At 67.3% G+C, this 57,671-nt stretch carries 42 protein-coding genes, 1 tRNA gene and 1 pseudogene (1 of these 44 running past the window's edge); 24 read left to right on the forward strand and 20 right to left on the reverse strand.

All coding sequences use genetic code 11. From position 1 onward, the window contains the following. Positions 1–269: 269 nt before the first annotated feature. The 4 genes and pseudogenes from J2852_RS18495 to J2852_RS18510 all read left to right on the forward strand — a co-directional run bounded on the left by J2852_RS18495 (position 270) and on the right by J2852_RS18510 (position 5,676). Complete coding sequence (locus J2852_RS18495) at positions 270–572, forward strand: CoA-transferase (RefSeq protein ID WP_209878232.1); 303 nt, start codon at positions 270–272, stop codon at positions 570–572. Next, a complete protein-coding gene (locus tag J2852_RS18500) occupies positions 565–1,749 on the forward strand; it encodes an acetyl-CoA C-acyltransferase (RefSeq protein WP_209878234.1) in 1,185 nt (394 codons plus the stop codon). The genes J2852_RS18495 and J2852_RS18500 overlap by 8 nt, the downstream gene beginning before the upstream one ends. A 123-nt stretch (positions 1,750–1,872) precedes the next feature. Continuing rightward, positions 1,873–2,831, forward strand: a pseudogene (locus J2852_RS18505) (transposase); the annotation flags it as partial. Positions 2,832–3,147: 316 nt separating this feature from the next. Beyond that, entirely contained in the window at positions 3,148–5,676 is a 2,529-nt protein-coding gene (locus J2852_RS18510) for an ABC transporter permease (protein WP_209878236.1), read from the forward strand. A 144-nt stretch (positions 5,677–5,820) separates the two neighbouring features. On the opposite strand, the gene J2852_RS18515 is transcribed toward J2852_RS18510, so the two are convergent. Further along, the gene (locus J2852_RS18515; protein ID WP_209878250.1) at positions 5,821–6,720 is read right to left on the reverse strand and encodes a LysR family transcriptional regulator; all 900 of its coding nucleotides are present in this window, start codon (positions 6,718–6,720) and stop codon (positions 5,821–5,823) included. Positions 6,721–6,825: 105 nt separating this feature from the next. Here J2852_RS18515 and J2852_RS18520 point away from each other — a divergent pair, with 105 nt between their 5' ends. The 4 genes from J2852_RS18520 (at position 6,826) to J2852_RS18535 (ending at position 10,879) form a co-directional block, all read left to right on the forward strand. After that, positions 6,826–8,007 (forward strand): MFS transporter, encoded by a 1,182-nt coding sequence (locus J2852_RS18520; RefSeq protein ID WP_209878252.1) that lies wholly within the window; start codon positions 6,826–6,828, stop codon positions 8,005–8,007. 37 nt (positions 8,008–8,044) lie between these two features. Next, complete coding sequence (locus J2852_RS18525; RefSeq protein ID WP_209878254.1) at positions 8,045–8,869, forward strand: aldo/keto reductase; 825 nt, start codon at positions 8,045–8,047, stop codon at positions 8,867–8,869. Positions 8,870–9,281: 412 nt separating this feature from the next. Further along, positions 9,282–10,430 carry a DUF2157 domain-containing protein gene (locus J2852_RS18530; protein WP_209878256.1) on the forward strand — a complete coding sequence of 383 codons (1,149 nt, stop codon included), beginning with the start codon at positions 9,282–9,284 and terminating at the stop codon, positions 10,428–10,430. After that, the gene (locus J2852_RS18535; protein ID WP_209878258.1) at positions 10,427–10,879 is read left to right on the forward strand and encodes a GDYXXLXY domain-containing protein; all 453 of its coding nucleotides are present in this window, start codon (positions 10,427–10,429) and stop codon (positions 10,877–10,879) included. Before J2852_RS18530 ends, J2852_RS18535 begins: the two co-directional genes overlap by 4 nt. A gap of 11 nt (positions 10,880–10,890) precedes the next feature. Here the strand turns inward: J2852_RS18535 and J2852_RS18540 are convergent, their stop codons facing one another. Both J2852_RS18540 and J2852_RS18545 read right to left on the reverse strand, forming a co-directional pair. After that, the gene (locus J2852_RS18540) at positions 10,891–11,343 is read right to left on the reverse strand and encodes a hypothetical protein (RefSeq protein WP_209878260.1); all 453 of its coding nucleotides are present in this window, start codon (positions 11,341–11,343) and stop codon (positions 10,891–10,893) included. 69 nt (positions 11,344–11,412) lie between these two features. Next, positions 11,413–11,571, reverse strand: coding sequence for a hypothetical protein (locus J2852_RS18545; RefSeq protein WP_209878262.1), 159 nt, complete (start codon positions 11,569–11,571; stop codon positions 11,413–11,415). Positions 11,572–11,700: 129 nt separating this feature from the next. On the opposite strand from J2852_RS18545, the gene J2852_RS18555 reads away from it, so the two are divergent. Next, complete coding sequence (locus tag J2852_RS18555) at positions 11,701–12,312, forward strand: hypothetical protein (protein ID WP_246499821.1); 612 nt, start codon at positions 11,701–11,703, stop codon at positions 12,310–12,312. A gap of 95 nt (positions 12,313–12,407) precedes the next feature. On the opposite strand, the gene J2852_RS18560 is transcribed toward J2852_RS18555, so the two are convergent. Further along, positions 12,408–15,938 carry a PAS domain-containing protein gene (locus J2852_RS18560; protein WP_209878264.1) on the reverse strand — a complete coding sequence of 1,177 codons (3,531 nt, stop codon included), beginning with the start codon at positions 15,936–15,938 and terminating at the stop codon, positions 12,408–12,410. 345 nt (positions 15,939–16,283) lie between these two features. Here J2852_RS18560 and J2852_RS18565 point away from each other — a divergent pair, with 345 nt between their 5' ends. Beyond that, complete coding sequence (locus tag J2852_RS18565; RefSeq protein WP_209878266.1) at positions 16,284–24,257, forward strand: Calx-beta domain-containing protein; 7,974 nt, start codon at positions 16,284–16,286, stop codon at positions 24,255–24,257. Between the two features lie 245 nt (positions 24,258–24,502). Here J2852_RS18565 and J2852_RS18570 read toward each other — a convergent pair. Beyond that, positions 24,503–24,576 (reverse strand) — tRNA-Gln (locus tag J2852_RS18570). 187 nt (positions 24,577–24,763) lie between these two features. On the opposite strand from J2852_RS18570, the gene J2852_RS18575 reads away from it, so the two are divergent. From J2852_RS18575 to guaB, 3 genes are all read left to right on the forward strand, one after another. Continuing rightward, positions 24,764–25,780 (forward strand): Ppx/GppA phosphatase family protein, encoded by a 1,017-nt coding sequence (locus J2852_RS18575; protein WP_209878268.1) that lies wholly within the window; start codon positions 24,764–24,766, stop codon positions 25,778–25,780. 34 nt (positions 25,781–25,814) lie between these two features. Next, complete coding sequence (locus J2852_RS18580) at positions 25,815–26,525, forward strand: RlmE family RNA methyltransferase (RefSeq protein ID WP_209878270.1); 711 nt, start codon at positions 25,815–25,817, stop codon at positions 26,523–26,525. A gap of 175 nt (positions 26,526–26,700) precedes the next feature. Then, entirely contained in the window at positions 26,701–28,179 is a 1,479-nt protein-coding gene (guaB, locus tag J2852_RS18585) for an IMP dehydrogenase (RefSeq protein WP_209878272.1), read from the forward strand. Positions 28,180–28,245: 66 nt separating this feature from the next. On the opposite strand, the gene J2852_RS18590 is transcribed toward guaB, so the two are convergent. Next, complete coding sequence (locus J2852_RS18590) at positions 28,246–29,007, reverse strand: TrmH family RNA methyltransferase (protein ID WP_209878274.1); 762 nt, start codon at positions 29,005–29,007, stop codon at positions 28,246–28,248. Between the two features lie 122 nt (positions 29,008–29,129). On the opposite strand from J2852_RS18590, the gene J2852_RS18595 reads away from it, so the two are divergent. Further along, entirely contained in the window at positions 29,130–29,378 is a 249-nt protein-coding gene (locus J2852_RS18595) for a DUF1272 domain-containing protein (RefSeq protein ID WP_209878276.1), read from the forward strand. 76 nt (positions 29,379–29,454) lie between these two features. Here J2852_RS18595 and J2852_RS18600 read toward each other — a convergent pair whose 3' ends face one another. Continuing rightward, a complete protein-coding gene (locus tag J2852_RS18600; RefSeq protein ID WP_209878278.1) occupies positions 29,455–31,335 on the reverse strand; it encodes a potassium/proton antiporter in 1,881 nt (626 codons plus the stop codon). 178 nt (positions 31,336–31,513) lie between these two features. Here J2852_RS18600 and J2852_RS18605 point away from each other — a divergent pair, with 178 nt between their 5' ends. Then, entirely contained in the window at positions 31,514–32,338 is an 825-nt protein-coding gene (locus J2852_RS18605; RefSeq protein ID WP_209878279.1) for a porin, read from the forward strand. A gap of 7 nt (positions 32,339–32,345) precedes the next feature. Here the strand turns inward: J2852_RS18605 and J2852_RS18610 are convergent, their stop codons facing one another. Then, positions 32,346–32,810, reverse strand: coding sequence for an RT0821/Lpp0805 family surface protein (locus tag J2852_RS18610; protein WP_209878281.1), 465 nt, complete (start codon positions 32,808–32,810; stop codon positions 32,346–32,348). Between the two features lie 144 nt (positions 32,811–32,954). Between J2852_RS18610 and J2852_RS18615 the strand changes: the two genes are divergently transcribed. Further along, entirely contained in the window at positions 32,955–33,131 is a 177-nt protein-coding gene (locus J2852_RS18615; protein WP_209878283.1) for a hypothetical protein, read from the forward strand. 307 nt (positions 33,132–33,438) lie between these two features. Then, complete coding sequence (locus tag J2852_RS18620; RefSeq protein ID WP_209878285.1) at positions 33,439–35,232, forward strand: ABC transporter ATP-binding protein; 1,794 nt, start codon at positions 33,439–33,441, stop codon at positions 35,230–35,232. On the opposite strand, the gene J2852_RS18625 is transcribed toward J2852_RS18620, so the two are convergent. The 5 genes from J2852_RS18625 to J2852_RS18645 all read right to left on the reverse strand — a co-directional run bounded on the left by J2852_RS18625 (position 35,218) and on the right by J2852_RS18645 (position 39,796). After that, positions 35,218–35,955 carry a protein tyrosine phosphatase family protein gene (locus tag J2852_RS18625; RefSeq protein ID WP_343206779.1) on the reverse strand — a complete coding sequence of 246 codons (738 nt, stop codon included), beginning with the start codon at positions 35,953–35,955 and terminating at the stop codon, positions 35,218–35,220. The genes J2852_RS18620 and J2852_RS18625 overlap by 15 nt on opposite strands. Before the next feature lie 72 nt (positions 35,956–36,027). Next, the gene (locus J2852_RS18630) at positions 36,028–37,029 is read right to left on the reverse strand and encodes a hypothetical protein (RefSeq protein ID WP_209878287.1); all 1,002 of its coding nucleotides are present in this window, start codon (positions 37,027–37,029) and stop codon (positions 36,028–36,030) included. A gap of 92 nt (positions 37,030–37,121) precedes the next feature. Continuing rightward, positions 37,122–38,117 carry a hypothetical protein gene (locus J2852_RS18635; protein ID WP_209878289.1) on the reverse strand — a complete coding sequence of 332 codons (996 nt, stop codon included), beginning with the start codon at positions 38,115–38,117 and terminating at the stop codon, positions 37,122–37,124. 123 nt (positions 38,118–38,240) lie between these two features. Next, positions 38,241–39,080, reverse strand: coding sequence for a 23S rRNA (adenine(2030)-N(6))-methyltransferase RlmJ (locus J2852_RS18640; RefSeq protein WP_209878291.1), 840 nt, complete (start codon positions 39,078–39,080; stop codon positions 38,241–38,243). A gap of 56 nt (positions 39,081–39,136) precedes the next feature. After that, entirely contained in the window at positions 39,137–39,796 is a 660-nt protein-coding gene (locus tag J2852_RS18645; RefSeq protein WP_209878293.1) for a transglycosylase SLT domain-containing protein, read from the reverse strand. A 472-nt stretch (positions 39,797–40,268) separates the two neighbouring features. Here J2852_RS18645 and J2852_RS18650 point away from each other — a divergent pair, with 472 nt between their 5' ends. Next, positions 40,269–41,621, forward strand: coding sequence for a tetratricopeptide repeat protein (locus J2852_RS18650; protein ID WP_209878295.1), 1,353 nt, complete (start codon positions 40,269–40,271; stop codon positions 41,619–41,621). A 12-nt stretch (positions 41,622–41,633) separates the two neighbouring features. On the opposite strand, the gene J2852_RS18655 is transcribed toward J2852_RS18650, so the two are convergent. Together J2852_RS18655 and J2852_RS18660 are read right to left on the reverse strand one after the other, a co-directional pair. Continuing rightward, the gene (locus J2852_RS18655) at positions 41,634–43,103 is read right to left on the reverse strand and encodes an alkaline phosphatase D family protein (RefSeq protein ID WP_209878297.1); all 1,470 of its coding nucleotides are present in this window, start codon (positions 43,101–43,103) and stop codon (positions 41,634–41,636) included. Positions 43,104–43,402: 299 nt separating this feature from the next. Beyond that, complete coding sequence (locus tag J2852_RS18660; protein ID WP_209878300.1) at positions 43,403–43,612, reverse strand: anti-sigma factor family protein; 210 nt, start codon at positions 43,610–43,612, stop codon at positions 43,403–43,405. 352 nt (positions 43,613–43,964) lie between these two features. On the opposite strand from J2852_RS18660, the gene J2852_RS18665 reads away from it, so the two are divergent. Then, the gene (locus tag J2852_RS18665; RefSeq protein WP_209878302.1) at positions 43,965–44,825 is read left to right on the forward strand and encodes an SDR family oxidoreductase; all 861 of its coding nucleotides are present in this window, start codon (positions 43,965–43,967) and stop codon (positions 44,823–44,825) included. A gap of 99 nt (positions 44,826–44,924) precedes the next feature. On the opposite strand, the gene J2852_RS18670 is transcribed toward J2852_RS18665, so the two are convergent. The 3 genes from J2852_RS18670 to rimI all read right to left on the reverse strand — a co-directional run bounded on the left by J2852_RS18670 (position 44,925) and on the right by rimI (position 48,489). Further along, a complete protein-coding gene (locus tag J2852_RS18670) occupies positions 44,925–45,398 on the reverse strand; it encodes a sigma-70 family RNA polymerase sigma factor (RefSeq protein ID WP_209878304.1) in 474 nt (157 codons plus the stop codon). Between the two features lie 422 nt (positions 45,399–45,820). Then, positions 45,821–47,293: a RimK family protein gene (locus J2852_RS18675; RefSeq protein WP_209878306.1), complete on the reverse strand. Its 1,473-nt coding sequence runs from the start codon at positions 47,291–47,293 to the stop codon at positions 45,821–45,823. Further along, a complete protein-coding gene (gene rimI / locus J2852_RS18680) occupies positions 47,293–48,489 on the reverse strand; it encodes a ribosomal protein S18-alanine N-acetyltransferase (protein ID WP_209878308.1) in 1,197 nt (398 codons plus the stop codon). The genes J2852_RS18675 and rimI overlap by 1 nt, the downstream gene beginning before the upstream one ends. Positions 48,490–48,687: 198 nt before the next feature. On the opposite strand from rimI, the gene J2852_RS18685 reads away from it, so the two are divergent. From J2852_RS18685 to J2852_RS18705, 5 genes are all read left to right on the forward strand, one after another. Next, on the forward strand, positions 48,688–51,186 hold the full coding sequence (locus J2852_RS18685) for a glycogen/starch/alpha-glucan phosphorylase (RefSeq protein WP_209878310.1): 2,499 nt from the start codon (positions 48,688–48,690) through the stop codon (positions 51,184–51,186). 277 nt (positions 51,187–51,463) lie between these two features. After that, a complete protein-coding gene (locus tag J2852_RS18690) occupies positions 51,464–52,477 on the forward strand; it encodes an aspartate-semialdehyde dehydrogenase (RefSeq protein WP_209878312.1) in 1,014 nt (337 codons plus the stop codon). 132 nt (positions 52,478–52,609) lie between these two features. Continuing rightward, entirely contained in the window at positions 52,610–54,217 is a 1,608-nt protein-coding gene (locus J2852_RS18695) for a peptide chain release factor 3 (RefSeq protein WP_209878314.1), read from the forward strand. Between the two features lie 256 nt (positions 54,218–54,473). Then, positions 54,474–56,054, forward strand: a complete 1,581-nt coding sequence (locus tag J2852_RS18700) for a sensor histidine kinase (RefSeq protein ID WP_209878316.1) — start codon at positions 54,474–54,476, stop codon at positions 56,052–56,054. Beyond that, positions 56,047–56,451 carry a response regulator gene (locus J2852_RS18705; RefSeq protein ID WP_209878318.1) on the forward strand — a complete coding sequence of 135 codons (405 nt, stop codon included), beginning with the start codon at positions 56,047–56,049 and terminating at the stop codon, positions 56,449–56,451. Before J2852_RS18700 ends, J2852_RS18705 begins: the two co-directional genes overlap by 8 nt. Here J2852_RS18705 and J2852_RS18710 read toward each other — a convergent pair. Then, positions 56,448–57,404, reverse strand: a complete 957-nt coding sequence (locus tag J2852_RS18710; protein WP_246499822.1) for a transglutaminase family protein — start codon at positions 57,402–57,404, stop codon at positions 56,448–56,450. The genes J2852_RS18705 and J2852_RS18710 overlap by 4 nt on opposite strands. Further along, positions 57,382–57,671 carry the final stretch of a circularly permuted type 2 ATP-grasp protein gene (locus J2852_RS18715; RefSeq protein WP_246499823.1) on the reverse strand. Its footprint extends 2,323 nt past the window's final position, so only the last 290 of its 2,613 coding nucleotides appear in the window; its start codon lies beyond the right edge, outside the window — the gene reads right to left on this strand; its stop codon occupies positions 57,382–57,384. Before J2852_RS18715 ends, J2852_RS18710 begins: the two co-directional genes overlap by 23 nt.

Raw genomic sequence — 57,671 nt, forward strand, 5'->3', positions numbered from 1 at the left:
AGCTATCTGGCCGGCACCAACCTGCCGGTCCCGGTGGTCATCGGCGCCATCTTCGTCGTCTGCGTCCTGCTCTTCCGCCGCGGCATCGTCGGCGAACTGCTTCACCGCCTGCGCCGATGATCGGGTCTTCACTCCTCCTTCCGCCGGAAGGAGAGAAGCTCTTTGCGATGGGGGACGCCGACTACCCCGAACACGCGCTCGTCGTCAGGCGTGACGACTTGGGCAAGGTGTCGGGTCAGTGGCTCAGCCCTCTTTGGTCGAGGTTAGGCATGAAGACGTTGATCCGACTGGCCGATAGCGTCGCAGCCATTCTCGACGGCGCCGTGTTGATGATCGGCGGATTCACGGGCGCCGGCACGCCGCCGCACCTTATGGAAGAGTACGTTCGGCAGGGCCGACGCGACCTGACGGTGATTGCCAACGATACCCACACGCGTTCGTTCCGATTGCCGCCCGGTGATCGGACCCGATTCGGAGAGCGTGGTGTGGGTCGCGAAGGCCGAGTTGGCCAGGACGCCGTTCCCGTGATGCCGTGTGCGGTCTGCCAAAACCTGAAGCGTTCCTATGCTTGACGCAGTCGTGGTGTCAACGGCCCGCACGCCAATCGGACGTGCCTTCCGCGGTGCCTTCAACAACACCAAATCCCCCACGCTGATGGCGCACGCCATCCGCCATGCGGTCTCTCGTGCCGGCATCGAAGGCCGCGCTATCGATGATGCCGTGATAGGCACCGTGCTGACGGCCGGCACAGCAGGTGGCAATCTGGCTCGGAACGCCGTGCTCGCTGCCGGGCTGCCTTACTCGGTGGGAGCCCAGACCATCGACCGCCAATGCGCCTCCGGTCTCATGGCGATCGCCACGGCAGCGAAGCAGATCATGGTCGACGGCATGAATGTCGTCTTGGCGGGTGGCCAGGACAGCATCAGCCTGGTTCAGAATCCGTACTTCGAGTGGACCAACCGGGACGCGGACCCCCGCGTCAAGGAGTTAGCACCGCATGCGTACATGCCGATGATCCAAACGGCGGAGCACGTGGCGCGCGTATACGCGATCACCCGCGATCAGCAGGACGAGTATGCGTTGCTGTCGCAGCGACGCATGGCCCGCGCGCAGGTCGAGGGCTGGCTCGACGAGGAGATCGTTCCCATGACGACGAGGATGAACGTCGTCGACAAGACGACCGGCGAAACTTCCGAGGCCGAGGTGACGCTGTCGAAAGACGAGGGGAATCGCCCCGATACTACGCTCGAAGGGCTCGCAAAGCTCAAGCCGGTCGTGGAGGGCGGCACCGTGACCGCCGGCAACGCCAGCCAACTCTCGGACGGGGCATCGGCCTGTGTCCTGATGTCGTCAAAGTTTGCCGAGCGGAGGAACCTCGAGCCGCTGGGGATCTACCGCGGCATGGCGATCGCTGGAAACGCCCCGGAAGAGATGGGCCTTGGCCCGATCCACGCGATTCCCAAGCTGCTGCGCCTGCATGGACTGTCGATTGATGACATCGACCTTTGGGAGCTCAATGAAGCATTCGCCTGCCAAGCGCTGTACTGTGCCGAGCATCTGGGGATCGATCTCGAGCGTTACAACGTCAATGGCGGCTCCATCGCGATCGGGCATCCCTATGGGATGACGGGATCCCGGCTTGTTGGCCACGCCCTGATCGAGGGGCGCCGCCGGGGCGCCAAGCGGGTCGTTGTATCGATGTGTGTCGGCGGCGGTATGGGCGCAGCAGCGCTGTTCGACGTGTGCTGATTGTGGAGGCCTACGCTCCCCTACACGCAGTTCTCTCATATAGCGGTTCGCCGGGCCGGTGGGCGGTGATGCAGGAGGTGCTGTTTGAGTTCAGCCTTGAGCACCACGTCCCGTCGAACCACCTGCTTCGGCATTCGCTCGGAACGCCGGCTGTGCGAAGAGGTGCACCTGAACCTCGCCTACCTTTGGTTCTGCCGGCTCGGCTTGGAGGGCGAAATTTCCGATCACTCGACCTTTGCCAAGAACCGTCACGGTCGCTTCCGCGACAGCGATCTCCTGCGGAAACTGTTCGAAACGACGGTGGAGCGCTGCATGGAGGCTGGGCTTGTGGGCGGCGGCTTCGCGGTCGATGCCAGCCTGACTGGGAAGCGATGGCGGTGACCCGCCGCTCGGTGCGGGAGTATCTCGACACGCTGGACGAGGCCGTTTGGGGCGTCGCCAGCAAGGTGAAGCCCAAGTTCGTCTCGCGATCGGATCCAGCCGCGCAGTGGGGGGCGCAGAAGGGCCATGCGTTCTTCGCCTATGCTACCAACGACCTGATCGATGTCGACCACGCCGTCATCGTCAATGTCGAAGGCGAGCCGCGCCATCTGCCAGGCGGAAGTCGGCGCCGCCCGCACCATGCTCGACCGTACCCGGGAGGGCTTTGGGCTCTATCCCGAGCGGCTGGCGGCCGACAGAGCCTACGGTTCGGCCGAGATGCTTGGCTGGCTGGTTCATGAGCGCGGGATAGAACCGCACATCCCGGTCCTCGACAAGTCCGAGCGCTGCGACGGAACCCTCGAACGGGCCGACTTCACCTACGATCATGAGGCCGATGCCTATGTCTGCCCCGCCGGCAAGGAACTTCGGCCGTGGCAGAAGACATATCGGACGCCGCCACCGACGCCTCTGTCACCACACGGCGCGAGCGGAAAAAGGTCGAAATGCTGTTCGCCCACCTCAAACGCATCCTGAAGCTCGAACGGCAGCGATTGACGGGGCCGAACGTCGCCCGCGACGAGTTCCACCTCGCGGCGGCCGCCCAGAACCTTCGCAAGCTCGCCAAGCTCATCTCGATGCCGGAACCCAGCCCGGCATGAGGGGCCTTTACCCGCTGGCCCCTTGCAGTCGGCGCAGCAGCAATCTGCCGGCACCCGGCTTTTCAACGATATCGGCGCAAAGGGGACAGTCTTACCGTCCGGGAAGGGTCAATATCCGCCGATAGGAGTGTGGAAAAGGGGACCGCGCCCCGGGGCAGCGGCTGGGGCGCCTGATTCCCCAGAAGCATAAGGCCGCTCGCTACCGCTGCATGGCGTGCCGGTTGCGCGCCGCCCAGTTCGGCTCGCCATTGACTGACCCGCAAACGTGGCGTCGTGAACGGTTGCCGCGCCAACGAACCGCCATGATATTCCCGTCATGACCTTCGTGCGCATCGCGTTGAGGCTGGCATGGCAAGACCTGCGGGGCGGGGTGGCCGGCCTGTGGATCGTTGTTTTGGGGGTGGCGCTCGGCGCTGCCATGATGGCTGCTGTGGGCTCCCTGAGCGCTTCCGTGCTCGACGGGATGCATGCCACCGCGCGGGAATCCGTCGGCGGCGATCTGTCCTTGCGTCTGTTCCACGCTCCGGCCACGCCGGAGCAGCGGGCCTTCCTGGAGGCGGTCGGCACGGTCAGCGAAACGGCGGAGCTGAGGCCGGTCGCCGGAACGGTGACAGGAAGTGCGCGTACTCTCGTCGAGCTGAAGGCGATTGACGATAAATATCCTCTCGTCGGCACGGCGACCGTCTCCGGCACCGCCTCTCTCGGCGACGCCGTGGCACGCCGGGACGATTTCTGGGGTGCGGCGGTCTCCGCCGACCTTCTCAACGCGTTGAAGCTGGACATCGGGGACCGGCTGCGGATCGGAGCAACCGACGTCGTGATCCGCGCCACGATCGAGCATGAGCCGGACCGAACGTTTCGGGCCTTCTCCCTCGGCCCGCGTGTCATCATCGATCGCCGCGCCCTGGCGGAAACCGGCATTGCCGAGCCCGGAGCGCCGGTCTACTGGTACTACCGTATCCTTCTGCCCAAGCAGGCCCAGCCCGACGCTGTCCTGCGCGAGCTGGAAGGCCGCTTTCCCGACGCCGGGTGGCGGATCGTCGATGCGTCCCATGGCATCCCGGGCGTCGAGCGCACGGTCCAGTTCGCCCGCACCTTGTTCCTCCTGGTGTCGCTGTCCATACTGCTGATTGGTGGCGTCGGGGTCAGCCGTGCGTTGTCGGCACACCTTGCCCGGCGAATGCCAACCATAGCGGCGCTGAAGGCGGTGGGCGGCTCGCCACGCCTCCTCTTCACGGCCTTCCTGCTGCAGACGCTGTCCGTGATTGCCATCGCGCTCCTGATCGGTACGACGGCCGGAGCGCTTTTGGCCACCGCAGCGGCGCGCGCGCTGCCGCTCGACTGGTTGCCGGAGACGGCCAGTGCCGTCCAGCCGGGGGCATTTCTGCTGTCCGCAACGGCGGGTCTCTTGGCGGCGCTCCTGTGCGCCCTGCCGCCGTTGGCCCGCGCGGTCGGAACCAGCCCCGCCGCGATCTGGCGGAGCCCGGCGGGCAGCCCGCGGCAATCCCTGGGCTGGCAGGTCCGCGGCGCCATTGCTGTTCTCGGGCTGTCGCTCACCGGTGTACTCGTCGCGTGGACGGGCATGCCGTTTGCGGTTGCGGGGTTTCTCCTGGCCGCCGGGTTGGCCGCTGCCGGCTTCGCGGTCCTGGGGCATGGGCTCGCCCTGGTGGCCCGCCGCCTGGCGCGCGGCCGCCGACCGGTGGTCCGGCTGGCGATCGCCAACCTCGGGCGACCTGGGGCGCCGACGGTCCCGGTTGCCGTCGCGCTGGGAGTCGGCCTCACAGTGTTGGTGGCGGTCGGCGTGACCGGAACATCGGCTGTCGAGCACGTTGAGGCGACGCTTCCGGCCGAGATGCCGTCGGTCGTCTTCCTGAACGTTCCCCCGCAAGGCGAGGAAAGCGTGCGCAAACGCCTCTCCGCCGTGCCCGGCGTCCACCGGGTCGAAACGGCGCCATTTCTTCACGCGCGGATCAGCCGCGTCAACAGTGTTGCCATTACCGAGGCGGATGTTCCGCGCTCCGTGGCCTGGGCGGTGCGCGGCGACCGGGGCCTGTCCTGGCGTGACCGCCCCGCCGCGACGGACGAGATCGTGGCGGGGGCATGGTGGCCTCCGGGCTACGACGGTCCGCCGCTCGCCTCGGTGGACGCGCAAGTGGCCAGCCGGCTGGGATTGGCGGTGGGGGACACCATCACTTTGGCCCTGGCGGGTGGTCCGGTGACCGCAAGGGTCGGCAATCTTCGGCGCATCGACTGGACAAGGCTCGACCTCGACTTTCCGGTCGTCCTTTCGCCCTTTGCCGAACCGCCGCCGCACAGTCTCGTAGCCGCCGTGTGGTCCGGCGCGACAGTCGTACCCGCGGCAGAGGCGGCCATGAGGGAGGTCGCCCCGTACTCTCCCGCAGTACGCGCGGCCGAGGTGCTGAGCGCGCTCCGCTCGACTGTCGATCACGTCCGCCGGCTCCTGGACGGCCTGTCGTTCGTCGCTCTCAGCGCGGCCGGCGTCGTGCTTTTGGGCGCCATCGCCAACAGCGTGAGGCGGCGCCTTCATGAGATCGCGATCCTGCACGTCCTCGGGATTGGACGGCGCCCGATGGGCCAGGCTGTGGTTCTGGAGTTTACCCTTCTGGGCGCTGCTGTCGCGGCAGTGGCGGTGCCCCTAGGCTGGCTTGGCGGAACCGCCGTGGTTGTGAGCGTCACCGGTGCCGGCACCACGCCCGGAGGCGCGATTCCAGTGGCCGTCTTCCTCCTCACCATTGTCGCCATGGCGACGGCCGGGGCCATGCTGGTGGCCAGCTTGCGCCGGAGGGACGTGCTGCGGCAGCTGGGCGGCAACGCCCTGGACTGATTAATGCCGAAACGATCGCGGAGCGCCAGCATCGATTTCCAAAGGTCATACTGTCGCGAAAGGAAGAGATCAAAGCGAACGACGGTCGATGTTGCAGAAGGGGAGCGTGCCCCCTGAGCGCCGAAAGTCCGCTTTTTGCCAGGATCATTGCAGGACGGAACGCAACCGCGGCGTCGTGAAGTCCAGAAAAGCCTGCACCCGGCGCGGAGCCCGTTCACGGCCGATGTAGACGGCATGGATTTCTTCCCGATCCACCATGGCCTCGTCCAGAACGGTGACCAGCCGGCCCGCCGCGATGTCGTCCCGGACGTGGAATTCCGCCAGCCGTGCCAGACCCAAGCCCAGCAGCGCCAGATGCCGCACGGTTTCGCCGTTGTTGGCCTGGATGCGCCCATGGACTTCGCGGTCCATCAGCCGCCCGCCCGTCTTCAGCGGCCAGACGGCGGCAGCCCGGCGGAAGTTGAACCCCAGGCAGTCGTGCTGTTCCAGATCGGCCGGCGAGCGGGGTACGCCCCGACGCGCCAGATAGGCGGGGGAGGCCACGATCCGCCGCCGCACGTCGCCAAGGCGGACCGCGAGCAGGGCCGAGTCCGGAAGGCGCCCGGTCCGGAAGGCGACATCGGCCTGCGCGGCGTACAGGTCCACCACCTCGTCGGTCAGCGTAAGGTCCAAATCGATGCCCGGATAGCGGTCTGTGAAGGCGGGGAGCAGCGGCAGCAGGCAATGCCGCCCGAAGGGGACCGAGACGTTGATGCGGATCAGCCCGGTCGGCAGCCGGGCGCCCCCGGCGATCTCGGCATCGAAGGCATCCAGATCGCGCAGCAGGGCTTCAGCCCTCTCCCGGTAGAGGTCGCCTTCGGCGGTCAGGCGCAGCCGCCGGGTTGAGCGTTCGACCAGTCGCACGCCCAAACGTTCCTCGATCCGGGTGATCAGCTTGGCCGTGGCGGATGGGGTCATCCCCATGTCGCGGCCCCCGGCGCTGAAGCTGCCGCGGGTGGCGACGCGCAGAAAGACCCTCATTTCCCAGGCGCGGGGATCGCTCATGGCTTCACCTTGTCATTCAAGGACACAATGATACGAAACGGCGCGGCATTCCGCCCAGCCCATCCGTGCCGCATCTCATGGGGCCTGCACAGATGGAGTGTTCCCATGCCTCTTGCCTTGCTGGCCCTGGCCATCAGCGCCTACGCGATCGGAACCACGGAGTTCGTCATCGTCGGCCTGCTGCCCACCGTGGCCACCGACTTGAGCATCAGCCTGCCGCTCGCCGGCATGGTCGTCAGCGTCTATGCCCTGGGCGTCACCGTCGGTGCCCCCGTCCTCACCGCGCTTACCGGCCGGCTGCGGCGCAAGCCGCTGCTGCTCGGTCTCATGGGTGTCTTTGTCGCTGGCAACCTGCTGGCGGGCGTCAGCCCCAATTATGAGACGCTGCTGGCCGCCCGCGTGCTCAGCGCCTTCGCTCACGGCGTCTTCTTCTCCGTCGGCGCGACCATCGCCGCCGATCTGGTGCCCGAGGACAAGCGGGCCTCGGCCATCGCCATGATGTTTTCCGGCCTGACCATCGCCATCGTCACCGGCGTGCCGATGGGAACTTGGATCGGCCAGCATTTCGGCTGGCGCGCCACCTTCCTGGCGGTCTCCGCCCTTGGTGTCGTCGGCGGCCTGGGCGTCGCGACGCTGGTGCCGGGCAAGCTGACCCAGCCGCCCGCCGCCGGCCTCGGCGATCAGCTCCGCGTGCTGACCAAGCCGCGCCTGCTGCTGGCCTTCGCCATCACGGCGCTGGGTTATGGCGGAACCTTTGTCGCCTTCACGTTCCTGGCGCCGATCCTGGAGACGATCACCGGCTTTTCCAGCGGCACCGTCAGTCTCGTGCTGATCCTGTACGGCGCGGCCATTGCCGTGGGCAACGTGATCGGCGGTAAGGTCGCCAACCGCCGCCCGGTCCGCGCCTTGGCCTGGCTGTTCGCGTTGCAGGCGCTGGTCCTGTTCGCCTTCACCTTCACCGCCGCTTCCAAGGTCCCGGCCTTGATCACCCTGGCGGGCATGGGTGCCCTGGCCTTCGCCAACGTTCCCGGCCTGCAGCTCTACGTGGTCCAGCTGGCGCAGCGCCATTCGCCCGGTGCCGTGGACGTCGCCTCGGCCTTGAACATCGCCGCCTTCAACCTCGGCATTGCCGCCGGCGCCTTCTTCGGCGGACAGGTCGTGGCCTCGCCGCTGGGGCTCGCCGCGACGCCGTGGGTCGGGGGCCTGTTCGTCCTCGGCGGGCTGGCGCTGACGCTGTGGAGCGGAGCGCTCGACCGCCGCGATCACCACGCCCTCCAAACTGCCTGACCCCTCCAAACTGCCTGACTTTGTGAGAGACACATCGATGCACACCGTTACCGCCAACGGCGCCACGATCCCCGCGCTCGGCTTCGGCACCTTCCGCATGAGCGGGCCGGACGTCCTGCGGATGGTCCCGCACATCCTCCGGCTCGGCTACCGCCACATCGACACCGCGCAAATTTACGGCAACGAGGCCGAGGTCGGCGAGGGCATCGCCGCCTCCGGCGTTTCACGCGCCGACATCTTCCTCACGACCAAGGTCTGGGTGGAGAATTACCGCCACGACGCCTTCCTGCACTCCGTCGATGAGAGCCTTCGGAAACTGCGAACCGATTACGTTGATCTCTTGCTGCTGCATTGGCCGAACAAAGCCGTGCCGCTGGCCGAACAGGTCGCCGCGCTGAACACCGTACGGGCGGCGGGTAAGGTCCGGCACATCGGTGTCAGCAATTTCTCGACCGCGCTGATGGCCGAAGCCATCCGCCTCAGCGATGCGCCGATTGTCACCAACCAGATCGAGTACCATCCCTACCTGAACCAGGACGTGCTGCTCGATGCGGCGCGCGGGGCCGGCTTGTCGGTCACGGCCTACTATGCCATGGCGGATGGGAAGGTCTTCGCCAATCCCATGCTGACGGAGATCGCCAGCCGACACGGCAGGAGCGTCGCGCAGGTGGTCCTGCGATGGATCGTGCAGCAGGGCGGCCTGATCGCCTTGTCAAAGACGGTTGGGGAGGCCCGTGCCGTGGATAACCTCGAGATTTTCGATTTCACGCTGCCGGCCGACGACATGGCGGCGATTCACGCGCTCGCCCGCCCGGATGCGCGGATTGTGAACCCTGCTGGGCTGGCGCCGGCGTGGGATTGATGTGATCAGGTCCGGGGCGGCTCCTTAAGGCGAAGATCAGGGGCTGAGCATCCCGGACGGGCCATCTCCTCCGGGGGCGGGTGTTCGGTGTGGGGCCGGAGCGACCGTTACCGATGTGGTGGAAGGGGATGCCTGCTCCAGCTCCAGGCTGGGACGGCGACTGCTTTGCGACAGAAATCGGCGCTGCTACAGTCGAAACCTGCGTTTCTGAATCGACAAACCGCAGCGGTTCACTGAGCCTGAGAAGGAGCCTTGATCTTCGCCTGACAAGCCCTTCAGAGGCGCCCAGATGAGCTTCGGTGTAAATCGGAATCCAGTTCGCGTGTGCAAAAATGTGTGAAGATCGATGAGATAACGTGCCGATCGGCGTCAAAAGCGGGCGCCGATCCGCATCCTTCTCGCGGGGATCGGGATGATCGACTTACACGGCCGGGCGATCCGGTCGCGCATTGACCGCTGGCGGGAGGCGGGGCTGATCGATCCCGCCACGGCCACGCGCCTTCTGGCGTTCGAGGCGTCCGGCGGCGCGCCCGGCATCCCCGTGCTGATGCTCATCGGTGCCTTCTCGGTGGGGCTGGGGATCGTCGCCATCGTCTCGGCCAACTGGGACGCGATCCCGGTCTGGGCGAAGCTCGGCGGGCACGTCCTCCTGAACCTCGCCCTCGGGGCGTGGGGCTGCGCCGAGGTCCTGAAAGGTCACGACGCGGGCGAGCGGACCCGCGAAGGGCTGCTGATGGTGCTGTCGGCCTCCTCCCTGGCGCTGCTGGCCCATGTGGGGCAGAGCTTCCAGCTCCAGGGTAGCCTCTTCGGCCTGCTCGCCACGTGGTTGGCGCTGGTCACCCCTTTCACCCTGGCGTTCGCACGGAGCGCGGCCAACCGTTGGCTGTGGGTTGCCGGCGTGTTTGCCATGGCCGGTGCCGGCCTTGCCGAACACGCCGAGGCGCTGGAGAAGGCGGGGCTGTTGGGCACCGCCATCGCGCTGTTCATCGTCGCCGGTTACGCCGCTCCCCTGTTGGCCAGGGGGCGGGCCAATGCCGAGCCTTGGGGGCGGCTGCTCAACCTTGCCATGCTGGGAACGCTGGTTGCCATGACCTCGGCCGCGCAGATGGGATGGCGGCTGGACAGCCCGCTGGACGTGGCGGAGCGGGCCGACGTGCTGACCGGGACGGCCGTTGCGACGCTCGGTCTGCTGGCGGCGCATCTCGCTTTCGCGCGTGGCATTCCGGAGCGTCCCTGGCCGGCGGTCTTCGTCGTCCTGTCCCCGGCCTATGCGGCGTTGCCGGTGGTGATCGGCGGCCTCGGGTCGGCGGCGGTGGCCGCGGTTGGCTTCTGCCTGTACTGGTTCGCCATTTCGCAGCTGGCCCATGCGGCCGGTCTGATCCCCCTCTACCGACTGGCGGTCGTGGTCATCGCCTTGCGCCTCCTGCTGGTCTTTGTGGAGGCGTTCGGCGGGTTGCTGCTTACCGGGGTCGGGCTGATCGCCGGGGGAGCGGTGCTGCTGGCCTTCGGCTTTGTGGTCCGGCGCATCCTGAGGCGGGCGGAAAGCCCGGCCAGCCCATGACGCGCCGCATCCTCACCTTGGCTCTGCTGATCCTTCCGACCTTGCTCGTTGCCGGATGGGCGTTGCGCTTGGCGGCCGAGCGCGACAGCCAGCCGGTGTTGCGCGTCGCCATCGCCGGGTACGATCCGCGCGATCTTCTGCGCGGGCACTACCTGCAGTTTCGGCTCGACTTGCCGGTCGGGGACGACATGGCTTGTGCCTGCCTGCACCCGAACGCCGCCGATACGCTGCGCCCCACCGCGGTGGCGGTCCAATGCACGCCGCCGACGACCAACTGCCGGCACCCAATCACGAATCCTCGACAGGTCTACCGCTACTATGCGGCGCAGGAGCGCGCGCTTGCGCTTCAGGGGGAGTTGCTGGGCACTCCGGGTGGCGCCTCGGTCCTCGTCCATTTCCATGGGAACGGCACGGTGTCCTTCAGCGACGTCGCCGTGGAGCATCGCTGATGCAACTGCTGTCATCTTCGGTCGGTTGATGAGCTAAGAGCTTGGACATCCTGTGTGTCGGCTCGTTCAGGCGCTCGGGGTAAGACCGGTCGGCTCTTCGCAAAAATCCGGCCGTTTTCATCCCCAAGCTCGTCATCTCTCGCCGTGTGGCCATCGGCCGCATCCCGGCCATCCGGCAGGCTGCACCAGAGACAAAAGCCGCCGCGCGGCATCAGCCACAGCCGTAGGCCGAGCGCTTCGAGCTTGGCGGCCGTCTCCCGGCGAACCCGCGCCAAGCGCCGGTGGAGCCCCTCCAGATGCTTGCGATAGCTGCCGTCGCTCAGGGTCGCAAAGACGAGTCTGGCCGCGGCCGGGCTCGAACCGCCGAAACTCGTCGCGACCTGCAGATCGACAAGTCCCTCCACCGGCTTTGTCACAGAAACCATTCCGATGCGCGGAGATCCTGAGTTTGCCGACAGGTTCACGCCGCAGCGGCCGCAGGCCGCCAATCGGCCATGGCCTGCGCCCGAAAGGTGCGCAGGGTCGGCGGGCGATCAGGCCGGCACCTCGAAGCACCGTGCCTCGCGCGGCGGGACACGCACATCGGTGACTTTCCGCCAGCCGTTCCGGGCGGCGCTATAGGCGGCGACGTCGGCCGGGGGCAGGTTGTTCACCGGGTAGCAGATCACCGGCGCGCCGATCCTGTGGCGCATCGGCGCAGACGGCACCCGCATCCCCGTCCAGTACTGCCGGATGAACGCCACCTACCGCGTTGCCGGCATCTACGACCACCTGCTGCTGGCGATCGGAACGCAGGAGGTGCACATCCGGAGGACCCGCCCGTGACCGCGACCAACGACACGCCTCCGCCGATGCCCCCTGATCCGCCGACCCGCCACCGGGTAGTAACCGCCGGTCCGCACGTTGTCCGCATTCTGCTGGTGGCGGCCGTGGTGATCGGGCTCGGGTTGGCGGCCCACATGCTGGGCCGCAGCCAGGGGGCCGGCGGCCTGCCGAAGCTGTCGGTCGCCCTCGACCCCACTCAGCCGGAGCCGCGGCTGCCCAGCTACGAGGACATGGCGTCCAAGCCGGCGCCGGCACCGCCACCAGCGCTCCGCATCGAGAAGAAGGACCCACCGCCTCTGCCGGTCCGGCCGCCGTCCAAGGTCGCTCCCAAGGAGGACGAACTGCGCAAGAAGGCGATGGAGGCCGGCGTCGGTGGCTGGAGCCGCAAGGAGGACGCGGGTGCCTTGGCTCTGGCCCAGGCCGGAACGTCGGACTTCGCCGCCGGCTCCGACTGCCTCGTGCCGCCCGGCACGCCGATCCCCTTGCAGACGGTGAACCGGGTGGTGACCGAGCGTGACGGCCTCGTCATCACGCTGGACGCCGGTGAGCCGATTCTGCTGCTGTTGCGGGGCAGCCTGAAAGCCGACGATTTTGGTTGCGGCAACTGATTCCAATAGGCACTCGGCCGACCGACGAGGCGTACGTCACGGCGTCGGCCATCAGGTTCAGCGGGATCTGACGGATGTGTTCTTTGTCGGCAAGGCTACGCTGCCTCGCCCAGGAGCTTTTTGAGCGCCTCGTGCAACTGGCGCGGTACCACCGGCTTGATGACGATCCCCAATCCCTGTCTGGTCGCTTCCGCCCGCAAACCCGGCCCGGTGTCGCCGGTCAGGATCACCCCCGGCACGGCGACACCAACCTGTTCCCGGATGAGACGCACCGCGTCGCCACCGGTCCGGAGATCCGCCAGCCTGTAATCGGTCACGATCACGGCCGGGGTACGGCCGTCCGCCCTGAGCCGTTCCAGCACTTGCTCGGCCGAGGTGCCAATCACCGTGTCGTATCCCCAGCCGCGGACGATCTCCTGCAATCCCAAGAGCACGTCGGCCTCATCGTCGATCAGGACAGCCAATCGACCATCCCCATCCCGTGTCATCGCAGCAAACGGTTCCGCAGGACGCACCGCGTGGGGGGCCCCAAGCGGAACATCCACCGAAAAGACAGATCCTTGTCCCGGCCGGGACTGAATGGACACAGGATGGTCAAGGAGTTTCGCCAGGCGCTGCACGATCGATAGCCCCAGCCCGAGCCCCTTGTTCCGGTCGCGCTCCGGGTTGGCGATCTGGTGGAATTCCATGAAGACCAACTCCTGTTGGTCGGGCGCAATGCCGATGCCGGTGTCGTGCACCGCAATACGGGCACGTCCACCAACGATGCGGCACTCCAGGCGGATCGAACCCTGCTCGGTGTACTTGATGGCGTTCTCGACCAAGTTGCGCACCATGCGGCCAAGCAGGTGACGGTCGCTCCGCACGACCACATCGGGTGGAACGTCCACCTTAAAATCCAAACCCTTACCTTTGGCCACCGGCGCAAAAGAGGCACCAATCTGGTCGAGCACCGGAGCCAGCGAGACATCTTCGACCGAGGGCCGGATCACTTCGGCGTCCAGGCGCGACACATCGAACAGGCTGTCCAGCAGCCCCTTCAAAGCCTCGAGGTTGCGCTCCAGCATCTCCAGCCCGTTCCGGCCGCGCTCCGTCTGCACCTGAGGATGCAGGGCAGCGGCGAATAGGAACAACGACTGCAAGGGCTGGCGCAGGTCGTGACTGGCGGCCGCCAGGAACTTCGACTTCGCCAAGCTGGCTCGCTCCGCCTCCTGTTTGGCGGCCCGCAAATCCTCTTCCATGTGTCGCCGTTCGGTGTTGTCGACGTTCAAACCGCTGACACGCACGGGGCCACCGTCGGCGCCGTAGTGGATCCGGCCCATGGCAATGAGCCAGCGCACCTCCTTGCCGGGAGGGTGGACACGGAACTCCACTTGGTAGCGGTCCTTGCGGGCGGCCAGCGCATCGCGGATGATCCGGTCCGCTTGGGCGCGGTCTTCGGGTAAGACGGCCTCCAGCCAAGCGCCGTAGCCGGAGGGAACGGTACCCGTGGGCAAGCCGAAGAGCGCCGCGTTCTCCTCGGACCAGAACACCTCGCCGGTCGGCACATCCCAGTCCCAAGTGCCCGCGCGTGCCGCCACCAGCGCCTCCCTTAGGCGCTCCTGGTTGCGAAGCAGATCTTCCTCCAGGCGCTTGCGCGCGGTGATGTCGATGCTGATCCCGGTCAGCCGCAACGGCGCGCCGTCCCGGGCGCGGGTGATGCGGCCGACGTTCATCAGCCAGCGCTCCCCCCGTTCCGGATGGAGGATACGGTTCTCGAGCGTGTAGTTGCTGCTTTTCGAGTCCAGCATCGCGAGAATGGCGTGCTGCACGCGGTTACGGTCATCCGGCTGAACCAAAGGCAGCCAAGCGTCAAAGGTCGGCGTGAACCGGTCGGCCGGCAGGCCATACAATGCGTATGTTCCGTCGCTCCAGGTCAGTTCACCGCTCGCGATGTCCCAGTCCCAGGTGCCCGCATTGGCCGACGCCAGAGCAAAATTCAGCTGTTCCTCGCTCCGAAGCAGCGCTTCCTCCATCCGCTTGCGTTCGGAGATGTCATGGAAGGTGCTGACCGCCATAACGATCTGCCCATCCGGGGTCCGCACCGGGGCGGCGCTCGCGGAGAAAGTGGTCTGGGTGCCATCCCCGCGGCGGTATTGCATCTCCTCCTGCGTGACGGTCTTGCCGCGCAGGGCCCGGGCCAGCGGGTGCTCCTCGGGGCGGTACGGACGGCCATCCGGGTGAAGGGCACCGTATGCGGCATAGTCGACCACGCGTTGGGCGATGTGGACAGGTCGGTCAAGGAGCTGTTCGGCCATGGCGTTGTGCAGCAGCAGCCGACCCTCGGGAGCCGCGGCCGCGAACACGCCGGATGGCAAGTGCGCCAGCACGCCCTTGAGCAGCGTGCGCTCCCGGTCGAGTTCCTGGGCGAGGCTCCTGCGCTCCTCCTCGGCCTGCTTGCGCGCCGTGATGTCCTGGAAAAAGACCGCCATGCCGTCGCGCGAAGGGAACGCCCTTACGAAATACCAGCGTCTGCTCAGCGGACCGACGATCTCGAACTCGCTCGCCGCATTCGCTTCCATGATCTCGCGAAACTGCGTCCCGACATCGGTGCCGGCGAGTTCCGGGTAGCTGTCCCAGAAGACCTGCCCCGTCACATCCCGGCTGTGGGGTAGGAGCGACCGCGCGCGCTCGTTCATGAAGGTGACCCGCCAGGTGCGGTCCATTTCGATGACGGCGTCAGTGGTGCTTTCCAGCACCGTGGCCATCTTGCGGGCCAGGCGGACAGAGTGCTCGTGCTCGGCGCGGCGCCGGACCCGCAGGATGAGCAGAAGAACGATCAGGCTGGCCACCAACCCGGCCGCTACCGCGATGGTCGTCGCGTTCCGCCGCCATCCGGCCAGCAGATCGTCTTCAGCCAGGGCGACGGCCACGACCAGGGGGAAACCGGGAACCGAGCGGTAGCTGATGGTTCGTGGGGTTTGATCGAACATGCTGAGGATGTGATACGTCCCATCCGCCGCCCGGGGCAGCTGGGTGCGGAACAGCTCCATCATCGAGAAGTCTTTTCCGATCGCCTTGTCATCGTAGGGGGTGCCAACGAGCAGGGTGCCGTCGCGCCGGAACAGGGCAATGCGGTCGCGCTCCCCCATGGTCAGTTCACGGTAGAACCGCTCGAAGTAGCGGGGCTCGACCGCGGCGACGGCGATGCCGCCGAAGCTGCCGTCCGGACGGGTGATCCGGCGGCTGACGCTGATGAACCAAGCCCCCACCGACCGGCTGATCAGGGGCTGGCTGATGCGCAGCATGGGGCTGGGGTCGGCCGTGTGGGCGATGAAGTAGTCGCGGTCCGCAAGGGTGACGCGGGGTGTGTTGGGATGGTCGGTGTCCTGGGTGATGAATCCGTCCGGACCGATGACGAACAGGGCACGGACCTGGGGCAGCGACTTCAAGCGCTCCCGCAGCTTGTCCTCGAACACCGGGGCGTGGTCGCCCAGTCCCGGAGTCAGCGCCAGAGCGTCGATGATGCCGGTCAGTGTCAGGTCAACAGCTTGCAGTCCACGCGCCGTCTGTTCCTCAAGCACGCGGGCAAGGGCGTATGCCGAGCGCTCTCCGGCCTGGAGCGTCCGGGCGCGGTCCAGCCACAACCAAGCGCCGGCGCTAACGGTCAACACGACCAGCGGGCTATGAAGCGGGGTCGGCTTTCTCGGTGGGTGGGCGCCGACGTGTAAGAACTTGTCCGCGAATCAAACCCGTTGGAAATGCTGGATTCTTGCCGAGGCGAGGTGACGAGCGATGATGGAGATCAGCGTCCACTGAATCGGAGGGAAATGAGCTTTGATCGGAACATCCTTTTTCAACGTTGGTTGAAAAAGCCTTTCCGCTGAATGTGCTAACTCCTTCGGGCAGGAAACCGCTTCCGATTGCGATTGGCGGAAGCCTGGCGGGTGCCCAGCGTTTGGGCGCCTGCCGTGCCCAACAGGAGTTCTCCCATGGCCATCCGCACGCTGACCAGCGCACCCGAGACCCTGACCGGCGCGGGCGACACGTTCGTGAGCACGCCCGAAAATCTCGTCGGCGATGTGATCGATGTGAACGGCGGCGGCTTCACTCTGGACGGCATGGGGACGTTCGACCTGACGAACGTGTCGCGCATCGGCACGCTGTCGCTGAACGATACGGCGGCGGTCGGGCGCGTCACCGTCACCCTGGGTCCCAACTCGGGCCGCAGCGGCGGCATCCTGCGGGTGTGGCCGCCCGGCTACGCGGCCTCCTTGATGCTGGACGGATCGGCGGCGCTCGACCGGCTTGCGCTGCGGGGCGGCAGGGGCGCGGACTCGCTAGTCGGCGGCCAGGGGGATGACAGCCTGGAGGGCGGCAACGGCGACGATACGATGCGTGGCGGCCCCGGCAACGACTACATCTCCTGCTACGGCGCGGATGTCATCGAGTACGCGGCCACGGACAACGGGGTGGACACCGTCGAACTCGCCCCCGGCGCCCGGATCGTCGTGGACGGGTTCAGCGCCCTGACCGTCCTGGAGGACAGCGGGACCGGAACCGGCCTGCTGGCCGGGCAGGTGCAGGTCGGCGCCTATGACGGGCAGACCGGCACGACAAAGTTGTACATCGGCACCGACGCCCAGGCCGGCGCCGAGATCGAGATCATCATCAACGGGGAACTCACCCCGCGGATGCTGAAGTCGGCGGGCGGCGGCTTGACGATCAGCGGCGCCGAGATCTCGATCACCGGCCCCGACGCGGTGGTCAACGGCTCCACGGCGGTGAACGCCACCGGCTCCACCGGGCTTGCCGACGACACCATCACCGGCGACGCGGACCTCCTCGACAGCGCCAGCATCGACGGCGGCGGAGGTTCCGACGAGCTGGTGGTGACGGGCACCGGCACGGCCGACCTGACCGGCAATCTCGCCGGTGTCGAGATGATCCGGTTGCAGGGCGCCGCCAACGTCACGATGGCCGACAGCTCCGAGTTCCAATGGGTGCGGGGCAGCGACGGCGATGACGTGCTGAGCTTCGCCCTAGTGGCCGAGCTGGACGCGGGCGACGGCGACGACACGGTCCGCGCCGTCCGCCCCACCTGGGCGAGCAGCGACGCCGAGGCGGCGGTGGGCGGCGTCTTCAAGGGCGGAGCCGGCTTCGACACGCTGGTGGTCGCCACCGCCCGCTTCTCCGGCACCGTGTCCGGGTTCGAGGCGATCGAACTGGCCGACGGCGGCGACCGGCGGGTGGCGCTCGATTCCGCTTTCCTCGACGGCACCCGCACCCTCACCGGCGGCGACGGGAACGACACGGTTGATTTCCGTGACGGCGGCTCGGTCCTGCTCGCCGGGATCACGGGCGTGGAGACCGTCACCGGGCGGGGCGGCACCTACACCGTGGCGGCGGGCGGCATCAACGGAACGGCGGCCACGACCTACAGCATCTCGCGAACCGACTACGCGAACGAGGCCGTCGTCCTGGACGGCTCCGCCAATCGGGGCGCGATGACCGTGCTGACCGGACAGGGAGCGGATCGTCTGACCGGCGGTTCCGGCGACGACGTCTTCCGCAGCGGCACCGGGCAGGACACCCTGTCCGGCGGTGCCGGCAACGACACCTTTTATCTGGAGGGCGGCGAAAAACTGGTGACCGGTGGCGCCGGCAGCGACACCTTCGTTCTCGACGAGGACCTTGACCTCAGGGGCTACACGACCCGGATCACCGACCTGGGCAACGGCGACCGCTTCCGGATCGGCAACGGCGCCGTCCGGAACGGCGCAGGCGTCGCCGTCGAGGCCGGGGCGGTGGAGGTCAGCACCGAGAACGGCGTGACCCGCCTGCACATCGGCAAGGACAGCATCCCCGGCGCCGACGCCATCATCGAGTTCACTGGCACGGCCACCGCCGCGAACTTCGTGCGCAACGGCGACACGCTGGAGGTGGTGGGGCTGCTGCCCACCTTCTCGGTCGCGATGACGCCGGCCCAGGTCACGGAAGGCGATGCCGGCAGCAACAGCTTCACCGTGACGGTGACGCGCGGCACCGATCTGTCCGGAACGGCCAGCGTCTCCTACCGCGTGGTCGGCAGCGGCGGCAAACCGGCCGGAAGCGAGGATTTCATCGCCGGCGCGCCGCTCACCGCCACGCTGACCTTCGCCGACGGCGAGGCGACGAAGACGGTGACGCTGACCGTCGCCGACGATGCCCGCCATGAAGGGAACGAAACCTTCGTGGTCCAGCTGCTGTCCCCGTCGCCCGGCGTGATCGTCGTTGGCGAGGCGTCCGCGACCATCCTGGACGACGATCCGGCCGGAACGACCCGGACCCTGACCGAGGCTCCGGAAACCCTGGCCGGTTCGGCCTCCGACACCTTCGTCGCCGCCGCCACGGCCCTGGCCGGCGACAGCATCGACGCCGGCGGCGGCGCCTTCGCGCTCCAGGGCGGCGGGATCTTCGACTTCTCCCGCGTCACCAACGTCGGTTCGATCAGTGGCGACGGCGCCGGGCGCACCGTCGTGCTCGGCGCCGGCACGGTGCCGGCCGGTGCGCGGCTGGACGTGCGGGACGTCGCCGGGCCGCTGGCCCTCGACGGGTCGGCGGCGGCCGGCGTGCTGTCCGTGACGGGCGGGGCCGGCGGCGACACCCTGCGCGGCGGGGCCGGCAACGACACGCTGGACGGCGGCGGCGGCCGGGACGTCTACCGCTTCGCAGCCTCGGGCAACGGGATCGACCTGCTGAGCTTCGGCGGCGACCGGCTGGAGGTGGACGGGCTGACCACCCTCACCCTGCTGGCGCAGACCGGGACGGGCGGCACGCTGACGCGCGGCGAGGTGCAATTGGGCGTCAGCGACGGCACGCGCACGCGGCTCTTCATCGGCACGGACGCCACGCCCGGCGCCGACATCACGATCGATCTGGTCGGGCGCTTCACGCCGGACATGCTGGCGGTCGAGGACGGCGGGCTGGTGGCGAAGGGCGCGGCGATCACGGTGACCGGTCCAGACGCGGTCCTGTCGCCCACCGACCGGACGGCCGCCACCGGCACGACGACCGCCGCCGACGACACGATCACCGGCAGCGCCCCCGATCTGGCGAGCGCCAGCATCGACGCCTCCGACGGCGAGGACCGGCTGGTGGTGACCGGCGGCGGCACGCTGGTGCTCGGCAGCGCCATCACCGGCATCGAGGAGCTGGAACTCGCCGGGGCGGCGACGGTGACGGCGACCGCCGCCACCGGCCTGAAGAGGGTCGCCGGCAGCGGCGGCGCTGACACGCTGACGGTGGGGGCGCTGGCCTCGCTGGACGCGGGCGCCGGGGCGGACACGATCCGCGTCGAGGGCGACGTGGTCACCGGGGCGTTTGAGGGCGGCGACGGGGCGGACACGCTGGTCGTGGCGGCGCGCGTCCTGGAGGCGACGGCGACCGGTTTCGAAACCATTCGGCTGGCGGACGGCGGCGATCACGCGCTGACCCTGACCGCGGCGCAGACGGCGGGGCTGACGGCGCTGATCGGCGGCGACGGCTACGACGCCCTGACCCTGGCCGGCGACGGGACGTTCGACCTCGGCCATGCCTCCGGTCTGGAACGGCTGCTGGTCAACGGCCGTTCGGTCGCCGTCACGCTGGGTTCCGACACCGACCCGGCGGCCGACCCGCTGTCCGTCTTCCTCACCGGCACCGAGCGGGGCTCGTTCGACGGCTCGCGCTCCCGGCAGGCGCTTGTGGTCGAGGCCGACAGCGGCGCGCTCGCCGTGGACGGCGGCAGCGGCAACGACACCCTGCACGCCGATGATGGGGACACCGTCCGGGGCGGCGACGGCGACGACCACATCCACTTCGACGGAGGCAGCGCCATCGTCAGCGGCGGCGCCGGGGCGGACCGCTTCGTTCTCGACCGGGCCGGCAACCTGCGCATCACGGACTTCGCGATCGGCGACCGGATCGGTATTTCCGGGATGGAATACATCCGCAACGGCAGCGGCGACCCAAGCCGGCCGGGAGAGGTCGTGGTGACGGCGGCCGGCAGCTCCACGACGCTGACGTTCGGGGCGACCGACGGCGGCCCCAACCGCACGGTCACGCTGGACGGGATCTACGACGCCTCCTTCTTCAGCGTGGATTCCAGCGGCGTGACGATGGCGCGGACCCACTCGCTCTACTCGGTCTCCGTGTCGCCGGCCCGGCGGATCGAGGGCGATGCCGCCAACACCGTCACGGTCACGTTATCGCGCGGCGGCGATCTCTCGACCAGCGGCCGCGTGAGCTACAACGTGTCCGGGAGCGGCTACTTCAATAGCAACGGGGCGTTCAGCGGCACCGTCTTCTTCGATCCGTGGCAATGGGCGAAGGCGGTCACCCTGACGGTTGCCGACAATACCGAGAACGACGGAAGCCGCAGCTACCGCGCGACCATCTTCGAGCCGAGCGGCGGCGTGGTCGTGGGGGGTGAGGCCATCGGGACCATCCTCGACGACGACGTGCCGGCGGTCACCCGGACGCTGACAGTGACGGCGGAGCAGCTGACGGGCAGCGTCGGCCACACCTTCGTCACCACCGCCACGGCCCTGGCCGGCGACGTCATCGACGCGGCCGGCGGGCGGTTCCGGCTGGAGGGCGGCGGGACCTTCAACTTCGGCGGCGTCACCGACGCCAACGCCATCGACGCCAACGGCGAACGGGTTCGCATCGTCCTCGGCGCCGCCACGGCGATGGAGCAGAACACGCTCGACCTCAGCGGGATCGGCGCCGGGGTGGACATCGACGGCTCGGCCTCGGCCCGCGCCCTGCGCCTGTCGGGCGGAACCGGCGAGGACACGCTGCGTGGCGGCGCCGGCGCCGATACCCTGTCCGGCGGTGATGGGCGCGACGTCTACCGGTTCGCGGCCTCGGGCAACGGCATCGACGTGATCGACCTCGACGGGGGCGACCGTGTCGAGGTGGACGGCCTGACCGCCTTCACCGTGCTGGCGCAGACCGGCAACGGCGGCTCCCTGGGGCGCGGCGAGGTGCAACTCGCCACGCCCGCCAACGGCCGGACGCGGCTGCAAATCGGCACCGACGGCATCGCCGGTGCCGACATCGCGGTCGATCTGCCGGACGGGTTCGCCCCGGCGCGGCTGGTGGTGCGCGACGGCAGGCTGGAGGCCGTGGGGGCGGAGGTCACGGTGACGGGACCGGACGCCGTGGTCTCGACCACCGCGAGCACCGCCGCGACCGGCTCGACCACCGGGGTGGGCGACACCATCACCGGCAGCGCGGCCGATCTGGCCAGCGCCAGCATCGACGGCGGCGTGGGCAGCGACACGCTGGTCGTCACGGGCGGCGGGGACGTCGACTTGACCGGCCGCGTGACGAACGTGGAAACCCTCCTTCTGGCTGACGCGACTGCGGTGACGCTCACCGACCGGTCCCCGTCCATGCACTTTGTTGGCAGCGATGGCGCCGACAGCTTCACGGTGGGGGCGGTGCTGTCCCTGGCGGCCGGCCTGGGCAACGACACGGTGCGCGCGCAGGGGGCCGGAACGGTGACGGGCGCCTTCGACGGTGGCGACGGCATTGACACCCTGGTCGTGGAGAGCGACGTCTTCTCTGGAAGCCTCACCGGGTTCGAGGCCATCGTGCTGGCCGATGGCGGCGACCGGATGGTGCATCTTCCGGCCGGCTTCGACGTCGCGGCGGCGGCGGTCACCGGCGGGAACGGCGCGGACACGCTCAGTCTCAAGGCCGGAACGTACGATCTTTCGACCGTAACCGGTGTGGAAACCATCGCGGCCGAGGGCGGCGGGCACTTTCGGATCGCTGGCGGCGGGCAGGTGGCGAGCTACGCTCTCACCGATGCCGACTCCGTGGTGCTGGACGCCTCCGCAAGCCAACAGGACATCAGCGTGGTCCTGGGCGCAGGCAACGACTCCATCGTGGGCGGCGCCGGGAACGACCGTTACGAACTGGGCGGTGGCGCGGACACGGTGACGGGCGGGGACGGCAACGACGACTTCATCATCGGTGCCGGCAGCAAGCTGCTGTCTAGCGGCGCCGGCGACGACCGCTTCGTCTTTTCGTCCGGAAGCGGCCTCGCCGGCCACGCGGCGCGGATCAAGGACCTGGGCAACGGCGACCAGCTCGTGCTGGGGGCGCAGAGCATCGCCAGCGGCGACGGCCGTTCGGTGGGGTATCAGGCGGCGGAGGTCAGCCATTCCGGGGGCATTACGACCCTGCACCTCGGGCTGGACCACACGGCCGGCAGCGACTACACGCTCGTGCTGGACGGCACCATCGGCGTGGAAAACCTGGCCCTGGCGTCCGGTACGCTGACAGTGACGGGGCTGGTGCCGCGCCTCTCGGTCGCGGTTGATCCGCAGAACCGGAGCGAGGGGACGACCGGCGGCGCCACCTTCACGGTGACCGTGACGCGTGGCGGCGTGCTGACGGGGCCGGTGACCGTCGACTACGCCATCGCCGGTTCGGGTGCCAACCCCGCCACCCTGTCCGACTTCGCCGCAGGCACGGCGCTCTCCGGCACCGTGAGTTTCGCCGATGGCGAAACGACCAAGACGTTCAGCATCACGGCTGCTGACGATTCCGTCCACAAGGGCAATCGGGCGTTCACGGTCACGCTGAGCAACGCTTCGGCCGGGATCATCGACCTTGCCACCGCCACGGCCTCCATCATCGAGGATGACCCGGCCCCCCAGCAGCCCGGCAGCGGTGGGGGTGATTCCGGCGGCTCCGGTGGGGGCGACTCCAATGGCGGCCCGGTGATCGGGGACGGCGGAACGGTGCCGCTGGACGGCGGCGGCGGGCTTTCGGCCACGCTGCCAGCCGGGGTGCGGCTCGATACCGGCGGATCCGGAACCCCACAGACCGCCGACGCGGCGGCGGCCGAACTGGGGGCGGCGGTTTCCGGCATTGCGGCGGACGCAGCGGAACGTGACGCCCTGAACCGGTCCATCGCGGACTACGCGGCCTCCCGTGGCGCGGGGGCCACCGTCACCGTGCGCACCGTGACTCCGGCGATCTCTGGAAGCGCCTCGATGGACCCCATCGTCATCTCTGGTCCGGCCGATGGCGGTGAGGGCGTGGCTCTCGTGATCGACGCCCGCAACCTGCCTCCGGGCACGGTCCTCCAGCTCGACCGCGTCGGCTTCGCGGTGGTGGCGGGGCCGGTACGCGTGGTCGGCGGCGACGGTTCGCAGATGGCCACCGGCGACGGCGCGGGGCAGATCATGGTGCTGGGGGCCGACGATGACACGCTGCACGGCGGCGGCGGTGACGACTTCGTCGGTTCCAAGACCGGCAACGACGTGCTGTACGGCGACGAGGGCAACGACACTGTCCAGGGCGGCGAGGACAATGACCTGCTGTTCGGCAACACCGGCGCCGATGTGCTGCTCGGCAACACGGGGGCGGACACCCTGTACGGTGGGCGTGACAACGACACGCTGTATGGCGGCAGGGACGATGACGCGCTGTTCGGTGACGACGGCAGCGATGTTTTGAATGGCGACGTGGGTAACGATGCACTGGCGGGCGGTAGCGGCGCCGACCGGCTGTTCGGCAACACCGGCCATGACCTTTTGTTCGGCAACATAGGGGGCGACACGCTGCACGGCGGGATGGGCAACGACACGCTCTACAGCGGGCGCGACGACGACCGGCTGTTCGGCGACCTGGGCGATGACTGGCTGTTCGGCGACCTGGGCAACGACACCCTGACCGGCGGTGCGGGAGCGGACGTGTTCGTCTTTGGGCAGCGCTTCGCCGAGGGGCTCGGCGACGGCCACGACGTGATCACCGACTTCTCGGCGGCGGAAGGCGACCGGATCCAGCTGAGGGGTGGGCTGATCTACACGCTCGCTGCCAACGGTGCCGGCGAGGCGGTAATCGTGTTTTCGAACGGCGGCGATCTGACGCTTGTCGGAGTGCGGAAGGAGCACATGCAGGAGGGCTGGTTTATGGCCGGATAAGGAGTTGGGCACCGGCTCTGGACGACACCGAACCGATCTCGTGCGGCTCACGCCGCACCTGACTCGCGCCCAGCGCGCCCCTGTGGAGATGATCCAGCGGCCCGTCTTCGAGACTTTGCCAACGGCCGCGAGAGGTGGGTGTGCTTCGTGCGGCAGCGTTGTGCGGCTGTTCCACACAAGCCCGGCATTGCGGGGCGTGGCGCCACCTGTAAAACTATAGCACTGCTGATTTTTTTGGGAAAAGTTGGTTGGGGGACTAGGATTCGAACCTAGGCTGGCGGAGTCAGAGTCCGCTGTCCTACCGCTAGACGATCCCCCAAGACCATCGCCGGGGCGGTCACTCGCCGCGTCCCGTCGTGGGCCGCCCTTTTATCAAAGGGTTTGGGGCTTGTATAGCTTTTTTTGCGGATCGGGACCTTGGGACGATCCCCATCGCCGTTAGTAGGGTTTCGCGCTGTTATGAAACCGGGTTAAGATGCCCCTCTTCAGCGCGGCGGGGAGGGTACGTGGACTTACAGGTGCACAGCGAGCGACAGAACGACACCGGACGGTTGCGTTCGTCGGCGCCCGCTCGTCCCGTGTTCGCTGCGCTCGATCTTGGCACCAACAACTGCCGCCTCCTGATCGCGAAGGCCATTCCCGGCGGATTCCGTGTCATTGACGCCTTTTCCCGCATCGTCCGGCTGGGCGAGGGGCTGACCCGCAACGACCGCCTGTCCGACTCGGCGATGGAGCGCACCATCGCCGCGCTCAGGATCTGCGGCGCGAAGATCGAGCGGCGCGGCGTCACCGCTGCCCGCGCCGTGGCGACGGAGGCCTGCCGCCGCGCCCGGAACTGCAACGAGTTCATCGACACGGTCGAACGCGAAACCGGCATCGCCATCGAAATCATCTCCAGCCAGGAGGAAGGGCGCCTCGCGCTGGCCGGCTGCGCCTCGCTGCTCGACCCACAGGTTCCCTACGCGGTGGTGTTCGACATCGGCGGCGGCTCGACGGAACTGATGTGGCTGGCGCTGGAACCCGGTCGGCCGCCGCGCATCCTCGACCAGACCTCGATCCGCTGTGGCGTCATCGGCTTGACCGAGCAGTTCGGCGGCCCGCACGTCACGTCGGCCATGTACGCCGGCATGTTGGAGGCCGTGTCCTCCGCCATCGCCCCGTTCGAGGCGCGCAACCGCATCCGCGAACGGGTGGGGGCGGGAAAGGTGCAGATGCTGGGCACCTCAGGCACGGTGACGACGCTCGCCGGGGTGCATCTGGGCCTGTGCCGTTACGACCGGCGGGCGGTGGACGGCAGTTTTTTGCGCACTGATCACGCCCGCGCCGTCATAAACCGGCTCGTGACGCTGGACTTCGACGGCCGGGCGCGGCATCCCTGCATCGGGCAGGACCGTGCCGATCTGGTGGTCGCCGGCTGCGCGGTGCTGGAAGCGCTCTGCGACTGTTGGCCGGTGGAGCGGCTGCGCATCGCCGATCGCGGCCTGCGCGAAGGGATTCTGGTCGAGCTGATCGGATCGAACTGATCGGCCCGGCGCTGTATTAAGGACTTGTGAGATCATGGTTGGAAAGACCCCGTCCTCTTCGAAGCCGGGCGGACGCCAAGCAACCGTTCGTGTGAAGACGAAGGCGAAGCGCTCGACCTCCTCGGCGCGCTGGCTGGAGCGGCACCTCAACGACCCCTACGTGCACGAGGCGACGAAGCGCGGCTACCGTTCGCGCGCCGCGTTCAAGCTGCTGCAGCTCGACGAGAAGTTCCGCCTGCTCGGCCCCGGCAAGCGGGTGGTGGACCTGGGTGCCGCGCCCGGCGGCTGGACGCAGATCGCCGTGGACAAGGTGCAGACCTCCAAGGACAACTGGAAGGTCGTCGGTCTCGACATCCTGCCCATGGACCCGGTCCCCGGCGCCATCACCATGCAGGCCGACTTCCTGGAGGAGGGCGCCGCCGACCGCCTGAAGGAAGCGCTGGGCGGATCCGCCGACATCGTGCTGAGCGACATGGCCGCCCCCACCACCGGCCATCAGGCGACCGACCATTTGCGCATCATGGCGCTGGCCGAGGCCGCCTACGACTTCGCGGAGGAGGTTCTGGCCCCCGGCGGCGCCTTCGTGGCGAAGTTGTTCCAGGGCGGTGCCGAAAAGTCCCTTCTGGAGCGGCTGAAGCGCGATTTCACGGCGGTTCGCCATGCCAAGCCGCCGGCCAGCCGGGCGGAATCCTCCGAGACGTATGTCGTCGCCATCGGTTTCCGTGGCGGAAACGTGAACGACTAAAGGTTGACGGCGTACGCGCAGGTCATGGCTGGCCTGCGCGTACGCCGTTCATGGCTGGCCTGCGCGTACGCCGTTCATAACACGACACTTTGTGGTAGAGGCGCCTTCACAAGCCCACGGTCTTGTGTATAGTGCGCCAAATTTTTTCCGGCCACTTTTTCCCGGGAGTCCGACGATGGCCCGCTCCACCACCATTCGCGAAGCCCTCACCTTCGACGATGTCCTCCTGGTTCCGGCCGAGAGCGCCGTTCTGCCGAACGAGGTGGACACCCGGACCCGGCTGACCAAGTCCATCGAATTGGGCATTCCGCTGATGTCCTCGGCGATGGACACGGTGACTGAGAGCAGCCTCGCCATCGCCATGGCCCAGGCCGGCGGCATCGGCGTGATCCACCGCAACCTGACCATCGAGCAGCAGGCCGAGGAGGTCCGCAAGGTCAAGCGGTACGAGTCCGGCATGGTGGTCAACCCGATCACCATCACCCCCAGCGCCACGCTGGCCGACGCGCTGCAACTGATGGCCGACTACCGCATTTCCGGCATTCCGGTGGTGGAAAGCCGCGACGCGCTGGGCAGCGGCAAGCTGATCGGCATCCTGACCAACCGCGACGTGCGCTTCGCCAACGACCCCAAGCAGCCGGTCAGCGAGCTGATGACCAAGGAGCTGGTCACGGTGCGCGAGGGCGTCAGCCAGGACGAGGCCAAGCGCCTGCTGCACCATCACCGCATTGAGAAGCTGCTGGTGGTGGACGAGGATCACCGCTGCATCGGCCTCGTCACCGTGAAGGACATGGAGAAGGCGCAGGCCTACCCGAACGCCTGCAAGGACAGCCGGGGCCGTCTGCGCGTCGCCGCCGCCACCGGCACCGGTCCGGACGGCCTGATGCGCGCCGAGGCCCTGTTCGACGCGGGCGTGGACGTGCTGGTGGTGGACACCGCACACGGCCATTCGCTGAAGGTGCTGGATCAGGTCCGCGCGGCGCGCAACATGTCCAACTACACCCAGGTGATCGCCGGCAACGTGGCGACCGGCGAGGCCGCTAAGGCGCTGATCGACGCGGGTGCCGACGCCATCAAGGTCGGCATCGGTCCGGGCTCCATCTGCACCACCCGCATCATCGCGGGCGTCGGCGTTCCGCAGCTGACCGCGATCATGGACGTCGTGAACGAGTGCGAGAAGCACGGCATTCCAGTGATCGCCGACGGCGGCATCAAGTTCTCGGGCGACCTCGCCAAGGCCATCGCGGCCGGCGCGCATGTCGCGATGATCGGCAGCCTGTTCGCCGGCACGGACGAGAGCCCCGGCGAGGTCATCCTGTTCCAGGGCCGCTCCTACAAGAGCTATCGCGGCATGGGCTCGGTCGGCGCCATGGCGCGCGGTTCGGCGGACCGCTACTTCCAGCAGGAAGTCTCGACCATGAAGCTGGTGCCGGAAGGCGTCGAAGGCCGCGTGCCCTACAAGGGTCCGGTGTCGGCGGTTATCCACCAGCTGGTCGGCGGCCTGCGCGCGGCCATGGGCTACACCGGCAGCAAGTCCATTGCGGACATGCAGAGCGGGTGCGAGTTCGTCCGAATCACCAACGCGGGCCTGCGCGAGAGCCACGTCCACGACATCACGATCACCAACGAGTCGCCCAACTACCGCCAGGGCTAAAATTATCGGTTTCCAAAGGCCTTCCGGCCTTTGGTAGGGAGCGCGAGGGACAACGTCCCTCGCGTTTTATTTTGTAGCGCCGAAATAGCTGAACAGCGCCACGCTCGCCGCCACCGTGGCGTTCAGCGATTCCACCACCCCCGTGGTCGGGATGGATAGCCGCCGCACCGGCAGGTCGTCCGGCACGCCTTGCCCCTCTTCGCCCAGCACCAGCCGCACGTCGCGCGGCCAGTCGAAGGCGGTCAAATTCTCGCCGCCCGCGTCCAGCGCGACCATCAGCCCAGCCGCGCCCCGCACATCCGTCCACCGCCCGCCACGCAGCAATGTCAGCTCAAACTGGGCGTTGGACGCGGCCCGCAGGCATTTCGGGTGAAAAGGATGGGCGGCCCCTTCCAACAAAACCACCCGCTTGGCCCCAAAAGCGGCGGCGCTGCGCAGCAAGGCGCCCAGGTTGTTCGGATCGCCCAACGCGCAGACCAGTTCCAACCCCATGGGCGGCTGCGAAAGGTCGAGAAGCGGCATCTCCGGCACCGTGCCGACCAGCAGCGGAAAGCCCGTTCCCGACGCGTCCAGAACGCGGAACAGCGCGGGCGCCAACTGCACCACCTCCACCCCGGCGGGCAGGGCCCACCGTTCGACCTGCGCGGGGTCGGTGACCAGCACGGTGGAGAAGCGTTGCGGATGCTTCGCCAGCGCCTCCGGCACGGTCTTCAGCCCAGCGAGCAGGAACTTGCCGGCCTTCTTCAGGCCACGGCTTTCCAGCAGAGACTCCCACAGTTTGAATTGCGGGTTCTGCGGGCTTTCGATCAGACGCGGCGGGCGGGTCATACGGCGCTCATTTCCTATGCACGGCCCAGACCTTAGAGCGGACGTCCCACGCCCGCGCAAGACAATTCCCAGCAAAGGCCGCGCTTGCTACCATCGCGAGACCGATGTACGGGAGAAAATCCATGCTCGCTCTGCGCCCCAACTGCGAATGCTGTGACCGCGACCTGCCGCCGGACTCTCGCGACGCCTTCATCTGCTCGTTCGAGTGCACCTTTTGTGGCGACTGCAAAGACAAGCAGCGCGGCGGTATCTGCCCGAACTGCGGCGGTGAACTGGTCGCCCGCCCGATCCGCCCCGCCGGGAAGCTCGCCACGTATCCAGCCTCGCTGGAGCGTGTGGTGAAGGGCGGCGGCTGCCCGGCCAGCTTTTAGCCGGCCACCTTTTAACCGGGCTCATTCCGACACCGATCCCGCAGGGACGGGACCGGTTGCGGCAGCAGCCGCCATGCTACTGCGTCTCCTTCGGCTCGGCGCTGGGTATTCCGGTTCTGGTTGGACCCGTCAGACGTTCGCGGCGCTTCTCCCGGCGCTGCCAGCGCTGGAAGGAGCGCCGTCCCCACCACGTCATGACCCGCTCTCCCAACTGGCGCGGACGCAGGAACAGGGGCACGCGCGGCTTGGACACCGGCGTCGGCTCCAGCGCCATGCCGACGGAGAGAATCTTGCCGTCCTCCATGTCGCGGACGATCAATTCGACCCCGCCCATACGGATTCGGTCGCCCGGTTCGCAGGCGCTGCCGAACTCGTTGCGCAGCAGGTCGCGCAAGGTCAGGTGCGCGTTGGCCAGCGACATCGGCAACCCGTACATCTCGGCGATCTGCCCGACTGTCGCGTCGGGGCTCAGCACGAGGTCTCCGTAGAATTCCCGGTCATCCTGGTCCAGCGCTCGGCTGCTGGCGAACAGCTTGTCGATCAGCGGCAACTGGTCGGGCGGGGTGAACAGGTAGACCATGTCGCCCGGTTGGTAGGGGCGGGCCTTGTGCAGTGGCACGACGTGCCCGTCGCGGATCACCAGCGACGGGCGGGCGAAGCGGGGCAAGCGCTGGCCCCGCGCGGCGGGGCTCTTGTCGCGGACGGTGTAGGCGACCAGCTCCTGGTCGGCCTCGCCGGGCAGCTCCAGTTCGACACGCTCCACCGGCCCGCGCCGGGGCGGGATCAGCAGCTTCAGCCAGCGGGCCATCGGCCCAATGGTCCAACCCTGCACCAGCAGCGACACGATCACCACGATGAAGGCAGTGTTGAAGATGACCTGGCCGCCCGGCAAATCCCCCAGCACCGGCACCAGCGCCAGCAGCATCGACACGGCGCCGCGCAGACCGACCCAGGCGATGAAGGTGGTCTCGTTCGCCGTGAAGCGGAAGAGCAGAAGGCATAGCCACACCGCCAGCGGGCGCGCCACGAAGATCAGCAACAGGGCTAGCCCGATGGCGGGCAGGGCGATGGTCCCGAATTCGTGCGGGGTGGCGAGCAGGCCCAGCATGACGAACATCACAATCTGGCTCAGCCACGTCAGGCCCGAATGGAACCGCCGCAGGCCCGGCGCGCCGCGCAGCCGCACGTTGCCGGCCACCAGCCCCATCACGTAGACGGCCAGGAAGCCGCTGCCGCCCAGCACGTTGGTCCCGGCGAAGACAAACAGGGCAAAGGTCAGCGTCACCACCGGGTAGAGGCCCGGTTCCATCTTCGTCTTGTTGATGAAGCCCGCCAGCAGAAACCCGCCCAGCACGCCCAGCGCGGCCCCGCCGACGATCTGCATCAGGAACTCGCTGAGCAGTTCCAGCGGCGTGCCCCAGCCGTGCAGGGCCGCCTCGACCAGCATGATGGTCAGCAGGATCGCCATCGGGTCGTTGCTGCCGGATTCGATCTCCAGCGCCGAACGGACGCGGTCGCGGATGGTGATGCCGCCGACCCGCAGCAGCAGGAACACCGCCGCCGCGTCGGTCGAGCTGACCACCGCGCCGACCAGCAGCGCTTCGATCCACTCCAGATCCAGCAGGTAATGGGCGACCACGCCGACAATGCCGGTGGTGATTGCGACGCCCGCCGTCGCCAGGGTCAATGCGGGCCACGCCGCCGCCTTGTAGCTGGACAGCTTCGTGTCCAGCCCGCTCTCGAACAGGATGACGGCCAGCGCGATGGAGCCGATGAGGAAGGCGCTGCCGAGATCGTTGAACTGGATGCCACCAATGCCGTCCTCGCCGGCCAGAAGCCCGACCGACAGGAAAATCAGCAACAGCGGCGTGCCGATCCTGAGCGCCAGATAGCTGGTCAGAATGCTGGCGATCAGCAGCGTCGATCCGATCAGAATGATGTAGCTGGTTGCCTCCATGGGCCTCGCGCAGGGGTGATCGGGGCCGCCGCCGGGCGGAACCCTTTGATTTTGACGCTCTCTCCCCGGAACCGCAACGCGGACCGACATGCGGCATCAAACAGATTTGTCTCCCGCGCCGCAACATTGCCGATGGTAGGTTCAAGCTCGGCGCGTTTGAGACGAGACAGGAGTCATCATGCCTCGGACATGGCGTTTTTCGCTGTTCCTGCTGCCGGCACTGTTGGCGGTGGCGCAGTCGGCGGCGGCGGCCCAGGCCGCCAGTGCACCGGATGCTACCCCTTCGGCGGGCCGGCAGACGGATGACGCGGCGGCGGTCCGGAAGAAGGCCATTGACCTCGGTTCCTGGGGAGAGATCGAGGTGGGGCAGACCGACAGCCCGTCGCGACGGCTGGTGGTCACCACGCCGGTGCGCGATCCATGGTTCGTGGACGATGCCTACGGCGGCATGGACGCGCGGGCCGCCTATTACTCGCCACGGGTTTCCGGCTTCCGGGTCGGACTCGGCTACACGCCGGTGCTGCCGGATCCCGGCGAGGCAGACAGCGTGGCCCGGCACAGGATCGAAGGGGTGGTCCGGCACGACGGCCGGCTGGGCAAGGCCAAGCTGCACGTCACCGCCGGGGGCGGCAAGGCGCGGGTGACCAGCAACGGGCGGCGGACCTCGCGCAAGACGTGGGTGGTCGGCGGGCAGGTCGCCGCGCGCGGCCTGACCGTCGGCGCCGGCTATCGCGGACAGACCGCGCCCGACGGCCCCGACCGGCACACGCTGAACGCCGGCGTCCGCTATGAAAGCAGCACGGACGCGCGGAGCTGGAGCGTCACCGGGCGCGTGGCGCACACCCAGGCCGGGGACGAGACCGCGCAGGAGGCCTGGTCCACGGGACTGCGTTTCCGCGTGACGCCGAAGTTCAGCCTGTCGGCCGATCTCGGCACCATGACCTACGACGGGGACCCGGCCGCCAGCACCATGCTGCGGATCGGCACGCGGGTGGTGTTCTGACGGTGCGTCAGCTCACCAGCTGCCAGGTTCCGTCCGACTGGCGGCAGGCGGTGCCGCGCGCGGTCTCGCGCTTGCCTTCCACGTTGATCGTGTGGGTGTAGTCGCGGCAGGTCTGGCCGTTGCCGTTCTGGTAGGTGCGCAACGGCTGGACCGAACCCTCGCTGCGGCCCTGCGGGTTGTTCCAGGTGATTGTCTGGTTTTGGGCAACCGCGTCGCGTTCAGCCGCTGCGGCGCGGCTTTCGCTGGTCCCGTCGAGGCGTTGCGCGATGGCCCGGCCGGCGAAGGCACCCACGATGGTGCCGAGCGCCGTCGTCGCGATCTTCCCGGACCCGCCGCCGAACTGCGACCCGATCAGCGCGCCGCCGGCCGCACCGCCCAGCGTTCCGACCGTTTCCGACGTGCTCATCCCCGTCTGGCAGGCGCTGAGCGACAGGGCCAGCGCCGCACAGACCGTCATCTTGCGTATGGACATGGAGCCTCCCCCTTTCCTGTGCTTATTCACGGAAGAAACCGGGGTCAAAGGGGTTGGTTCCTGATCCGTTTGAGACAGCCTGGGAAGCAAAACGCTCCTTCGCGTGTTTATGGGGGCGGGAGACACCACAAGGAGGGTTTGGACATGTCTCGTTTGCGCCTGATTGGGGCTGCCATTGCGCTGTTGACGCTCGCGGCCTGCTCGACCGGCACCGTGGTCGGCGGCACGGCCGGCGCGGCCGGCGGCTACGCGCTCGACGGCAAGCGCGGAGCCATCATCGGCGGACTGGGTGGTGCCGCCCTGGGCAGCGCTCTCGATTAAGAGCTGAGCCTCAATCCCGCGACGGCTCCTGCGGGCCGTTGCCGAACACGGCGGGCGCGCCTTGCGATTCCGGCAAGGCGCGCCCGACTGTTATCGGCAGTCCTGCACCGCCTCATGGGCCGGTTTGGTGGACAAGAACGGCGTCCATCGGCTAAGCCATGCAATCATTCCCTCTCCCGCTGGGGAGAGGGGCAGAGTGAGGGGAAACGTCGGCGACGTCAGGTTTTTTCAGCCTGTTGGCCGCCCTCTCATTCCAACCCTTCTCCCCAGGGGGAGAGGGCTCTGGGGCGACAAGGACCTACGGCACGTGACGAAGAAAAGCGGTGAGCGGCTGCGCCTCGACGCGGCAACGGAGCGGCTGGTGGGCCGCATGCTGCGGGAATGGGTGCGCCCCTACACGGGCAAGCTGGCGCTGTCCTTCCTGCTGATGGGCATCGTCGCGGCGACGACCGGCGCCTATCCGTTGCTGATCGATCAGGCCTACGCCATGTTCTCGGCGCAGGACCGGGGCATGCTGTTCTTCATCCCGGTCCTGATCGTCATGGTCACGCTGGTCAAGGCGCTGTCCATGTACGCGCAGACGGTGGTCACCACCGACATCGTCCAGCGCATCGTCACCGACGTGCGCCTGTCGATGTTCGCCCATCTGCTCACGTCCGACACGGCCCAGCTGCACGCCGCCCCAACAGGCACGCTCACGTCCCGCTTCATCAGCGACGTAGATTTGATCCGCAACGCCCTGTCGCGCACCCTGACCGGCCTTGTCCGCGATATCCTGACGGTGATCGCGCTGGTCGGGTCCATGTTCTATCTGGACTGGGTGCTGTCGCTGATCGTCTTCATCATCTACCCCATCGCCGCCGTTCCCATCGTGAACATCGGCAAGCGCCTGCGCCGTGTGTCGCGCGACACCCAGGCCCAGATGGGCGACATGACCGCGCTGCTGACCGAAAGCCTCGCCGGCGCGCGCATGGTCAAGACCTATTCCCTGGAGGATTACGAGCGCGCCCGCGCCGCCCGCGCCTTCGAGGACAACTTCAAGCTAACCATGAAGGCGACCCGCGCCCGCTCCCGCATCGACCCGATGATGGAGGTTCTGGGGGGCGCCGCCGTAGCCGGCGTCATCGCCTTTGCCGGCTATCGCATGGCGATGGGCGAGGGCTCGGTCGGTGCCTTCTCCGGCTTTGTCGGCGCGCTGCTGATGGCGGCGCAGCCGGTGCGCGCCATCGGCACGCTGAACGCGGTGCTTCAGGAGGGGCTCGCCGCTGCCCAGCGCATCTTCGAACTGGTGGACGAAAAGCCGACAATCACCGAACGGCCGGACGCCGTGCCCCTGAAGATCGACCGGGGCGCCGTTCGCTTGCGCGGTGTCCGCTTCGCCTACGAGGCCGGGGCCGAGACGCTGAAGGACATCGACCTCGACGTTCCCGCCGGTTCCACGGTTGCCCTCGTCGGCCGCAGCGGCGCGGGAAAATCCACCGTCTTCAACCTGATCCCGCGCCTTTACGACACCACCGGCGGCCAAGTGCTGATCGACGGGCAGGACGTGCGGTCTGTGACGCTGCGCAGCCTGCGCGGTGTGATCTCGCTGGTCAGCCAGGACACGGTGCTGTTCAACGACACGGTGCGCGCCAACATCGCTTTCGGCCGCCTCGACGCGCCGTTCGAGGACATCGTGGCCGCTGCCAAGGCCGCCGCCGCCCACGACTTCATCGCCAAGCTGCCCGAGGGCTACGACACCGTCATCGGCGACCGGGGCGTGAAGCTGTCCGGCGGCGAGCGCCAGCGCCTCGCCCTAGCCCGCGCCTTCCTGAAGGATGCGCCAATCCTGCTGCTCGACGAGGCGACCAGCGCTTTGGACAGCGAATCCGAACGCCTCGTGCAGGAAGCGCTGGAGCGCCTGACGAAGGGCCGGACCACGCTGGTCATCGCCCATCGCCTCGCCACCGTGCGCAACGCCGACCGGATCGTGGTCATGGAGCAGGGGCGCATCGTGGAGCAGGGGACCCACGATGCCCTGATCGAGAAGAACGGGGCGTACGCCCGCCTGTCGAAGCTCCAGTTCGGCGAGGATGGGGAGGCGGCGCTACTCGCGCCCTAGCACCCGGTCGACCACCGCGTCCGCCCATTCGCGGGAGCGGAAGCTGGCCTTCGCCTCGGCCGGGTCATAGACGCGCTCGACCCAATCCCAAAAGGTGATCGGGCGCTTCTCGTTGTAGGCGGCGTACAACTCGAAGAAATAGTCGAGGATGCCGGTCTTTGCCTGCTTGAAGTGGCCGTACTTCCAGTGCAGCTGCTTAACCGCCGTTTCCAGCGGCGCCCCTTCATGCACGAAGAGATACAGGGCCGACACGAAGCCGGCGCGGTCGGCGCCCGACTTGCAGTGCAGCAGCGCCGGGTACTCCATCGTCTTGAACAGTTCCCGCGCCTTCAGGAGCGTTTCCTTCTTCGGCATGTCGCGGGAATTGACGGGGAAGTCCACCAGCGTCAGCCCGTGCCGGCGGCAGGCCTCCGCCTCCAGGATGTAGGAGGCGCAGTCGCGGCTGCCACGCAGGTTCAGGATCGTCTTGATCCCCAGTTGCGCCGCCTTGGCGATGTGCGACGGCGAAGGCTGGCTCGCCCGGTACATGTTGGGCGAGACGCGGTAGGTGTTCGAATAGATCAGCCGGAAGCAGGCATGGTCGATGAACACGCTCTCCAGATGGCCGAGCGCGCGCTGCCAGGGGGTTTCCATCATCGCACGGCCGCGCTTGATCCCATCGGCCAGGGCGGTCGTGGTGTACTGGCGCAGAAGCCACTTCTTGGCCAAAGCGGGCACCTTCACGTAAGAGCCTTCACGGAAGGCAAGGCCGCCAACATAGGCACGCCGCGCGGCGCGTCAAGTTCCCTGGCGGCTTCAGCCGGCCTTCTCGATCCGCTGGTAGATGCCGTAGCGGGCGGCCACCGACAGCACGATCTCCATGTACAGGTTGATCAGACCGTTGGCATAGAAGGCCGGGCAGCCGGTGTAGTGGTGCTCGCCCTGCATTGCGGTCGGCTCGATCAGCGCGCTGTCCAGCACGATCAGCCCGCCCGGAGCGTCGGCGTCGTAGACGAAGGCGGTCTGGTGGCGGGGCAGGGGGTGGATGGCCTGATGGTCGTCTGCCTCGATGTGGCCGGCCGCCATGAACTGGCAGAGCATGCCGAGGCTGCCCATGGCCAGCGGCAGCACCTGTTTCAGGCTGCGCCGGGCGAGGTCGTCGTAAGCCTCCGCCGACAGGCCGGGCTTCAGCATCGGCGCCGATTCGCACAGATTCCAGCAGACGTGCAGCGCCGTGTGGCTGCCGGTCTTGGTGATCGACAGCATGTCGTAGCCGGACGGGGAGTGAAGAACCGACGATTCCAGATTGTTGGCAAGGACGAAGCTGGCGGCGGCGAGCGGCGTGATCGCGCCCTCGGCGCGGCAGCGCTCCTCCTCCAGCATGATCTTGATCGCCCAATCCTTGATGATGGCGTCCAGCAGGTGGCAGATGGAGTCGCGCAGGAAGCCGATCAGCGTCTCCACCGGAGCGGCATCCAGCGCGGCGGCGTCGGCGATGTCCAGCCCGTGCGGCGATTCCGGCGGGTTCTGCAGGATGATATGCCCGGCCTCGTCCAACGGCATGCGACTGGTGATGTGCTCGCGCAAGTCCTCGTAAAGAAAGGCCAGCAGCGCGTTGATGGCGACCTTCTCGTAATCCTCCTTGCGCGTGTCGCCGTGCGCGGGGCAGTGGCCACCCAGCTTCTGCAACTCCTCCCCGAACAGATAATTCGGGTCCTCCGCGATGCGGTGCAGAAGCGGCGCGAGGTTGATCCGGGTCATCCCGGCCTCTTCATGCGCGGCGAGGTACGTCAGGGCGAAGTCGTTGGGGCGGGCCATGGCTGCACGGATCGGCTGGAGGATAAAGAAGGAAGACTACGGGCTGCCCCGCGTCATGAACAACGCAAGGTGTTGTGACAACAGCGAAGCAATCACCGCCCCTGAAGCCGGTCGTACACCCCGTAATCCATGGCGAGGCTCGCCACGATGTCAAGGTAAAGCTTGATGAGGTTCGGCGTGTAGAAGGCCGGACAGCCGGTGTAGCGTTGCTCGTCGCGCTTGGCAAAGACCTGGATCGGCTCCGGGTTCAGGCAGATCAGGCCGTTTTCATCGAGCTGAAAGGCCGTCTGGTTCTTGGGCAACAGGTGGATGGCGAGGCCGTCGTGCGGCTCGATCCCCGACGCCTCCATGTAGTGAACCAGCATGCCGAGGCTGGCCATCGACAGCGGCACGATCTGCTTCAGGCTGCGGCGGACAAGGTCGTCGTAGAAGGCGGCATCCTTGCCGGGCACCAGAAGCGGAGCGGCCTCGACCAGCGCCCAGCAGATGTGGATGGCGGTGTGGCTGCCGGTCTTGGTGATCGACAGCACGTCGTAGCCGGCGCGCTGGTACATCGCCGACTCTTCCAGCACCGACCGCAGCACGAAGGTCGCCGCCGCGTAGGACGAAATCTCGCCGGAGCCCTGGGCGCGATAGAATTCCTCCTCGGCCAGCAGCTCCGCCGCCCAGCCGGTGATCAGCCCGTCCAGCAGGTGGCAGGTCGAATCGCGCAGCACCTCAGCCAACGCCTCGCGGGAGGCCGCCGCCATCGCCACCCGGTCGGCCGGGTCGAGCCCGTGCGGGGAACGCGGCGGAATCGGCAGCATCACGCGCCGCGCCTCGTCCAGCGGCAGCGCCTTGGCGATGTGGTCGCGCAGCCGTTCAAACAGATAGGCCAGCAGCGTGTTGACCGTCACCTTGTCCGCGTCGTCCATGTCCGTCTTCCGCCGCATCGGGCAGAGTCCGGCACCCTTGCGCAGCTCCTCGCTGAAGATGAAGGACGGGTCGGACTGGACCTTCTGCAGGATGTGCGCGATGGACACGCGCTGCAGGCCGGCCTCGGTGTGGGAGGTGGCGAAGGCTTGGGCGAAATCGTTGGAACGGGACATCGGGCCCTGCGCGGAAAAGGATAAGCCCTTCACCCTATGACGAGTACATCGATGGCGCAACGGCAACGGCAACGGCAACGGCAACGGCAACGGCTGGTGCGGGTGCTGCGACCAGACGCCCCTTCACGCCTCCGGCACCAGCCAATCGACCTTCGTCCCGCCACCCGTGGAGGGCAGGGCGGCGTGCAGGGCGGGCAGCATCTCCCGCAGCGTTTCGTCCAGAGTCCAGGGCGGGTTGACGATCAGCAGGCCCGACCCGTTCAGCCGCAGATGCGTGTCCTCCGGGTGCCACGTCAGCTCGGCCATCAGGATTTTGCTGATGCCGGTGTTCTCCACCGCCTCCTGAAAGCGCCAGACCGCCGGCCGTTCCTTGATCGGGTACCACAGCGCGTAAACGCCGGTCGGCCAACGCTTGTGTGCGGCTTTCAGCCCCTCGGCCATGCGCGCGAATTCGTCCGGCTGTTCGAAGGGCGGGTCGATCAGGACGAGACCGCGCTTTTCCTTCGGCGGCAGATTGGCTTTCAGCGCCTGATAGGCGTCGGTCCGTTGCACGGACACCCGGCGGTCGCCCGCGAACTCCTCCTTCAAGGTCTGCCAGTCGTCGGGATGCAGCTCGTTCAGCACCAGCCGGTCCTGCTCGCGCATCAGCGCCCGCGCCAGCCGGGGGGAGCCGGGGTACCAGCGCAACGCGCCGTCCGGGTTCAGTGCCGCGACCGCGTCCAGATAGGGCTGCAGGGCGGGATGGGGCAGGGGATTGCCGAACAGGCGGCCGATGCCGTCCTGATATTCCAAGGTCTTGCGCGCCGGCTCGGACTTCAGGTCGTACCGCCCGATACCGGCGTGCGCGTCCAGCACGCAGAAGGGAGTGGGCTTGGCGCACAGACGGTCGAGGATCAGCGCCAGGACCGCATGTTTCATCACGTCGGCCGGGTTGCCGGCGTGGAAGATGTGACGGTAGTTCATGGCCCAGGGATTTAGCCGATCAGGCCCGCCCGCGCCATATCGGTGCGCTCAAATAATCAGTTGATGGCCGCAACCTGCTGGGCGTTGCGGAAGGTGCGGCGGGTGCCCGGCGCGATGGTCGCCGGCTCGCCGTCGCCACAGCGCGGCGATTCGAGCAGCTTGGCGCTCTTGGCGTCCAGTTCGTTCAGATGCTGCCAGATTTTGCAAACGTAGGCCTGGGCGCGGCCGGACGAGCTGCCGTTGTAGCGCGCCACGGCGGTCTTCCAACTGCCGGCCTCCCCATGCAGATGGACCAGAAGGCGGGCGGCGTAGAGGACGTTCTCGCGGGGTTCGACGATGCTCTCGATCGGCTGGAACTGCCCTCGGTGCGAGGAGAGCGACAGCTGCATGCAGCCGACGTAGACGTTCTGTTTCAGCTGGCCCTTGCCGTCCTTCAGATAGCGGGCGGCTTCCTTGGCGTTGCGGGCGAAAATCGGGCGGCCCTGGACGCTCATGGCGAAGGGGCTGGGGGCGCCGTCCTGGCCGCTCTCGACCAGAGCGATGGCCACGAGCAGGCCGGGGGGAATGTTGAGCTTGCGTTCGGCCTCGACGGCGTGGGTCACACAGGATTCCTGCGCAAGAGCCGGCGTCGCGAAGAGCGGCGTGGTGCAGAGTCCGATAGCAAGAGCGATCCAGCCTCCTAGCGTGCCGCGCACGCGCTGTACTCGTTCCCGCATGTCCTTCTCCCTTCCTTTGCCCGGCCCTTCCGCCCGGCTTCTGTGACCCCCTGCGCGGGGCCGTTATCCCGGTCACCGAGTCGCTTACGGTGACCGCCTCCTACCCGATAGATCAGCGCCTCCCGATTGGGCGCCGGCGAGACATTTTCAAAAATTTGATACAGCGTCAACTGGTTTGCGCCCTGGTAATACCACACCGAACCTTCGTTCAATGTCACAGAGTCGAACGGCAGGGGTGTCATAGGACAACCGGGCAGATCAATTAATCGGCTGATTTGAAACGATTTTTGAGAGAATGCAAAAATGGGCGCACGCCCTTGGCGGCACCGTGCGCCGAAAGGGCTGCTGCGACGGTGTGTCGCCGGAATCACACGGATCCACGATTTTCCAAAGCCCCTTGCGCGGCGTGGTGTGATCGGGCAATAGAATGCGCCCCCTTTTGACCCAGAATCGACGTTAGGACTGCGTCAGAGTGTCACTCGATCCGACGGCCTATGCCGACAAGGGGGGGATTCCCGCCCCGATTGCCCCCGGCGTCATTCCGGACACGCTGTTTCAGGCTGCTTACGATCACCTCTACGCCGGTGAGCCGGCGGCGGCCGTGCGTGCCTTCCACGCCGCCTGTGCGGCCGATCCCGCCTTGGCAGAGGCCTGGGCCGCGCTGGCCGATGGCGCGCGGGCGGCGGGTGACGCCCCGGCGGCGGTTCTGGCCTACGGCCGCGCGGTGAGCCTGGATTCCGGCGTGTGGTCCTGGCGCTTCGGTCTGGCGGAATCCCTGCGCGAGGCCGGCCGCTGCGCCGAAGCCGAGGCCGCTTATCAGGCATTGGCCGGGGAGCGGCCGGACTCCGCCGCCGTCCGTTTGGGACTGGCCCGTTCCCTGGTCGCCTGTGGCCGCACCGCCGAGGCGCTGGACGAGTACCGGGAGGCGGTGGCACTGCGCCCCGACAACCGCGACGCCGCGCTGGAGCTGTCCGGCCTGCTGGTCGAATCCGGCGACGCGCTCGCCGCCGTCGAACTGCTGCAACCGCTGTCCCGCCGCGATCCGGACGACGTCGCCCTTCATCATCATATAGGCCGCGCCTGGATCGCCCTGCGGGAGCCGGATAAGGCGTTGATGGCGCTCCGCCGCGCCCGGGTTCTCGACCCCGACGACAGCCTCGGCAGCGGCCCATTGATCGCGGCGCTGGAGGCCGGAGATGGCGCCGACCTCTCTGCGGCCTACGTGCGTGCCCTGTTCGACCGCTACGCCGACCGATTCGATCGGGATCTCCTGGGCAAGCTGGGCTACGCCGCTCCCGATCTGCTGCGCGGCGCCGTGGACCGTCTGGGCGGCGGGCAGGGGTTGCGCATCCTCGATCTCGGCTGCGGCACCGGGCTGGCCGGCGTCACCTTCCGCCCGCTGGCGGGGCACCTAGCCGGGGTGGACCTGTCGCCGCGCATGGTGGACAAGGCCCGCGCCCGCGCGCTCTATGACGATCTCCAGGTCGGCGACGTGGTCGCGGCGATGGAGGCGGCGCCGGCCTCTTGGGACCTTCTCGTCGCCGCCGATGTGCTCGTCTACATCGGCAACCTCGCACCGGTGTTCCGGGCGGCGTTCGACACACTGGTCCCCGGCGGCCGCTTCGCCGCGACGGTCGAGCGTCTGGCCGGCGACGGTTTCGCCCTCGGCCCGTCCCGTCGATACGCCCACGCCGAATCCTACCTGCGCCAGATGGTGTCGGACGCCGGCCTGAACCTTCTCCTTCTGGAGCCCTGCGCCCCCCGCCGGGAGAAGGGCGTGGACGTGCCGGGCCTGCTGTTCGTGCTGGAGAAGCCGGCCACCTGAATCGCTTGTGACCTAAATCGCCTGCGCGTATCGGTTCGGCTGCCCCTCCGCCGACCAGCGGGCGTGCAGCTGGCCCTTGCCGTCGAAGATCAGCGACAGCCAGTTGCGCTGGCGGATGATTCGCTTGCCCGACTCGGTGAAGGGCGGCATTTCGAAGCTGTATCCCTCGAAGGGCCGTTCCTTTCGCCGCGCCAGCCATTCCAGGGCGGCGGCGGTGACCGGGCTTGGCGGCGGGTGCACGATGCCGGATGCGATCAGCTGCCACATCTCCACGCCGCCGCCGCGCAGGACCCCGCGCCCGCCCGCGTGAATTTCCCCCGACACCGCCGTGACCCGGCAGCCGGTGCGGCGGGAGAAGCCGGCCAGCAACTCGACCAGCCGGCGCCATTCCTCCGCATGGGCGTGGCTGCGCCATTGGTCGCGCAGATCGTCCTCGATGCCGATGCGCCCGGGGATGCTCTGGACGACCCTCTCCACGCCCCCCGTGTCGGTGAAGAGCAGCGGCACGCTCGACATCACCAGCAGGTGCCGGCAGCCCTCGAACCGCTCCAGCCATTCCGGCAGCAGGGCCCAGCTGCGGTCGGACAGCACGCGCTTGGGCGTGCGTTCGCTGCGCAGATCGGGGGCGAAGATGCCGACCTCGCCCAGCCGGAAGCCCTGGGTGAAGGTCGCGCGTTGCGCCCCCCACACGCATTCCGGCAGGGACTCGACCACCGCGCCCAGCTGGAACAGGGCGAAGTGACGGCGGGCGGCCATATAGACGCCGCGCCAAATCTGCGATTGCATCTCCTCCTCGGGGTGGGAGCCCCAGCCGTCGAAGATGTCGTGATCGTCCCACATCATCACCGACGGGATGCGCGCCAGCACCTCCGCCGTCTCCGGCTGGCCCCAGACCTTCAGATAAAGGTCAAAGTAAAAGGCCATCGCCTCCTCGGCCATCGCCGGGGTGAAGGTCTGGCCGAACCGCGCCTTGTCGGTCCGCTTTCTCCACTCCGACAGCAGCGGGACGTCGCGCCACACCGCGTCGGCGTAGAGCTGGTCTCCGCCCTGGAGCAGCAGGTGGAACCGCTCGATCTGATGCCGGTTCAGCAGGTCCGCCCACAGCGCGTTGCGCGGGGCCGACAGCGCCTCCAGACGCGATTCGAACTCCACCCCGTTGCAGGACACATAGGCAAGCCGGGGGTGCGACAGGCGCCCCGGAACCGTCATGGTCCAGGTTGGGCCGTCCGGAAAGCCGTAGGCGACCTCCGTGTCCTTCACGCCGCGCGGCACGGCGAAGTCGAACCGCCAGACATGCCGGCGGCGCCACATCAGAAGATGACGCGGCGGGACGGGCAGGGTGACGCCGTCCACCCGCAGGTCGTCGGGCTCCACGTCCCCGTCCAGCACGAACAGGGCCGACAGCCACCAGCGGTCGCCCTGCTCGCCTCGGAAGTAGAGAATGGGCCCAAGAATGATGTTCGGTTCCGCCCTGCGCGCCATGCTGTCCCGTCCAATTGCTCAGCTTATGTTTATGGGGAAATCGGCTGGCGGCTGAAAGGGGGGCAAAGGAAATCGCACTCGCGGGGCAGCCCTGCACGGCCACGCCACGGGCGTCTTGGGCGTCTCCGTTCGACACCCATAAGTTGTTCGGCAACTTTTTTGGAGACACGACGGCGGCCGGCGGCAACACCGCGCTGGTGTCGCTGTCGGCGGAGGCGTGAACCGACATACAAAAAAAAGGCGGCCGGCCGGCCCGGACGCCTTTCCTGTGACGATGGAGACGCTGGCGAGGCTCGCCGCTAACTCTTGCGGCGTCGCAAGAGCTCAAGCATGCGTTCCGGCACCGGCTCCTCCAGCACGGGGTCGTACAGCCGATGCAGCTCATCCACATGGTTCTTGTGGAAGGACAGCATGGCCTTCGCCTCCGGATCGGCCTCGACGGAGTGCTCAAGCTCTTGGCGTTCCTTGTCGTCCAAGGCGCCCTCAAGGTATGCGTTGATATGGTTCATCGTCACACGCTTCATTTTTCTCGTCGTACCGGAACGACCGCCCGGCCCTCCCCAGGGCGGAGACGATCCGTGACTTGACATAAATATAGTACAGATCACGAGCCTTCGGGAGTGGTGCCCTACCTCTTCTTATGGGGAGCGCATCGGGGGCCGCCAACTGGCGAATAGGCCGATGCTGCTTTCCCGGTCCGAGCTTTGGCTTCTCCCTTGATGCCGCAATCTCCTCGCACGCCGGAAGTAACAGCGGCTCTTAGCGGTTGTTCCAGCGACAAATTGTCTGGAACGTGGGGAATTTCCCGCTGTTGTTCCGCCGCATCCCTAACGGAAGGACGTAACTCGGAGGGAGACAGCCATGTCTCAGCAGGAGGGGCGCCAGCCCCCGCAGCATCAGGACACCCGCCCCGGCCACCAGGGCGAGATGACACCCCAGCCGGCGACCGACAAGCCGGAGTATCGCGGCAGCGGCAAATTGCGCGACAAGGTTGCGATCATCACCGGCGGCGACAGCGGCATCGGCCGCGCCACCGCGATCCTGTTCGCCCGCGAAGGCGCCAAGGTCGGCATCGTCTATCTGAACGAGGACGAGGACGCGGAGGAGACCCGCCGGCTCGTCACCCAGGAGGGGCAGCCCTGCACCGTCCTGCGCGGCGACGTCGGCGACGAGGAGATGTGCCGCCGCGCCGTCGCCCGCATGATCGAAGAGCACGGCCGCCTCGACATCCTCGTCAACAACGCGGCTGAGCAGCACCCCCAGCAGACGATCGAGGACATTACGGCGGAGCAGCTGGAACAGACATTCCGCACCAACATCTTCGCCTATTTCTTCATGGCGAAGGCCGCCCTGCCGCACATGACGGAAGGCGGGGTGATCATCAACACCACCTCCGTCACCGCCTACAAGGGCAACCCGATGCTGCTGGACTATTCCTCCACCAAGGGCGCCATCGTGGCCTTCACGCGCTCGCTCGCGCTGTCGGTGGCGGACCGGGGCATCCGGGTCAACGGAGTGGCCCCCGGCCCGATCTGGACGCCGCTGATCCCCTCCACCTTCCCGGAGGAGAAGGTCGAGAAATTCGGCTCCGATGTGCCGATGAAGCGCGCCGGCCAGCCCGACGAGGTCGCCCCCTGCTACGTTTTCCTGGCGTCGAGCGATTCGTCCTACATGTCCGGGCAGGTGCTGCACCCGAACGGCGGTTCGGTCGTGAACGGGTAATTTTTGGGGTGAGGGTTCTTGCAACGGGGGAGAGAGCATGAAAAGCCCTCCCCCGCCGGAAGGTGGGGGAGGGTTGGGTGGGGGCCCGCCGGCCGGCGCTTACGCAGCCATCAGCGTGTTCAGCCGTTCCCGCGCGCGGCACAGGCGGGAGCGGATTGTCCCGATGGACACGTTCAGCTTTTCGGCGGCTTCCTGGTAGGGGCGGCCCTCGATGGCCACCAGCTTCACGACCTTGCGCTGGCTGGGCGTCAGGGCGCCGAAGGCGCGGTCGACGTCACGGAAGACGAGGCGGGCGATCTGGGACGCCTCGACCGACATGGCGCCGTCCCACAGCTCCACCTTCGTCACGTGCTTTTCGCGTTGTAGATTGTTGAAGTGCAGGTTCTTCAGCATCGTCGTCAGCCACGCCTGCATGTTGGTGCCGGGTTCGAAACGGTGCTGGCGTGAAAGGGCGCGGGCGAGGCAATCCTGGGTGAGGTCTTCGGCGGCGCTGACGTCGCGGGTCAGCTTGCAGGCGTAACGCTGCAGGTTCGGCATGCAGCGGATCAGTTCGGATTCGAACGAGTACGCCATGGTCTCTCTTCCTCCACGGTTCCTTGCTTGGCGAGGCGCTGCCGTCGCGGGCGCCTCGGGCGGAGACGACGAACCCCCTCCGGCGCGCAACGCAGGGTCGCGCCGGTTCTGTCGTGCTCTTGGCGGTATCGAGTCTCTGACCTTCGCGGTCTGGGAATGCCGCTTACCTGGCCCGTACGATTGGGCCGGCGATGCACGCGGAATGGGCTGTCGTCATCAACGGTCTCCCGGTCTCCAACTGGGCAATCCGAAGGCGTTTCGACGCTTCCGGGTTGCTCCCGTTCGTGGTGACGTTGAGGACATAACGCAGCGGAAAATGGGTTGTTCCCCGGTCGAATCCGCCGATTGCGTCTTCCGGAGAGGAAATCCGTGGATTTAGACTAAGACTTCATAGCTGTTGCGGTTGCAAGTACCTTTAACCCCTAGCGCTTGGGCCGGTTTTCCAGACGGCGCAGAAACTCGCGCATGATCAGACGGTACAGTTCGTCTTTCAGCTTCAAATCCTCGACGCCAAGGTCAAGGCTCGGGTTGTCGTTGATCTCGATAACGTGGACGCCCCGGTCGTTCTGCTTCAGATCCACGCCGTAAAGCCCGTCACCGATCAGCCCCGCTGCCTTCACGGCGATGTCGATGACCTCCTTGGGCGCTTCCTCCACGTCCAGCGTCCGAGAGGATCCCTGCTCGGCCCGGCCGTTGCCGCCATGTTTGACAATCTGCCAGTGCTTCTTGGCCATCAGATACTGGCAAACGTAGATCGGCTGCCGGTTCAGCACGCCGACGCGCCAGTCGAACTCGGTGTACATGAACTCTTGGGCGAGGATCACGTCGGATTGCTCGAACAGGCCTTCCGCCGTGGCTTCAAGCTCGCTGCGGTTCTGCACCTTGAACACCCCGCGCGAGAAGGAGCCGTCCGGGATCTTCAGCACGATGGGGTAGGGGAGCTCCTGGTCTAGCGTGGCGAGCCCGCGCTTGTCGAAGATCACCGTCTTCGGCGCCGGGATCCTGTTGGCCTTCAGAAGCTCCGCCAGATAGACCTTGTTGGTGCATTTCAGGATCGAGTTCGGATCGTCGATCACCGGCATGCCTTCCTTCTCGGCCTTCTTGGCGAAGCGGTAGGTGTGGTGGTCGAGGTTCGTCGTCTCGCGGATGAACAGCGCGTCGAACTCGGCGAGCCTCAGGAAGTCCTTCTTCTCGATCAGCTCGACCTCGATGCCCAGGCTTTCGCCGGCCTTGATGAACTTCTGCAAGGCGCGCGGGCCGGAGGGCGGCAGCTCTTCCTTCGGATTGTGCAGGATCGCCAGCGAATAGCGCGGCGGCGGCTTGGCCGTGGGTTCCCGCCAGGACGCACGGGTGTAGGCGTCCAGCGCCGCCTCGAACGCCTCCTCCTGGTCCGGTTTCAGGTCGGCCAACGACAGCGGCTCGATGGCGTGCACCACCCAATCGTCCTTGCGGCGCACCTGCACCTTCAGCATCGGGCAGCGGAACAGGTCGAAGATGCGGCGGGCGGTGTCCTGAAAGCGCCGGTCGTCGGCCCGCCCGAAGAAGACGTACAGGTTGAAGGACGCCTCGGGCGGCTGCGCCAGCCGCTTCATCTTGCGGCGCAGCTCCTCCTCCACCTCGGCCAGATGGGCGCGGTAGAAGCTCTTCTGCGACAGGTCGAGGATCGTCTTGACCGAGGGGATCACCCGTTCCCCGCGCGCCTCTGCCAGCAGGGAGCAGTAGTAGCCGGTGCCCAGATACTCGTAGGTGCGCGACAGGTTCAGCACCCGCCCGGCGCGCGGCGTCTTCACCACCTCCGGCTTGGCGATGTAGTCGCGGGCGGTGACGACCTGGAGGTTGTCCTTCGCCCATTTGAAGTCGGCCCGGCGGTCGACGATGACCAGATGCGTCGGCATCAGGTGGTCGGCCGCTCGCGCAGCAGGAGGGTCGCCTTCAACTGGGCCTTGCCGTAACGGGCCATGCGCTCGAAATCCGCCTTGGGAATGGGCATGTTCATACGGTCTATGTGCGCATGATGGTGATCGTACACCAGAGGGTCATGCACATAAAGAAACCGGTCGTCGGCCCCGGTTATCACCACCCAATGCGGGAATTTCTCGTGATAAATCCGGTACGAGCTGATCAGCACGATGGGAATGGCGCCTTCCCGGACCGCGTCGGCCATGTCCTCGGCGGTCATGGGGGTGTGGTGCACCGTGACGTCGGTGCTCTCCAACTCCTCCAGGAAGTCCTCGTGCACGATGCGCATGACCTCCTTCTTGTCGTCGCTGCGCACGCTGTCGAGGAAGGGCGTCGAAGCGTCCTTCACATAGATGTCCACCTTCAGCCCGCGCCGCGCCGCCGCCAAAGCCATACCGAACGGCCCGCAGCCGCCGTGGCCCGAGGTCATGAAGACGGTCGTCGATTCGCGCCACAGGCGAATTTCCAGCTTGCGCCCCAGCTCGATCTCGTTCGGCTTCAGCGCCTTCATCGCCATCATCAGGGCCGACGGGCCGCAGGTGAAATCCAGCGTCTGCTGGTAGTAGGGCACCATCGGCCCGCCCAGCGGCGCGCTCGGCCCCACGGCGCCCAGGCGCTTTTCCAGGCGCAGCGCCTCCATGTGGTCTTCGTAATAATCGGTGTAGACGCCGAACTCGCGATAGCCGCTCTTCTTATAAAGGTCGATGGCGGCGACGTTGTCGCGCCGTACTTCCAGGCGGAGATAAATGCAGTCGCGCGCCCGCGCCGCCTGCTCCGCCGCGGCCAGCAGGCGCTTGGCGACACCCAGCCCGCGGAAATCCGGATCCACGGCAAAGGAATAGAGCCGTGCCAGCGAGGTACCGGAGTGGAAGGAAACAAGGGCATATCCTACCACTTTATCGCCGTGCACCTCCACAAGACCTGTGGCCTTGGCTTTTGTCAGCAGGTAATGAAAACTGCGACGAGTCAACCGATCGGTGGCGAAGCACCGCTCCTCGATGGTCAGCAGCGCGGGAATGTCCGACGGCTGCGCCTGACGGAGCGTGATGGTCGCGGTGCCGGATTGGCCGGTCTGATGAGGGTCGAGTTCGTCAAGCATCTGGAGGTTCAAATCGGCTGGCGCGGACGCCATGTTACTCCCTTCCGCCGCTCAACGCAGCGGCCCAGGCAACATCTTGTTCAAGCACCGGAGTGAGAGACTGTTCGTCCAGCAGCCTTAAAAGTTGCTTAACCATAATTCCGGAAACTGCCGCCGGCTGGGGCGAGGGCTCGGGAACGCCGGTTCCGAAACGCCCGCTCCAGTTGGCCTCTGAGAGAAGAAAGTCAAGACATGGACGCTCGGTACAAGTCCCGCGAGATCGAACGCCGCAGTCTGGATGTCGACGGGCTCAAGCGCTCGTTTCTGGAATGGCTGGTTTACTCGGTCGGCAAGGACGCGCGCGCCGCGACCCGCCGCGACTGGTTCCACACCGTGGCGCTGGCCGTGCGCGATCGTCTTGTGGACCGCTGGATGGACACCACGCGGACCTATTATGAAAAGGACGCCAAGCGCGTCTACTACCTGTCCCTGGAATTCCTCATCGGCCGGCTGCTGACCAACAGCCTCGCCAACCTTGGCATCATGGACGAGTGCCGGCAGGCTCTCGACCGCATCGGCCTGAACCTGGAAGACGTGGTGGAGGCGGAGCCGGACGCCGCGCTCGGCAACGGCGGCCTCGGGCGCCTTGCCGCCTGCTTCCTGGACAGCATGGCCTCGCAGGGGCTGCCCGGCTACGGCTACGGCATCCGCTATGAATTCGGCCTGTTCGAGCAGCGGTTCGAGCATGGCTGGCAGGTCGAATATCCGGAGCAGTGGCTCCAGTTCGGCAACCCGTGGGAATTCCCGCGTCCGGAGGTGCTGTACCCGGTGCAGTTCTACGGCCGCGTCGAGGAATTCCGCGACAGCATGGGCGAGAAGGCCTACCGCTGGGTGGACGCCGAGCGCGTGCTGGCGATGGCCTACGACACGCCGGTGGTCGGCTTCGGCGGCGAGACGATCAACACGCTGCGCCTGTGGTCGGCGCGCGCCACGCGCGACTTCAACTTCGGTCACTTCAACGACGGCGCCTACATGAAGGCGGTCGAGCAGAAGGTGCTGTCGGAGAACCTCAGCCGCGTGCTGTACCCCAATGACGCGACCGAGACCGGCAAGGAACTCCGCCTGAAGCAGGAGTATTTCTTCACCTCGGCCTCGTTGCAGGACATCCTGCGCCGTTATCTTCAGCACCATTCCGACTTCGATGCACTGCCGACCAAGGCGGCGATCCAGCTGAACGACACGCACCCGGCCATCGGCATCGCCGAGCTGATGCGCCTGCTGGTCGATCAGCACGGCGTGCTGTGGGACAAGGCGTGGGAGATCACCCAGGCGACCTTCTCCTACACCAACCACACGCTGCTGCCCGAAGCGCTGGAAGCGTGGCCGGTTCGCATGCTGGAACGCGTTCTGCCGCGCCACATGCAGATCATCTACGAGATCAACGCCAAGTTCCTAAACCGCTCCAAGGCGCGGGCAGCCGGCGACAACGGGCGCCTGTCGCGCCTGTCGCTGATCGACGAGCGCGGCGACCGCCGCGTGCGCATGGGCAACCTGGCCTTCCTCGGCTCGCACAAGGTCAACGGCGTTTCGGCGCTGCACACCGACCTGATGAAGCAGACGGTCTTCGCCGACTTCCACAGCGAATTCCCGGATCGCATCAACAACAAGACCAACGGCATCACGCCGCGCCGCTGGCTGCATCAGGCCAACCGGCCGCTGTCGGACCTGATCACCAGCCGCATCGGCGAGGGCTGGATCAAGGACCTCAGCCAGATTTCGACGCTGGTCGAGAAGGCCGACGACGTGGTCTTCCACGAGGAATTCCGCCGTGCCAAGCGCAAGAACAAGAAGCGTCTCGCCGCCTTCATCGCCCGCCAGACCGGCGTCGAAATCAGCGTGGACAGCCTGTTCGACGTGCAGGTCAAGCGCATGCACGAGTACAAGCGCCAGCTCCTGAACATCCTTCAGGCCATCGCGCTGTACAACGAGATGCGCGACAACCCGACAGTCAGCTGGGTGCCGGTCACCAAGATCTTCGGCGGCAAGGCGGCGCCGTCCTACCACATGGCCAAGCTGATCATCAAACTGATCAACGACGTGGCCAAGGTGGTGAACCACGATCCGGCGGTGCACGACAACCTGAAGATCGTCCTACTGCCCAACTACAACGTGACGGCGGCGGAGATCATCATGCCGGCGGCCGACCTGTCAGAGCAGATCTCCACGGCCGGCATGGAGGCGTCGGGCACCGGCAACATGAAGCTGGCGCTGAACGGTGCCCTGACCATCGGCACGCTGGACGGCGCCAACGTCGAGATCCGCGAGCATGTGGGCGAGGACAACATCTTCATCTTCGGCCTGACCGCCGAGGAGGTGAACGACCTGCGCGCCAGCGGCGGCTTCAACCCGCGCGAGGTGATCGCGTCGAACCCCAGCCTGAAGCGGGCGCTCGACATGATCTCCACGGGCGTGTTCTCGCCGGACGACCCGAACCGCTACCACCCGATCCTCCAGGCGCTGACCGACGGCGGCGACCACTTCCTGGTGACGGCGGACTTCGCGGCCTATTGCGAGGCCCAGGAGCGGGCGATGGAGCTGTACCGCAACCAGGAGGAATGGACCCGCAAGGCCATCCTCAACACCGCGAACATGGGCTGGTTCTCCTCCGACCGCACGATCATGCAATACGCCGAGGAGATCTGGGACGTGCACCCCGTGAAGCCCGAGCACGACGGGGATGGGTTCCGGTAAGTTTGTTGCTCAAATAATTCTGTGACGCGAAGGCGCGGGCGCTTTACAAGCCCCGCGCCTTTCGTGTATCGAACGAGTTATGAATCGCTCGCTCGCCATCACCACCACCACTACCAAAACGACCCGCTCCGGCGGGCCGTCGGCTGGTGGCGTGCGTTGATCGAGTAGAGACGCTTCACCCACCACGAAGGCCCCGCCGGTGACGGACGGGGCCTCGGTGTATCTGGGGTGTGCCGTCCAACGCTCGATCGGGCATGCAACAGGACGGAACACACCCATGAGCTCCTCTTCTCCTTCTCCCCGCCGCGTCGCGATCGTTGGCGCCACCGGCGCCGTTGGCCGCGAGATGGTAGACGTCCTCCACCGCCGCTCCTTCCCGGTCGCGGAACTCGGCCTGTTCGCCTCCGAGCGCAGCGCCGGCCGCACCGTCGAGACCCCGTTCGGCGAGAAGACCCTGGTGGCGTTCGACGTCGAGAAGGTGAAGGGCTACGACATCGTCCTGCTCGCCGTGTCCGGTGACTTCGCCAAGCAGCACGCCCCGGCACTCGCCTCGGCCGGCGCCCTGGTGATCGACAACTCCTCGGCCTTCCGCTACGACGACAACGTCCCGTTGATCGTGCCGGAGATCAACGCGTCGGCCCTGGGCGACGCGAAGCTGGTTGCCAACCCGAACTGCACGACGGCCATCGCGGTCGTGGCGCTCGGCCCGCTGCACAAGGCGTTCGGCCTGAAGCGCGTCATCGTCTCCACCTATCAGGCGACCAGCGGCGCTGGTGCCGAGGGCATGGCCGAGCTTGAGGAGCAGACCCGCAACCAGCTCGAAGGCAAGCCGGTCACCAACAGCGTGTTCCGCCACCCGATCCCGTTCAACCTGATCCCGCAGATCGACGCCTTCCAGGACAACGGCTACACGAAGGAAGAGATGAAGGTCACGTGGGAAACCCGGAAGATCCTGGGCATCCCCGATTTGGCCCTCAGCTGCACGGCCGTCCGCATCCCGACCTACCGCGCCCATTCCGAGGCCATCACCATCGAGACGCTGTCTCCGGTGAGCCCGCAGGCGGCCCGCGCGGTGCTGTCCGACGCGCCGGGCGTGAAGCTGACCGACGATCCGGCCAACGGCGTCTATCCGATGCCGCTGAACGCCACCGGCCAGTTCGACGTCGAGGTCGGCCGCATCCGCACCAACCTCGTCTTCGGCGACCATGGCCTGGACATCTTCGTCTGCGGCGACCAGCTGCTGAAGGGCGCCGCCCTGAACGCGGTTCAGATCGCCGAGCTGTCGCTGTAACAAAGACCACGGCACTGGAACCAGCGCGTCCGCGCTGCTACATATAGCGCCGAAACGAAGAGGGCCGTGGGGCACGGATTGCCCCCGGCCCTTTTCGCCGTTGATTTGACTTGCTGAGTTACGGGAACGCGTATGGCCGAGCTTCAGGACGCCGTATCCCGGCGACGGACTTTTGCGATCATCGCGCACCCCGACGCCGGTAAGACCACCCTCACCGAAAAGCTGCTTCTGTTCGGCGGCGCCATCCAGATGGCGGGCGCCGTGAAGGCGCGCGGCGAGCAGCGCCGCGCCAAGTCGGACTGGATGAAGGTGGAGCGCGAGCGCGGCATTTCCGTGACCGCGTCCGTGATGACCTTCGACTACGAAGGCCGCACCTTCAACCTGCTGGACACGCCGGGCCACGAGGACTTCTCGGAGGACACCTACCGCACGCTGACCGCTGTGGACAGTGCGGTCATGGTGATCGACGGCGCGAAGGGCATCGAGAGCCAGACCTTGAAGCTGTTCGAGGTCTGCCGCCTGCGCGACGTGCCCATCATGACCTTCTGCAACAAGATGGACCGCGAGGCGCGCGACCCCTTCGACCTCATTTCCGAGATCGAAAGCTCGCTGGCGCTGGAGGTCACGCCGGCCAGCTGGCCCATCGGCATGGGCCGCGACTTCCTGGGCTGCTACGACCTGATCCGCGACCGCCTGATCCTGATGGACCGCACCAAGGGCGACGAGATCGACGAGGGCATCGAGTGCCAGGGCCTCGACGACCCGAAGCTCGACGAGCTGCTGCCCGCGCACGCGGTGACCAAGCTGCGCGAAGAGGTGGAGATGGCCCGCGGCCTGATGCCGCCCTTCGACCTGGAGGCCTACCGCGCCGGCCACCTGACGCCGATCTATTTCGGCTCGGCCATCAACAACTTCGGTGTGCGCGAACTGCTCCAGGGCCTCGCCGAGAACGCGCCGCCGCCCCGCCCGCAACCGGCCGAGCAGCGCAAGGTGGAGCCCGACGAGGGCAAGTTCAGCGGCTTCGTGTTCAAGGTCCAGGCCAACATGGACCCGAACCATCGCGACCGCATCGCCTTCGTCCGCATCTGCTCCGGCAAGTTCAAGCGCGGCTCCAAGCTGAAGCACGTCCGCTCCGGCAAGCTGATGGCCGTGAACAACGCCGTCCTCTTCCTGGCCCGCGACCGCGAACTGGCGGAGGAGGCTTGGCCCGGCGACATCATGGGCATCCCCAACCACGGGTCCTTGCGCATCGGCGACACGCTGACCGAGGGCGAGGATCTGCGCTTCACCGGCGTGCCCAGCTTCGCGCCGGAACTGCTGCAGCGCGTCCGCCTGGACGACCCGATGCGCGTCAAGCACCTGCGCAAGGCGCTGGAGCATTTCGCGGAGGAGGGAGCCTCCCAGGTGTTCAAGCCGCTGACCGGGGCCGACTGGGTGGTCGGCGTCGTCGGTCAGCTGCAGTTCGAGGTTCTGGCCGCCCGCATCGAGGCGGAATACGGCCTGACCGCCCGCTTCGAAGGGGCTGGCGTGGACGCCGCGCGCTGGATCGAGACGGACGACGACGCGCAGTTGAAAAAGTTCCTTGATCTCAACCGCTCCGCGGCGGCCGAGGATCACGACGGCGCGCTGGTCTTCCTGGCGCGCAACGCCTGGCACCTCAACCGCACGCAGGAGGACTTCCCCAACCTGCGGTTCCTCAAGACGCGCGAACAAAACCGCAAGGTTCACACCGCCGCGTGACCTGATAAAGGGGTGCTGGAGGGCAAATCAGTCCTCCGCACCCCGTCACGTTTCCAATTACCCGTTTCGGTCGAGCCTTGTCCCGAAAGTCAGATTGACTTTCGTCTGGGCGTGCATGACCTTGAACGGAAATGTGACCAGTGACGACATCTGTAACTGTTAAGGCCACGCCGGACACCCTCGCGCTTACCGCGGAACGGTTCCCTGCCTCTTCGCCGGCGCGGCGGCCCGTGCACGCAACAGGAAGAGGGGCAGCATGTTCGGCGGCGTGGAAGCCTTCTTCGACAGCAGCGGGTTCATACCGCATGGGGTGTGCCTGCTCTGGCGGCCGGAGATCCTGGCCCTTCACGTCACCGCAGACGTGTTGACCGGCCTGTCCTACTATTCGATTCCCATCGCGCTCGCCTACTTCGTGCTGAAACGGCGCGACCTGGTGTTCAGCTGGGTGTTCTGGCTGTTCGCCGCCTTCATCCTGGCCTGCGGGACGACCCACTTCTACAGCATCTGGACCCTGTGGAATCCCGACTATGCGGTGGAAGGGGTCATCAAGGCTGTGACCGCCATCGTCTCGCTGCTGACCGCCATCGCCCTGTGGCTGCTGATGCCGAAGGCGCTGGCGCTGCCCAGCCCCAACCAGATCGCCGCCACCAACGTCGCGCTTCACCGGGAGATCGAGGTCCGCCGTCAGGCCGAGCAGCGCTACGCCAGCTTCTTCAACAACCTTGCCGAGGGGCTTTTCGTCATCGCCGTGCTGCCCGACGGGCAGTTTGTTTTCGACACGCTGAACCCCGCCCACGCCCGCGCGACCGGCATCGACCCCGACGCGCTTCGTGGCCGGCTGGTCCGCGACGCGGTGCCGCCGGAAACCGCCGACGCGGTGATCGAGCGCTACAGCGCCTGCGTGCGTGCGGGCGAGCCCATCGATTATGAGGAGACGCTGGACCTCCCGGTCGGGCGTCGCGTCTGGCACACGGTGCTGGTGCCGGTCCGCGACGGCAGTGGCCGGATTGTGCAACTTCTCGGCAGTTCCCGCGATATCACTGAGCGCAAGCAGCTTCAGGAGGAATTGGTCCAAGCCTCCAAGCTCGCCACGCTGGGCACGCTCGCCGCCGGCATGGCGCACGAAATGAGCCAGCCACTCAACATCATCCGCATCTGGGCGGAGAACGCCCTGTCACGCCTGCGCGACGGCGAGACGGACGCGGGGCGCCTCGACAAGGTGCTGACCCTGATCTCTGAACAGACCGAGCGCATGGGCAAGATCATCGACCACATGCGCACCTTCGCCCGGCGCGACGGCGGCGGCATGGAGCCCTTCGACCCGGCGAACAGCATCCGCTCGGCGGTCGAGCTGGTCCGCAACCAGTTCGCTTTGGAGAACATCACGGTCAACACCGACATCACGGGCGAACGCTGCCTCGCGCGTGGCCGTCCGCTCCAGCTGGAGCAGGTGATCCTCAATCTCCTATCCAACGCCCACGATGCCATTCTCGAATGGCGCGCGGCCAAGGACGGCGGCGATCCGCAGGCCGGACGCATCGCCGTATCGATGCATTGCGACGGCGGCCACACGGCGACCATCGTCATCACCGACGACGGCGGCGGCATCGACCCGCAAATCCTGCCCCGCATCTTCGACCCGTTCTTCACGACGAAGGAGGTGGGGAAGGGCTCCGGCCTTGGCCTGTCCATCGGCTACGGCATCATCGACGCCATGAACGGCCGCATCGAGGCGGACAACGTCGATCACCCCGGCGGCGGTCGCGGAGTCCGCTTCACCATCACCCTGCCGGTTACCCGCCCGTCCTCTCGGGAAGTGGAGCGTGCCCATGCCTGAGCCTACCCCTGCCCCCGTCCACATTCTGGTCGCGGAAGACGAGCCCCTCGCCGCCATGGCGCTGGAGGACTTCCTGTCGCGCAGGGGCTTTCGCGTCACGCTCGCCCAGGACGGGCTGGAAGCCATGGAGCGTCACCGCGACGACCCCGCCGACGCGGTCATCACCGATCTGCGCATGCCCCGCATGGATGGCCGCGCCCTGATCCGCGAACTCCGCTCGCAGAGCGCGACGCTGCCGCTGGTGGTGATGACCGGCTTCCTGTCGATGGACGAGGGCCAGGATGACCTGACCTCGGACCGCTGGAAACCCCTGGAAATCCTGCGCAAGCCCGTCAGCCCGCAGGTGATCGTCGATACGCTGCTGCGGCTGATCGGGCGTCCGGGCGGGAGCGCCTAACCCCCAACCTCCTCCAGCGGCTCCACATCCACGCTGACGGTCAGCGCGTGCCCGGCGCCGCCCATCAGCACGCCGCGCGCTGGGCTCACGTCGTCGTAATCGCGCCCCCAGGCGATGGTGATGAAATCCTGGTCGGCCCGCCGATCATTGGTCGGGCAGAGATCGACCCAACCCGCGCTTCCGCACCAGACCGACGCCCAGGCGTGGCTGACGTCGGCGCCGACCAGACGCGGCTGTCCGGCCGGCGGCAAGGTCCGCAGGTAGCCGGAGACATAGCGCGCGGGCAGCCCAACTGACCGGACGCAGCCGATCACGATGTGGGCGAAGTCCTGGCACACGCCGCGCCGGTGCCGCATCACCTCGGCCAACGGCGTGGCGACGGTCGTCGCCGCCGGGTCGAAGGTGAATTCCCGGTGGATGCGGTGCATCAGGTCCAACGCCGCCTCCACCACCAGGCGCCCCGGCGTGAAGGATTGGCGGGCGTAGTCCAGCAGCATCGGCGACGCCGCCACCAGCGCGCTGTCGAAGCAGTACTGCCCGATGTCCGCCCCGCCATCCGCCCCGTTATCCGCGCCGGGCAGGCTGCGCAATGAATCGCGCACGCTCTCCCACGGCTGCGACAGCGCTGCATCCAGCGGCGGCGGTGCGAAGACCTCCACCTCGCTTTCGGCGGTCAGGACGAACTGGCGGTGCGGCTCTTGCACGGCGACGTAGGTGACGGTGTTGCCGAAATAGTCGATGTGGTCGCTGCGCACCGCCGGGGCCGGCAGCACGGTCAGCATGCTGCGCCGCACCCGTTGGCGCGGGTGGGGGCGGGCGGTCAGGTGCAGCAGATGATGCGACACCGGCACGTCCTCGCCGTAGTCGTAGCTCGTCACGTGGCGCACGCGGTAGCGCATCGCGCCGCCGTCACGCGCGTTGGCGGGGGCGTCAGGCCGATCGGGCGAAGGCATGGCTGAAATACGCGTGGGCCAGAAGGTTGGAAACGTCCGGAAGCGACATGGCGAGGCTGTCGAGCAGCGTGTGCAGCGCCGTGCTGGACCGCAGCGCCTCCGGGTTGCGCAGCGACGAACGGCACGTCTGCACCAGGGCCAGCGCCGATCCGGTCGGGTCGTCCGCCGCACAGCGCGACCCGGCGGGCAGCGCCGCCACATGCCCCTCCAGCGCGGCAAGCTGGAAGGCCAGCGCGCGCGGGTTCGTCTCGTCGGCCAGCAGCAATT

It is taken from the genome of Azospirillum soli (assembly GCF_017876165.1).
GTDB classification, from domain to species: Bacteria; Pseudomonadota; Alphaproteobacteria; order Azospirillales; family Azospirillaceae; genus Azospirillum; species Azospirillum soli.

Excerpts from the sequence above, each read along its gene's own strand:
- J2852_RS18580 (WP_209878270.1), top strand. The coding sequence starts at position 25,815 with ATGGTTGGAAAGACCCCGTCCTCTTCGAAGCCGGGCGGACGCCAAGCA.
- J2852_RS18510 (WP_209878236.1), top strand. The coding sequence starts at position 3,148 with ATGACCTTCGTGCGCATCGCGTTGAGGCTGGCATGGCAAGACCTGCGG.
- J2852_RS18530 (WP_209878256.1), top strand. The coding sequence starts at position 9,282 with ATGATCGACTTACACGGCCGGGCGATCCGGTCGCGCATTGACCGCTGG.
- guaB (WP_209878272.1), top strand. The coding sequence starts at position 26,701 with ATGGCCCGCTCCACCACCATTCGCGAAGCCCTCACCTTCGACGATGTC.
- J2852_RS18495 (WP_209878232.1), top strand. The coding sequence starts at position 270 with ATGAAGACGTTGATCCGACTGGCCGATAGCGTCGCAGCCATTCTCGAC.
- J2852_RS18565 (WP_209878266.1), top strand. The coding sequence starts at position 16,284 with ATGGCCATCCGCACGCTGACCAGCGCACCCGAGACCCTGACCGGCGCG.
- J2852_RS18700 (WP_209878316.1), top strand. The coding sequence starts at position 54,474 with ATGTTCGGCGGCGTGGAAGCCTTCTTCGACAGCAGCGGGTTCATACCG.
- J2852_RS18595 (WP_209878276.1), top strand. The coding sequence starts at position 29,130 with ATGCTCGCTCTGCGCCCCAACTGCGAATGCTGTGACCGCGACCTGCCG.
- J2852_RS18705 (WP_209878318.1), top strand. The coding sequence starts at position 56,047 with ATGCCTGAGCCTACCCCTGCCCCCGTCCACATTCTGGTCGCGGAAGAC.
- J2852_RS18655 (WP_209878297.1), bottom strand. The coding sequence starts at position 43,103 with ATGGCGCGCAGGGCGGAACCGAACATCATTCTTGGGCCCATTCTCTAC.
- J2852_RS18665 (WP_209878302.1), top strand. The coding sequence starts at position 43,965 with ATGTCTCAGCAGGAGGGGCGCCAGCCCCCGCAGCATCAGGACACCCGC.
- J2852_RS18590 (WP_209878274.1), bottom strand. The coding sequence starts at position 29,007 with ATGACCCGCCCGCCGCGTCTGATCGAAAGCCCGCAGAACCCGCAATTC.
- J2852_RS18615 (WP_209878283.1), top strand. The coding sequence starts at position 32,955 with ATGTCTCGTTTGCGCCTGATTGGGGCTGCCATTGCGCTGTTGACGCTC.
- J2852_RS18545 (WP_209878262.1), bottom strand. The coding sequence starts at position 11,571 with ATGCGCCACAGGATCGGCGCGCCGGTGATCTGCTACCCGGTGAACAAC.
- J2852_RS18525 (WP_209878254.1), top strand. The coding sequence starts at position 8,045 with ATGCACACCGTTACCGCCAACGGCGCCACGATCCCCGCGCTCGGCTTC.
- rimI (WP_209878308.1), bottom strand. The coding sequence starts at position 48,489 with ATGGCGTCCGCGCCAGCCGATTTGAACCTCCAGATGCTTGACGAACTC.
- J2852_RS18710 (WP_246499822.1), bottom strand. The coding sequence starts at position 57,404 with ATGCCTTCGCCCGATCGGCCTGACGCCCCCGCCAACGCGCGTGACGGC.
- J2852_RS18600 (WP_209878278.1), bottom strand. The coding sequence starts at position 31,335 with ATGGAGGCAACCAGCTACATCATTCTGATCGGATCGACGCTGCTGATC.
- J2852_RS18610 (WP_209878281.1), bottom strand. The coding sequence starts at position 32,810 with ATGTCCATACGCAAGATGACGGTCTGTGCGGCGCTGGCCCTGTCGCTC.
- J2852_RS18515 (WP_209878250.1), bottom strand. The coding sequence starts at position 6,720 with ATGAGCGATCCCCGCGCCTGGGAAATGAGGGTCTTTCTGCGCGTCGCC.
- J2852_RS18635 (WP_209878289.1), bottom strand. The coding sequence starts at position 38,117 with ATGTCCCGTTCCAACGATTTCGCCCAAGCCTTCGCCACCTCCCACACC.
- J2852_RS18645 (WP_209878293.1), bottom strand. The coding sequence starts at position 39,796 with ATGCGGGAACGAGTACAGCGCGTGCGCGGCACGCTAGGAGGCTGGATC.
- J2852_RS18675 (WP_209878306.1), bottom strand. The coding sequence starts at position 47,293 with ATGCCGACGCATCTGGTCATCGTCGACCGCCGGGCCGACTTCAAATGG.
- J2852_RS18640 (WP_209878291.1), bottom strand. The coding sequence starts at position 39,080 with ATGAACTACCGTCACATCTTCCACGCCGGCAACCCGGCCGACGTGATG.
- J2852_RS18660 (WP_209878300.1), bottom strand. The coding sequence starts at position 43,612 with ATGAACCATATCAACGCATACCTTGAGGGCGCCTTGGACGACAAGGAA.
- J2852_RS18685 (WP_209878310.1), top strand. The coding sequence starts at position 48,688 with ATGGACGCTCGGTACAAGTCCCGCGAGATCGAACGCCGCAGTCTGGAT.
- J2852_RS18670 (WP_209878304.1), bottom strand. The coding sequence starts at position 45,398 with ATGGCGTACTCGTTCGAATCCGAACTGATCCGCTGCATGCCGAACCTG.
- J2852_RS18690 (WP_209878312.1), top strand. The coding sequence starts at position 51,464 with ATGAGCTCCTCTTCTCCTTCTCCCCGCCGCGTCGCGATCGTTGGCGCC.
- J2852_RS18605 (WP_209878279.1), top strand. The coding sequence starts at position 31,514 with ATGCCTCGGACATGGCGTTTTTCGCTGTTCCTGCTGCCGGCACTGTTG.
- J2852_RS18535 (WP_209878258.1), top strand. The coding sequence starts at position 10,427 with ATGACGCGCCGCATCCTCACCTTGGCTCTGCTGATCCTTCCGACCTTG.
- J2852_RS18695 (WP_209878314.1), top strand. The coding sequence starts at position 52,610 with ATGGCCGAGCTTCAGGACGCCGTATCCCGGCGACGGACTTTTGCGATC.
- J2852_RS18500 (WP_209878234.1), top strand. The coding sequence starts at position 565 with ATGCTTGACGCAGTCGTGGTGTCAACGGCCCGCACGCCAATCGGACGT.
- J2852_RS18520 (WP_209878252.1), top strand. The coding sequence starts at position 6,826 with ATGCCTCTTGCCTTGCTGGCCCTGGCCATCAGCGCCTACGCGATCGGA.
- J2852_RS18630 (WP_209878287.1), bottom strand. The coding sequence starts at position 37,029 with ATGGCCCGCCCCAACGACTTCGCCCTGACGTACCTCGCCGCGCATGAA.